Origin of the sequence: Lentzea sp. CC55, assembly GCF_021056325.1 — a bacterium.
GTDB classification, from domain to species: Bacteria; Actinomycetota; Actinomycetes; order Mycobacteriales; family Pseudonocardiaceae; genus Lentzea; species Lentzea jiangxiensis.
The window spans coordinates 1-54,885 of sequence record NZ_JAJCXE010000022.1 but is presented as its reverse complement, the minus strand read 5'-3'; the positions used below and the strand labels follow the sequence as shown (position 1 = coordinate 54,885).

Sequence of the window (54,885 nt, the reverse complement as noted above, 5' to 3'; positions counted from 1 at the left end):
TCGTTCCAGGCGTTGCCGAGCAGGACCGCGGTGCCGTTGGCGTTGATCCGGTCGATCTTCGCGGCGGTGGCGGCGGAACGGTCCGCGGAGATCGGCACGACCTCGTGGAACCGGCCGTCGCGGTAGGCGTCCTCGGCCTCGGCGAGAACCGGGCCCGGCCGTCCGGTGGCCTTGCCCGCCGCCAGCAGGACCTCGACGGCCTGCTTGTTCACGGTGCTGTTCGGGTAGAGCGAGCGGGCCAGGTCGGTCCACGTGCTCAGCGCCGCGGCGGCCTTGATGCGCTTGTCGTTCGCCGCGGCCAGCAGCGACTGCCCCGCGCCGTAGGAGATCCCGGCCGCGCCGACCCGGGAGGCGTCGGCCTTGGCGTTCGCGATCGCCCAATCGATGACCATGCTGACGTCACCGACGGTCTCGGGGCCGGCGACGTCGATCTGACCGCCGGAGTCCCAGAAGCCGCGGCTGGTGTAGCTCACGACGACGTAGCCGGACTCCTTGGCGAGCTTCGCCGCCGCGCCGACGTACTCGATGTTGGGAACCGCCCAGCTGGACGGCATGACGAGCAGCGGGAACGGTCCGCCGCCCCGGCCGGTGGGCTCGACGACGAGGGCCTTGAGGGCGGTGCCGCCGACGCCGGGGATGGACTTGTAGGTGATCTGGTGTCCGGGGACGACCGCGAGCGCGGCAGGGGCGCCGAGCAGGGTGGTGAGGAGTACCGAGATCAGAACAAGTGATCGTCGCACGCTGGTCCTCCTTGACCATGACGTAGATCACGCAGGGTTGCTGCTCGGGAGTAAAGCAGGTTGCTACTCGTGAGTAGCAACATCGTGTGAGTCAGGTCACTGTTTACGCTGGGTGGTGTGAACCGATTCCGCATCACCGAGCTGCCCGAGGACCGCGTGCTGGTCGTAGCGCACCTGACCAGCGCGGACGCCCTCGAGCGGGCCGTCGCGGACGGCGCCGACGTCGTCGAGTTCGACGGTGAGCTGGAATTGCCACCGCTCGGGCGGGCGTTGGACGTGGTGACGATCCCCGAGGGGGACGAGGACCAGACGCTGGCGGCTGCCACAGTGGCCGCGATGTCCGGAGCACGCGCCATCGCCGCGACCGACGTGCGGCAGGCGAGGAAGGTCGTGGAGATGGTGGCGAGCGTGGTGGGGACCAAGCCGCCGGCACGGGCGATGCGGGCGCTCGCCTGATGCTGACCTCCGCCGAAGCGTGGTTCGCCTCGCACACCTGGCAGCAGCCGTCCTGGTCGGCCGACGAGCTCGTGGCGCTCAAGCGCGGCCGGACCGTGTCCGTGGTGCTGCCCGCGCTGGACGAGGAGGAGACCGTCGGCGACGTCGTCGCCGTGGTCCGGCCGTTGCTCGGCACCCTCGTCGACGAGCTCGTCGTGGTGGACTCCGGTTCGACCGACCGGACCGTGGAGGTGGCCTCCGCCGCCGGGGCGCGGGTCGTGCTGCGCGAGGACGTCGTGCCGTGGCTGCCGCCGTTGCCGGGCAAGGGCGAGGTCCTGTGGCGGTCGCTGGCGGCGACGTCCGGCGACCTGGTCGTCTTCCTCGACTCCGACCTGGTGGACCCGGAGACGGCGTTCGTCACGGCGCTGCTCGGGCCGCTGCTGCTCGACTCCGGCGTGCACCTCGTGAAGGGGTTCTACCGGCGGCCCCTGCGGCTGGAGAGCAGTGGCGGCGGGCGGGTCACCGAACTGGTCGCGCGGCCGTTGCTGAACGCGCTGAGGCCGGAGCTCTCCGGTGTGGTGCAACCGCTCGGCGGTGAGTACGCGGCCACCCGGTCCTTCCTGGAGTCCGTCCCGTTCGCGGCCGGGTACGGCGTGGAGATCGGGCTGCTGCTCGACGTCCACCGCCTGCACGGGCTCTCCGCGCTGGCCCAGGTGAACCTCGGCGTGCGCAAGCACCGCAACCGGTCGCTGCTGCAGCTCGGCGCGATGTCGGCGCAGATCATGGGAACGGCGCTGGCCCGGTGCGGGGTCGAGGCCCGCTCCGGGCCGCTCACGCAGTTCGTGCAGGTCGGCGGCGAGTGGCTACCCGACTCCGCCGACGTGCTCGTGGCCGACCGGCCGCCGATGGCGCACGTGGTCGAAAAGGGCTAGCTGCTCCTCCCGGTGCGTCACGACCAGGGCCGTGCCGCGGCAGTGGTCCAGCACCCCGCCCAGCACGCGGTCGGCCTGCCGCGGGTCCAGTCCCTCGGTGGGTTCGTCGAGGAGCAGGACCTCGGGGTGCGCCAGCACCGACCTCGTCAGCACGAGCCGCTGGCGCTGGCCGCCGGAGATCTCCTCACCGCGTTCGCCGACGACCCGGTCCCAGTCGAGGTCGAGCTCGGTGATCGCCGCGGCCCTGTCGAGCTCCTCCTGCGTGGCACCGGGTTTGGCGAGCAGGACGTTCGCGCGGACCGTGGCGTGGAAGACGTGCGCGTCGGCCAGCGCGCCCTTGCTCGGTTCGAGCCGGCGCGCGAGGGCGTTGAGCAGCGTGGTCTTCCCGGAACCGCTCGGACCGACGATCGCCGTCCTGCCGGTGGGGACCGGGGTTTCGGGCACGTGGACCGGCTCGGGTTCGTCCACCGGTTCCGGAGCCGGTCTGGACATCGCCGCCAGCGGGACGGTGATCTCGAACGTGGCGACGGCGGCCATGACCAGCCAGGCGGGCTCGTGCTGGTGGAGCATCAGCAGCGCGGCGGCGAACTGGACGGCGATCGCCCACGGCGTCAGGTCGCGCGTGCGTTCGCCGCGGGACAACGCCTCCGCGGTCTCGGTGGCCGCGTGGAGCTTGTCGTCGAAGAGGCCGTAGGCGATGAGTTCTTCCCTGCTGTGCACCAGTTCCGTGGTCTGTTCGGTCAGCCTGGCGCGCAACGGGGTGAGGTCCTGAGGCTTGCGGATGGCGAGCCGCGGGAGCAGTGCGAGGTTGACCGCCAGACCGGCGACCAGCGGCAGCGAGAAGCCCGAGGCGACGGCGACCACGGCGCTCACCACGGCCGCGGTGATCCAAGGCAGGGTGGTGCGCAGCTTCGTGTCGAGGTGCTGGTCGACGTTGGTGACGATGCGGGTCAGCGCCGTGCCGGACGGGACGTGCCCGCGGTGCACGAGGTCGTCGTAGACCTTGCCGCGCAGCTCCACGGCCTCGCCGAGCACCGCCCCGTGGCTGGTGAGGCGTTCGAGGTAGCGCAGCGCGCCCTTGGCGAGCGCGAGCGTGCGGACCGCGACGACCGCCACGGTCAGCGCGGCCATCGGCGGGTGCTCGGCGGCGCGCATCACGAGCCACGTCGCCGTGGCGGTGAGGCCGACGCCGGCCAGTTCGGCGAGGACGCCGACGAGGATCGCGATCTTCACACCCGCACCACCCTGTCGACCTCCCGCAGCAGCGCCGGCCGGTGCGCGACGATCACGGCCGTCCGTCCCCGGGTGAAGCCGCGTGCCGCTTCGAGCACGAGGGACTCCGTCGCCGCGTCGAGGTGCGCGGTCGGCTCGTCGAGCAGGAACAGACCAGCTCCGCGCCGGTCCAGGGCGTTGGAGAGCGCGACCCGCTGCTGCTCACCGGACGACAGCGCCGCCGGGACGAGCGTGGGGCGTTGCGGCACCCACGACAGCGCTTCCAGCCACCTCCGCTGGTCGATCTCCCGCAGGTCGACGCCGCCGACGAGCACGCGGCCGCTGTCGGGGCGCACGAAACCCAGCAGCAGCCCGAGAACCGTGCTCTTGCCCGCGCCGCTCGGGCCCACCAGCGCGATCCGCTCGCCGGGCCGGATGCGCAGCGAGAAGTTCCTGAGGCTGCGGACGCTCACGTCGTCGAACACGATCTCCGAGCTCCCGAGGTCCGGCGGTGCCTGGCCGCGGGACTCGACGAGCGCCGGGACCTTCGCGAGCACCTCCCGGCCCTGGGCGCTCGCGTGGTACTGGGCACCGGCCGCGCGCAACGGCAGGAACGCCTCCGGGGCGAGGAGGAGCACGAGCAACGCGGTGTGCAGCGGCACCGAGCCGCCGAGGAGCCTGAGCCCCACCGGCACCGCGACGAGCGCCACCGACATCGTGGCCACGAGCTCCAGCACGAACGCCGACAGGAAGGCGATCCGCAGCGCCGACATGGTCTCCGCCCGGTGCCGCGCGGCGAGCCCGCGGACCACCTCGGACTGCGCCCCGGCCCGCCCGAACGCCCGCAGCGTGCCGATTCCCCTGACCACGTCGAGGAAGTGGCCGCCGAGGGTGGCCAGCGCCTCCCACTGGCGAGCGGTCCGCTCACGGGTGTGGGCGCCGACCAGCGCACCGAAGACCGGGATCAACGGCAGCGTGGCGAGGATCGTCAACGCGGCCGTGAGGTCGGCGAACGCCAGCCGGACCACCACGGCGAGCGGCACGGCGACGGCCAGGACGCGCATCGGCAGGTAGCCGACGACGTACGGCGTCACGTCGTGCACGCCGCGCGTCACCAGCGTGGCGACCTCGCCGGCCCTGGTCCCCGGCGAGCGCAGGAACGCCTCCCGCAGGCGGACGCGGGTGCGTTCGGCGGCCCGGTGCGCCCACTCGCGGTGCCCCCACCACACCAGCACCCGCAGGCCGATCACGAGGCACAGCGGGAGAAGACCGGTGCCACCGCTCAGCACGGACGCCAGGAGCTCTGCCTGCGCGAGCACCAGGAACGGGATCGGGATCAGCGCGAGGAGAGGGCGACGATCGACCACTGCAACACCACCACCAGCGGGATGACCGGGACCGCGACCCACGCGAGCAGGCCGAGCGTGTCGGGGTGCGCCATGAGCCCGGTGACGTCGACCGAGCTGAACGCGAGCGGGATCGGCGCCGCGCACAGCGCCGCGGTCACCGGGAACACCTTCCACAGCCGGGCCTGGAACACCCAGCCGTGCACGGCGAACAGCACCGGCACCACGAGCGCGACGGGCCAGGGCGCCTCCAGCAGGTGGGCCAGGAACAACCCCCAGCCCACGGACACCATGAGCGCACCGGTGAACACCAGCCACCACCACAACCGCAGCTGCACGGCCGCCATGAACAGCACCAGTCCGGCCAGGACCAGCGTGAAGGTGCTGTGCGCGCCGGAGAGCAGCTCTCCCTCCAGGCGGGGGAAAGCCGCGAACAGCACCCCGACCGCCGCGACCAGCCACACCTCGTTGCCCAGGAGGAACGGGTTCATCCGGCGCAGGGCGGCCTCGCGCCGGCGGAACGGCAGGAGGAGGCCTGTGCCGTAGTCGAAACCGGCCAGCGCGAAGTACCCGGCCGTGAGGACGCCGAGCACCGTCAACCAGAGAGCTTCCATCAGAGCGTCACCACCAGCGGCGAGACGGGAGCCGGCGCCACGTCCGGACCACGGCGGACCGCACGTGCGATCAACGCCCAGTCCACACCGGCCAGCAGTACGAACAGGGACGTGAACACGATGAGGGACAACAGGATCCGCGAAGCGTCCACATGCGACACCGCGTCCTCGGTGCGCAACAGGCCGTAGATCAGCCAAGGCTGACGGCCGATCTCCCGGAACATCCACCCGAAGACGGCCGCCGCGAACGGGAAGGGGATGCCTATCACCATGAGGTACAGGGGAAAGCGCATCCTGATCACCGCGTCCCTGATCAGCAGCGGCAGCGTGAGCCAGCTGATCAGCGTCAGCCCCATCCCGATCAGGACCATGAACCCGAGCGGCGCCCCGATCCACTGCACCGCGTCGCCCTTGCCGGGCTGGTAGCGCTCGATCACCGGGAACTGGGCGAAGCCGGCGCCGATCAGCACCGGCGTGGCCAGGGCCGTGGTGACCACGCCCATCCGCAGCGAGCGCCGGAAGAAGTCGGCCTCGGGCGTCCGCTTGATGAAGTGGTACGCCGAGACACCGGTCAGGAACACGCCGCCCGCGGTGATCGCCGCGAAGACGCCGTGCACCAGGGCGGAGGTGAACGCGGGGTTGGTCAGCAGGGCGCCGAAGTCGTCCAGCCGCAGCACCCCGTCGACCCGGTAGCCGACGGGGTGCTGCAGGAACCCGTTCGCCGCCATGATCCAGAACGCCGAGGCGAACGCCGTCAGCGCCGTCAGGTAGAGCAGTGCCAGGTGCACCCAGCGGTGGAGCCTGCCCCAGCCGAAGATCCACAGCCCGAGGAACGTCGACTCCAGGAAGAACGCGATCAGCGTCTCCAGCGCGAGCGGCACCCCGAACACGTCGCCGGCGTAGGTCGCGAGGCCCGACCAGTTCAGGCCGAACTGGAACTCCATCACGATCCCGGTGACGATCCCGAGCGCGTAGTTGATCACGTAGATCCGGCCCCAGAACCGCGTCATCCGCTCGTGCACGGGCGCGCCGGTGATCGTGGACCTCGTCTGCATGACCACGAGCAGCGTGACCAGGCCCAGCGTGAGCAACACGAACAGGAAGTGGAACGACGTCGTCAGCGCGAACTGGAGCCGGGCGAGGTCTACTGCGTTCATGGGTGCTGACGGTATGCGTAGCGCGGCTACTTATTGAGGCCGGAAACCGCATCTCAGGGGGATCTCAGGGCAGACCCTGACCGAGGATTTCAGGGACCACTCCCGGAGCCGGGGTCAGTAGAGTCGCCACCCATGAAGCCCGACGCGCTACGCGGCCACCTCGACGCGTTGCTGCTGGCCACGCTCGACGGCAGGCAGCTGCACGGCTACGCGATCATCGAGGCGTTGCAGCAGGGCAGCGGCGGTGCGCTCGACCTCCCGACGGGCACGGTCTACCCGGCGTTGCGCAGGCTGGAACGGGCGGGCCACGTCGTCAGCGACTGGAGCACGGTCGGCGGGCGCAAGCGCCGCACCTACAGGCTCACGCAGGCGGGACAACGCGCCCTGAACGCCGAGCGCAGCGCGTGGCGCGAGTTCACGACGGTCATCGACGGGGTGCTGGGAGGTGGGAAGTGGGCGCAGCAGTGAGCGATGCCGATCCGATCGAGCGGTACGTCGCCGAGCTCGGGGCGCGGTTGCGGGGCTCGCGGAAGCAGGTCCGCGACCTGCTCACCGAAACCCGCGACAGCCTCACCGACGCCTCCGAGGCCCACCTCGGCCGAGGCCTCGCCGAAGACGAGGCCCGGCAGCGCGCGGTCGAGGAGTTCGGCCCCGTGCGCGAGATCGCGAACGAGTACCAGGCCGAACTCGCCGTCGCCTACGGCACGCGCACGCTCATCTGGCTCGCGATCGTGCTGCCGTTGATGCACATGGCGTGGGAGTACGGCCGGTTGCTGCTCGTCGGGCCGTGGCAGGACTTCGGCTCGATGCCGCCCGCCTGGTACCTGTTCATCGCCAAGGCCAACGACCTGACCAGTGGCATCGCGTCCGGACTGGCGCTGGTGACGCTGGTCCTCGGCCGGTTCCTGGCACGCACGTACGACGCGAAGCTGCTCGCCAGGATCGGCGCCGGCGTCGCGCTCACGGCCGTGGGCGCGGTGCTGCTCGGCAACCTCTCGATCATCGTGGCCACCGCGCACCTCGACGTCGCGCGGCTGGTGCAGTCGTCGCCGATGAGCGTCGCGAGCCTCGTCACGTGGACCGTGATCGTCCGGCTCGGTCTGCTCGCTCGCCGCTGCCTGAGCTGTGCCACGATCGTCGCGTGACCAACGCCCTGATCTACCTGATCGTGCTGGTGGCCGTCGCGGCAGTGGTGTTCCTGCTCGCGGCGTTGGTGTTCGGGCGCGGCGAGGAGCTCGCGCCGCTGCCACCCGGTGCGTCGCCCACGCGGCTGCCCGCCGACGACATCACCGCGCAGGACGTCCGCGAGCTGAAGTTCCAGCAGGTCTTCCGCGGCTACAAGATGAGCGAGGTCGACTGGGTCCTGCAGCGGCTCGCGACCGAGGTCGAGACGCTGCGGGCGCGCGTCGCGGAGCTCGAGGACAGGGAGAGCAGTGACCACCCGGCCTGAGCAGGCAGCCGGGGAGCAGGTGCTCGTCCGCTGCCCGTGGGGCGACTCGACCCCGGACTACGCCGCCTACCACGACACCGAGTGGGGCGTGGAGCTGCACGGCACCCCGGAGCTCTACGAGCGCATGTCGCTGGAGGCGTTCCAGTCCGGGCTGTCGTGGATCACGATCCTGCGCAAGCGGCCGGCGTTCCGCGCGGCGTTCGCCGGCTTCGACCCGGAGCTGGTGGCCGCGTTCGGGCCGGCGGACGTGGAACGGCTGATGGCCGACGCGGGCATCGTCCGGAACCGGCTGAAGATCGACGCCGCGATCCACAACGCCCGCGTGGTCGTCGAGCAGGACGTGGACCTCGACGCGCTGCTGTGGTCTTTCGCCCCCGCCGGCCACGTGCGTCCCGCGACGATCACGGACGTGCCGGCGATCACGGACGAGTCGAAGGCGATGGCCAAGGAGCTGAAGAAGCGCGGCTTCAAGTTCCTCGGCCCCACCACGTGCTACGCGTTGATGCAGGCCACCGGGATGGTGGACGACCACATAGCGACCTGCTTCCGCGCTAGCGCCCGGTGAACTTCGGGGCGCGCTTGTTCACGAACGCGTCCACCGCCTCGCGGTGGTCCTCGGTGGCGCCGCAGTCGGCCTGGGTGCGGCGCTCCGCCTCCAGCGCGTCCTCGAGCGTCCCGTCCGCCGCCGCGGCCAGCGCTTCCTTGATCTTCGCGTAGGCCGTCGTCGGGCCCGCCGCCAGCCGGGCGGCCAGCGCATGGGCGGTGGGCAGCAGCTCGTCGTCCGGCACGACCTGGTTGACCATGCCGATCCGCAGCGCCTCCTCGGCGCCGACGGGCTGCGCGAGCAGCATCATCTCCATCGCGCGGCCGTGGCCGATCAGCCTCGGCAGCGTGTAGGAGGCTCCCGAGTCGGCGGTCAGGCCCACGTTCGCGAAGGCCATCAGGAACTTCGCCGACGCGCCCGCGATGCGCAGGTCGGCGGCGTAGGCGAAGGACGCGCCCGCACCCGCCGCGCTGCCGTTGACCGCGGCGATCACCGGCTTCGGCATCGCGATCAGCTCGCGCACGATCGGGTTGTAGTGCTTCTCGACGGTGTGCAGTGGCGCGGGGTCACCGGCCTGCAGCAACCCGATGTGCTCCTTGAGGTCCTGACCCGCGCAGAACGCCCTGCCCGCACCCGTGATCACCACCGCGCGCACCGACGCGTCGGCCGCCGCGGCCTTCAGCTCGGCGAGGAACGCCTCCTTCAGCGAGACGGTGAAGGCGTTGAACGACTCCGGGCGGTTGAACGTGAGCGTGCGCACACCATCGGCGTCTTCGACGAGGAGCTCGGACACTGGACCTCCATCAAGCTGTGGAAACGTTGCGCACCGGCCGCAGGCACTCGTCGACGAAGCGGCTCGTGCCCGGCGCCAGCCGCAGCGTCTGTTCGTCGAAGAACGACGCTGCCACGTGGCCCGGCCAGTCCGGTGGCAACAGTTCAGCAGGAAGACCGGGATCGCGGAACAGGAACTTGCGCCACGCGTGCAACAGCTGCTGTGACGCCGCGAACGCCGCCGCGTCGTCCGTTTCGTCCACAACGGACACCTGAGCGCCCCAGTGGGCGACGAACGCGGCGTAGTCGCGGCCCAGCTCGGCCAGGTCCCAGGCCTTCGAGGCCAGCTCGGCGTCCTCACCGTCGTGTGAACCGTGAAAAGTTCGTGCGGCGACCTCCTCGGCCGCCAGCACGTCGGCCAGCTCCGGGGAGGGCCGGGGCGCGATCCACGTCACAGGTCCGAGGGCGCCGTAGCCGAGCAGCTGCAGTTCCGACGCCAGGTGGTCGCGCGAGTCGCGGCCGGGCAGCTCCTCCAGCACGACGACGTGCCAGCGACCGTCCCAGGTGGACGGCCGGGTGCGGTAGATGCGGGCGGCGGCCTCGTCGAGCCGTCGTTCCCCGCGAGGTGTCATCGCGTATCCGGGCCCGTCAGGGAGCCGCGCGGGCTGCAACCAGCCCTGCCGGACGGTGCGGGAGACGGCCGTGCGGACGGCCGGCGCGGCGAAGCCGAGGGGTTCGAGCAACCGGACGAGCGCGGCGATGGTGGCGGCGCCACCGCGTTCGCGCAGGTGGCCACCGTAGACGTCGAAGAGCGCGGAACGGGCTCGCACCCTGCTGAGTCTGTCACGCCGCGCCCAGCCGTGCCGAAAGTGTTGCCTTGTCGTGAAAACGCGCGGTGAACAGCGACAAGTCAAGATCGACAAATGTGACCGGGACTCGCCAAAAGATCGGTTCGGTTTCGTCCCTGAGTCGCGATAGGGGAGAATGGAGCAGATCCGGCCTGGCCGGACGGGGAAGATGTTGACGGAGGGAGCACGCGATGGCGGCCATGAAGCCCCGGACCGGCGACGGTCCCCTCGAGGTCACCAAGGAGGGACGCGGCATCGTCATGCGCGTGCCGCTCGAGGGTGGTGGGCGCCTTGTCGTCGAGATGTCGGCGGACGAGGCCAGCGCCTTGGGCGACGCGCTGAAGGCCGCCGTCGGCTGAGGCACCCGGCGAGGAAGCAGTTCGAGCCCCGGTTTCCACAGTGGAGACCGGGGCATCGCTTCGTTCTCGCCCCAGGTGAGCCGCATCGGAGGCCTGGGCGAGAATGAACGCTTGTCAATGCATTCAGGGAGGTCCCACCGTGGCGTCGACGGTCCCGTCAGTGCCCACCAAGCTCGTGGACGTCGAGGTGGCCACCACCTCGCGCCGCAACGTCCCGTCGGTCGTGCTCACGGGCACGGGACCGGCGCTGGGGCCGGGTGGCGACGGCATCGACGTCTCCGACCTGACCGGCAAGGCCGGTGAGGCGGTGCGCCACGACGACAGGTGGACCCTCGGCGTGGGCACCGGCACGCTCTCCGACTACCGCACGGCAGGCGCCGCCCTCGCGCGGGCGCTGAGCGGTGAGGACGCTCCCAAGACCGCCGACGTCCTGCTGACCCCCGACTTCGACGCCGAGAAGGTGCGCGCGTTCGTGCTGGGCGCGGCGCTCGGCGGCTACCGCTTCAAGGTCACCGGCGAGGAGGCTCCCCGGCGGGTCGGCTCGTTGCGGCTGATCACGGCCGACACGGGCTTCGAAGAGGTGCTCACCTCCGCCGCCCTGAAGGCCCACGCGCTCGCCACGGCCACCGCGCTGACCCGCGACCTCGCCAACGCGCCGTCCAACGTCAAGGACCCGCGCTGGCTCGCGACGACCGCGGCCAAGCTCGCCGACAGGGTCGACGGCCTCACCGCCACCGTGCGCGACGAGAAGTGGCTGCGGCAGCAGGGCTTCGGCGGCGTGCTCGCGGTCGGTGGCGGCTCGTCCCGCCCGCCGCGGTTGCTGGAGCTGACCTACGGCAGCACCGGCCCGCACCTGGTCTTCGTCGGCAAGGGCATCACGTTCGACACGGGTGGCATCTCGGTGAAGCCCGCCGACGGCATGCACCTGATGCGCACCGACATGGCGGGGGGCGGCGCGGTGATCTCCGCCCTGCTGGCCGTGGCCCGCAGGCAGCTGCCGATCAGGGTGACCGGCCTCGTGCCGTGCGCGGAGAACCACGTGAGCGGCTCGGCGTACCGGCCGGGCGACGTCGTGCGCCACTACGGCGGCGCGACCACCGAGGTGACGAACACCGACGCCGAGGGCCGCATGGTCCTGGCCGACGCGATGGCGTACGCGGTGCGCAACCTGAAGCCGGACCTGCTCGTCGACGTCGCGACGCTGACCGGCGCGATGAAGGTCTCGCTCGGTCTGCGCACGGGCGGCGTGTTCAGCTCCTCCGACGGTCTCGCGGCCGATGTCATCGCCGCGGGGGCGGGCGTCGGCGAGAGGTGGTGGCGGATGCCGTTGCTCGAGGAGCACGTCAGCGCCGTCGACAGCGAGATCGCGGACTACCGGCAGTGCCCTCCCGGCCCCGGCGGCATCACGGCGGCGCTGTTCCTGCAGAAGTTCGCGGGCGACGTGCCGTGGGCGCACCTCGACATCGCGGGCCCGGCGCGGTCGGAGAAGGTGTACGACGAGGTCGTGGCCGGAGCCACCGGGTTCGGTGCGCGGACCCTGGTCGAGCTGGCTGAAAAATATTCGCGTTAGTCCCTCCGATCCGCCGATACGAGACGGCCGCGTTCCACGGCATGATGTGAGCTCCTTCACACCGTCGTAGAGGAGCGCTCGTGTTACTCCGCCTGGCTCTCGCCGTCTCGCTGGTCGTGGCGTCGTCGTCCCCCGCCGCGGCGAGCTCGCCCTGGTGGGAACCGGTGGCCCGGCCGGCACCGGACTCGCAGATCAACGTGACCGGCGAGCCGTTCCGGGGAACGGACGGCCGGGGCCGGGTGCGCGGGTTCGTCGACGCGCACAACCACCTGATGACGAACGAGGGCTTCGGCGGCCGTCTTATCTGCGGCAAGCCGTTCTCCGAGCAGGGCGTCGCGGATGCTCTCCAGGACTGCCCCGAGCACCACCCGGCGGGCCTCGGCGCGATCTTCGAGGCGATCGTCACGGGCGACCTGGACGGCCACGACCCAGTGGGCTGGCCGACGTTCGAGGACTGGCCCTCCGACACGACGGTCTCGCACCAGCAGAACTACTACGCCTGGCTGGAACGGGCCTGGCGCGGCGGGCAGCGCGTTCTGGTCACCGACCTGACCAGCAACGCCACCTTGTGCGTCATCCACCCGTTCAAGGACCGAGGCTGCGACGAGATGGCGTCGGTGCGGCTGCAGGCCCAGCGCACCTACGAGCTGCAGGCGTTCGTCGACGGGCAGTTCGGCGGGCCCGGCAAGGGCTGGTTCCGCATCGTCACGTCGTCCGAGCAGGCCCGCGAGGTGATCGCCCAGGGCAAGCTCGCGGTGGTGCTCGGCATCGAGACCTCGGAGCTGTTCGGCTGCCGGACGTTCCTCGACGTCCCGCTGTGCAGCCGGGCCGACATCGACCGCGGGCTGGACGAGGTCCACGCGCTCGGCGTGCGCAGCGCGTTCCTCTGCCACAAGTTCGACAACGCGCTGTGCGGCGTCCGGTTCGACTCGGGCACGCAGGGCGGCGTGATCAACGCGGGCCAGTTCCTGCGCACCGGCCAGTGGTGGCAGACCGAGCGGTGCGAGGGACCGCAGCAGGACAACCCGATCGGCACCGCCGGCCCGAACGCGCTGATCCCCGCCGGGGTCGTGGCTCCCGCCTACGACCCGGCCAAGCGCTGCAACGTGCGCGGGCTGACGTCGCTCGGCGAGTACGCGGTGCAGGCCATGATGCGCAGGCACATGATGATCGAGATCGACCACATGAGCGTGAAGGCCGCCGGGCGCACGCTCGACCTCGCCGCGCAGGCGGGGTTCCCGGGCATCGTGTCGAGCCACAGCTGGATGGACGCCCAGTGGACCGAGAAGGTCTACGAGCTCGGTGGGTTCGTCGCGGGCTACGAGAACGACCCCGCCGGGTACGTCGCGCAGGCCGCCGCCGCGGAGCCGTTGCGCCGCAAGTACGACGTGGGCATCGGGTTCGGCTCCGACTACAACGGCGTGGGCTCGCACCCGGCACCGCAGACCGGCGTGACCTACCCGTTCCGCACCTTCCCCGAGGGCCCGCTGGTCGACCGGCAGCGCACCGGCGAGCGCGTCTGGGACATCAACGTCGACGGCGGCGCGCACATCGGCCTGCTGCCGGACTGGGTCGAGAGGGTCCGCCAGCTCGGGGGCGACCAGCTCGTCCGGGACATGCTGAGCGGCGCCGAGTCGTACCTGCGCACCTGGTCGGGGACTCAGGCCTGGACGCCGTGAGTCCTCAGGGCGTGGTCGCGGAACGCGCGGACGGCGGGCGTCAGCGGGTTGTCCCGCAACCACGTCAGCCCGAACGTCCGGCCGGTGCGCGGGGTCAGTGACAGCTCCCGCAGCCCGGGAGGCGGCGCGAACTCGGCGTGGGTGAGCAGCGCCACGCCGAGACCCGCCGCCACCAGCCCGCGCACGGTCTCGATCTCCTGGCACTCGAAGACGTAGCGCGGCGCGAAGCCCACCGCCGCGCACATGTCGTCGGTGATCTGGCGCAGGCCGTAGCCGTGCTCCAGGGTGATCAGGTCCTCGTCGGCCAGGTCCTCGAAGCGCACCGACCCGCGGGACTCGAGCCGGTGCCCCGCCGGCACGACGACGATCAGCGGCTGCTCGAACACGACCACCGACTCGAACTCGGGACCGGCGGGCGGCGGGGCGACCAGCGCGAGGTCGATCTCGCCGCTCACGAGCTTGTCGACCACGGGCTGCCGTGCGTTCTGGACCAGGCCGAACCGCACGTGCGGGTGCTCGGCCCGGTAGCCGCGGACCAGCTCCGGCACGATCGCGCGACCGAGCATGTGCAGGAAGCCCAGCACGACGCGGCCCTTCTCCGGGTCGAGCTCCTCCTCGACCTCGCGCAGGCCCGGTTCGAGCACGGCCAGCGACCGGGTGGCGGCGTCGGCGAGCAACCGGCCCGCGCGGGTGAGGCGGACCCGGCGGCCGGACCTCACGAGCAGCGGCGCGCCGAGCCGGTCGCCGAGCTCCGCGACCCACCTGCTGACCGTCGGCTGGGGGACCCCGAGGCGTTCTGCGACCCGAGTCACGTGCTCCTCCGCGGCGAGGGCTTTCAACACCGCCAGCTTCGGGGCCAGGTCCGATTCGTCCACGGATTAATTCTGGCCCATTTCCGTATTGGACGTATGGCTTAGCGTCGGACGGGTGAACAGGTTGACCGCGTCCGTCGCCGCCTCGGGGTTCGCGAGCTTCGCGTTGCTCTACACCCCGCAGCCGGTCATGCCGCAGATCGCCGCCGAGTACGGGCTGGGACCGGCCGCGGCCTCGCTCGCGCTGTCCGCGGCGACCCTCGCGCTGGCCGTGGCGGTCCTGCCGATCGCGATGCTGTCCGAACGCGCCGGGCGGCGGCCGGTGATCGTCGTCAGCGTGCTGGTCGCGGCCCTGCTCGGGCTCGTGCTGCCGCTGGCGCCGAACTACGAGGTCTTCCTGGTCCTGCGCGTGCTGCAGGGCGTCGCGGCCGCCGGTGTGCCCGCGGCGTCCATGGCCTACCTCGCCGACGAGCTGGACACGCGCAAGCTCGGGGCCGCGACCGGCGCGATGATCGCCGGGAACAGCCTCGGGGGCATGGCGGGACGGCTCGTCGCGGGCATGGCGTCCGACTGGCTCGGGTGGCGCGGCTCCGTGCTGCTCGCCGGGGTGTTCGGGCTGGTCGCGGCGCTGGTCGTGGTGTTCCTGCTGCCCGGGGCCCAGCACGGGCCCAAGCGGGCGCCCAGCGGCATGAAGGCGGCCTTGAAGGACCCGGTGCTGCTGTCGTTGTACGTCGTCGCCATGTTGCTCGTCGGCACGTTCATCTCGTTCTACAACGTCGCCGGCTTCCAGCTCACCGGCCCGGCGTGGCTCGAGACGCTGGTCTTCCTCTTCTACGGCTTCGGCAGCACCGCCGCGGCGTTCGCGGGCAGGCTGGCCGACCGGTTCGGCCGCGGCCGGGTGCTGCTGCTGTGCATCGGCGTGGTCGCCGCCGGCGCGCTGGCGAGCCTCGTGTGGGTGCCCCTTGGCCTGGCGGTCGTCACCGCCGGGTTCTTCGCCTCGCACACCACGGCGAGCGGCTGGGTCAGCGCCCGCGCCCCGGAGCACGCCCGCGGCCACGCGGCGGGGCTGTACCTCGCCGGGTTCTACGTGGGCAGCAGCATCGGCGGCACGTCCGGCAGCACGGCCTACGAGGAGTGGGGCTGGACGGGACTGGTGCTGGTGGTCCTCGGCTGGCTCGCGTTGACCGCCGTGCTGGCTCAGAACTCCAGCGCGAGGGTGACGCGCGAGTCGGCCGGGGCGATCGCCGTCCTGCCGAGGCGCGGCAGCTCCAGGGTGCCCTCGACCATGCCGACCGAGGCCGAACGGACGTCCGCGGGGACCTCGACCACGACCGCGAACGGCAGCGGGCCGCCGTCGTAGCGGGCGCCGACCTGCGGGGCCGTCGAGCCGTCCGGCAGCGTCACGGTGATCAGGTCCTTGGTCCACAGGCCGCCCGCGGTGTCGGGCAGGGTGCCGACGGCCTCGAACCGCACCTCCAGCAACGCCTTGTCCGCGGCGGAGATCGTGGCGACGTCGTACTGGCCCTCGCCGAGCTTGACCGGGCGCTGGCGGCCGAGCTTCACGCCGGTGACCTTCATGCCGAGCTCGCGGTCGCCGAAGCGGACCTTCTGCGTCCGCTCGGCGAACTGGGCGGGACCGGCGGCGCGCTTGAGCACCGGCGGCGGGCTGTCGGTGCGCTTGCCGGACGGCACCTCGGCGCGCTGCTCCAGCGACTTGGCGCCGAGCGTGCCGAGCGTCAGCGACTCGGTGCCCTCCTGCGGGTCCGGCACGGTGTAGACGACGAAGACCGAGCCGTTCGCGGGCAGCCGCTCGGGCGGCAGGACCTGGCGCTTGCCCGGTACCTCCAGCGCGAGCTCGGACGGCTGCGGGGCGAAGCCCTGCCAGTTGGTGCGCTGGAAACCGCTGTCCGTCTCGTTGAGCTTCTCGACCTTCATCCGTACGACCCGCAGCCGCGAGCCGGTCTCCGCGCGCAGCGTGCCCTCGGCGGTGAACCAGATGTCCGGGTTCGCCCAGCCGGTGACGGCGGTGCCGAGCAGGTCGTCGCGCAGCTTGACGTCGGCGTCGCCGAGCCCGAGGTCGACGTTGGTGCGCTTGCCGTCGTCGGGCAGCACGGCGAGGAAGTCGCGGCCGGCGGTCAGGTCCTGCTGCTTCTTCGGGTCGAACTCCTTGCCGTCGGTGCGCACGAGCATCCCGTCCGGCGTGCTGCGGTTGCCCTTCTCCGGCACCTGCGGCGACTGCACCTCGTAACGGACCTCGTCATCCGTCTTGGTGATTTCCTTGAGCGGCACGGGCACCCAGTCGGTGCCGGTGCCGGTGCCGGGAACCTGGACCGGCCCGCACCACAGCCGCTTGTCGACCTCGGACTCGACGCCCGTCCTGGCGAACCAGCAGCTGACGGCGGCGGCGCCGGCCCGTGCCACGTAGCCGTACTCCAGCGTGTAGGCCAGCTGGGACTCGGCGAGGGACTGCAGGTCGGAGGCGTCGGCGAGCTTGCGGCCGTCGACGGTGAGCTGGACGGCCGTGGGCTGTGTGGCCGGGGCTGTGGCGCATCCAGTCACCGCGAGGAGGACCGTCAGACCCAGCACCCCAGCACGCACAGTCCTCGCGCCCCTCACCAGTTGAAGCCACAACGTCACTACTGGTTAAAGGCGGTCCTCACTCGTCAGGGTTGCCCCGGAAGAGTGTGGCTCAGATCACACTGCGGTACACCTCGACGGTTTGGGCGGCCATCGTCGCCCACGAGAAGTCCTGCTCGGCGCGGGTGCGCCCGGCTGCCCCGAACCGCTTCGCGCGCTCCGGGTCTGTGATCAGTTCGTTGATGGACTGGGCCAATTCGAGTCGATATGTCGACACATCCCGCTCGTCGTAGTGCACGAGAAGGCCCGTCTCGCCGTGGACCACGACCTCGGGGATGCCGCCGACGTCGCTCGCGACGACCGCGGTGCCGCACGCCATCGCCTCCAGGTTCACGATGCCCAGCGGTTCGTAGACCGACGGGCACACGAACACCGTCGCGTGGCTGAGGATCTGCCGGATCTCGGCGGGCTGCAGCATCTTCTGGATCCAGAAGACACCCGTCCGCATCTCGGCGAGCTCGCTCACCGCCGTCCGGATCTCCTCGGCGATCTCCGGGGTGTCGGGCGCTCCGGCGCACAGGACGATCTGCGCCTCGGGGTCCACGTGGTGCGCGGCGGCCACGAGGTGGCTCAAACCTTTTTGGCGGGTGATCCTTCCCACGAAGGCCACGATCGGCTTTTCCGGGTCGATTCCGCGTGACGTCAGGGCGTCCGTTTCGGCAACGGGGCGGTACGCGTTGCTGTCGATCCCGTTGCGGACCACGTGCACCTTGGCGGGGTCCAGAGCGGGGTACGCGTCGAGCACGTCGGCCCGCATCCCCTCGCTCACGGCGATGACCGCGTCGGCGTGTTCGTACGCCGTGCGCTCCGCCCACGACGAGATCCGGTACCCGCCGCCGAGCTGCTCGGCCTTCCACGGCCGGCGCGGCTCGAGCGAGTGCGCCGTGACCACGTGGGGGATGCCGTGGAGGAGTTTGCCCAGGTGACCGCCCATGTTGGCGTACCACGTGTGCGAGTGGACGAGGTTCGCCGTGGAGATGTTCGCGGCCATTTCCAGGTCGACGGCGAGGGTCGTGAGAGCCGCGTTCGCCTGCTCCAGGCTGTGCGGCGGGTTGTGGGCCGTGGCGTCCGATCTCGGCGCACCGAAGCAGTGCACGTCGACGTCCACGAGCTCGCGGAGGTGCGGCACGAGGAATCCCACGTGCACGCCCGCTCCGCCGTAGACCTCCGGCGGGTACTCCCGTGTCAGCAACGCAACTCGCACGCACTCACCGTAGATCACCGGCACAGGTGTTGGGATGAACCGCTTTGCGTCTGGTTCGAGAACGATCGCACGGATAGGGTCACATGCTGTGAAGGGTCAGCCGCACGTTCTCGGAATTGTGCTAGCCGGTGGTGAGGGCAAGCGCCTGTGGCCACTGACGGCGGACCGCGCGAAACCGGCTGTGCCCTTCGGGGGCAACTACCGGCTGGTCGACTTCGTGCTGTCGAACCTCGTCAACGCCGGGCTCGCCAAGCTCTGCGTGCTGACGCAGTACAAGTCGCACTCGCTGGACCGCCACATCTCGACGACGTGGCGCCTGTCCAATGTGCTCGGTCAGTACGTGACGCCGGTCCCGGCCCAGCAACGCCTGGGCCCGCGCTGGTACACGGGGTCCGCCGACGCGATCTTCCAGTCGCTCAACCTCGTCCACGACGAGAAGCCGGACCACGTGGTCATCTTCGGTGCCGACCACGTGTACCGGATGGACCCTGGCCAGATGATCTCGCAGCACGTCGAGTCGGGCGCGGCCGTGACCGTCGCCGGCATCCGCGTGCCGCGCAACGAGGCCAAGGCCTTCGGCTGCATCGACTCCGACGCCTCCGGCAAGATCACGCGCTTCCTGGAGAAGCCGTCCGAGCCGCCGCACGTGCCGGACGACCCGGAGGTCACCTTCGCGTCGATGGGCAACTACGTCTTCACGACCGAGGCGCTGCTGGACGCGCTGCGCGGGGACGCGCTGAACCCCGACTCGGACCACGACATGGGCGGCGACATCATCCCCATGCTGGTGGACCGCGGGAAGGCGCACGTCTACGACTTCCAGGACAACGAGGTTCCCGGCGCCACGGACCGGGACCGCGGGTACTGGCGCGACGTCGGGACGATCGACGCCTACTACGACGCCCACATGGACCTCGTCTCGGTCCACCCGATCTTCAACCTCTACAACCAGCTGTGGCCCATCCGGACGGCCACGCCGCCGTTGCCCCCGGCCAAGTTCATCGCCGGCGGGTCCGCCGAGGACTCGATGGTCGGTCCCGGGTCGATCATCTCCGGGAAGATCCACGGGTCGGTGATCTCCTCGGACGTGACGGTCGAGGTCGGGTCCGTGGTCCAGGGGTCGGTGCTGCTGCCCGGCGTCCGGATCGGCAAGGGCGCCGTCGTGCGGCGGGCCATCTTGGACAAGAACGTCGTGGTGCCCGACGGTGCGCTGATCGGTGTGGACGCGCCGATGGACCGCGAGCGCTACACGGTCAGCGCCGGTGGCGTCACGGTCCTCGGCAAGGGCGTCCGGGCCTACTGAGCCGGCGGCGTCAGCAGCCGGTCGGCCTGACGTCGTCCTGACCCTCGAACCGGCGGCCCACGAGGGTCGCCGTCGTCGACGGCCTCGGGATGACCGCCGTCGTGGAGAGCGGGTGCCTCCGGCTCTCCACGCGGGACACCGTCCGGTCCTCAGGGACGACGCGCGGCGACCAGCAGGCCGTCACCCAGCGGCAGGATGACGGGCACGAGCCGGTCGTCCTCCCTGACCAGCCGTGCGATGTCCCGCATCGCCTGGGTCGACTCGTCGCGCTTCGAGGGGTCGACCACCGAGCCGTGCCACAGGACGTTGTCGAACGCGATGACGCCGCCCGGCCGGAGCATGCGGACCCCGTGTTCGAGGTACCGCGGGTACTCCGGCTTGTAGGCGTCCACGAAGACGAGGTCGTACGCGGCGTCGGTGAGCCTCGGCAGGACCTCCAGCGCCTTGCCCATGATCAGGCGGGTGCGCGAGGGCGAGATGCCGGCGGCCGCGTAGGCCTCGCGGGCGGCGCGCTGGTGGTCGGGGTCCACGTCGATCGAGGTCAGGATGCCCGACCTGGGCATCCCCGCCAGGAGGTAGAGGCCGCTGGTGCCCGCGCCGGTGCCGATCTCGACCACCGCGCGGGCCTGGAGTGCGGTCGCGAGGAACCGCAGTGCGGCGCCTCCGCCCGCGCCGATGGGCACGCAGCCCAGTTCCTGGCCGCGTGCGCGCGCCGCCAGGTGCACGTCGTCCTCGGGGAGGTACTGCTCGACGTACTCCCGCAGGGCCGATTCCGAGGTCACGGGTAAGCAGGCTAGTGCCCTCTGTGCCCAAAACGGGTGAACGCGGCCCGAACCGAGATTCTCAGGGTGCTCTCAGCCCTCTCTCACCATCGTTTAAAGCGGGCAGGAGAAGGTACAGAGGCAAGAAGCCAGGCTCTGGTCGGGAACAAGCCGGACCCGCCGTCCGTTGAGCCGCACGAGGGTCGCCGGGCGGCCCACATGGAGGTGCCGAAACACCTGATGCGCACGCAGTCGAGTTCTCCGGAGGCCGTCGCGCCCATCGAGACGGCCGACTGGACGCCGCCCTCGTGGGACTCCATCGTCCGCGAGCACGCGGACAGGGTCTACCGGCTCGCGTACCGCCTGACCGGCAACCAGCACGACGCCGAGGACCTGACGCAGGAGACGTTCATCCGCGTCTTCCGCTCGCTCGCGTCGTACAAGCCGGGCACCTTCGAGGGGTGGCTGCACCGCATCACCACCAACCTCTTCCTCGACATGGCCCGCCGTCGCAGCCGTGTCCGCATGGAGGCGCTGCCCGAGGACAACGACCGCCTCGAGGGTGACGACCTGTCCCCCGAGGAGATCTACGACGAGAACCACCTCGACCCCGACCTGCAGGCCGCGCTGGACGAGCTCCCGCCGGAGTTCCGCGCCGCGGTCGTGCTCTGCGACGTGGAAGGGCTCTCCTACGAGGAGATCGGTGCCACGCTCGGGGTCAAGATGGGTACCGTGAGGAGCAGGATCCACCGGGGCCGTCAGGCCCTGAAGGTCGCTCTCGAACGCCGTCGTCGGGAATCGTTGCTGGAGGACACTGCATGACCGACCTCCGTGGTTGGGGACTGCCTGAGCAGCACCTGGCGCTGGACGCCGTGGTGGCGTTCGTGGACGGGGAGCTTTCCCCGACCGCCCACGAACGAGCCTCGGCGCACATCCAGCGGTGCGGCTTCTGCGCCTTCGAGGCCTACACCCAGCAGCAGGCGCGCGCCGCGGTGCGCACCGCCTCGACGCCCACCGCGCCGGCGTCGCTGCTGGACAGGCTCGGTGCCATTCCCCAGGAGGTCGAGCTGCCGTCCGCCCCGGACGGGCTCGCGATCACCGAGGACGGCCAGTTCGTCGCCGTCCAGCGCACGGACAAGCCCGCGTTCGGCGCCGGACCGGTGCTGGGGTCGTCCAGACCCCTGGGCAGCACCGGCTGGTTCAACGGCCGCCGCGCCCGCCAAGGGGCCGGCGTCGTCGTGAGCGGCATGCTGCTCGGCGCGCTCGCGTTCACCACGCCGGAGAGCGAGGCCCCGCCCGCGCCCGCCGCGCCGCAGAAGGCCGGCGCCGTCTTCGCCACCACCCCCTGACAGTCATTTCACTGTTCGTGAGGCACGCTGTGGTTCAGCACTCCTAGCGGAAAAATTCGGGGAGAGATGAGCCAGCAGTCGCCCAACGGCCAGACGTCCACACCCGTTTCCGGAGTGGACGACGGAGCGCACCGCAGGCTCCGGCCCCGCCCCTTGGCGCAGCCGCCGGTGGACCCCGCGCACGCGACCGCCTTCGGCCGTCCTGCCGGAGTCGCCGGGGCGTTCGCCTCGCGGGACGTGCCCGCGCCCCTGCTCCAGACGGCGCCGCCGCCCCCGGAGTCCCTCGTGACGGCGTTCGGCCGCCAGGGCTCCTCGGAACTGCTGCAACGCCCGCCGCAGCCCACCTCCAGCCCCGACCCGGACATCGACCCCGTCTTCTGGGGCGACAAGCCCGCGGGCGACCCGTGGCGCGACCCGGCGTCCGGCGCCGTGATCGGCCCGCCCGCCGTCGGCGAGGAACCTCCCGGCGAACCCGAGCGCAAGCCAGGGCCCGGCCCGCAGCTGAGCGTCCCCGAACTGCTCTTCGGCCGCCGCGTGAAGCCGGCGGCCCTCGCGCTGCTGCTGACGGTCGCGCTGGTGCTCGGCGCGGTCGGCGGTCTCGTCGGCTGGCTGATCGGCCGCGCGGGCAACCCGCTGACCGACTCCACCGTGACCCTCGCCGAGATCGCCGAGGGCAAGGAGCGCCCGGCCGGCTCGATCTCCGACATCGCGAAGCGCGTGACGCCGAGCGTGGTGTCCATCGAGTTCAAGGGGGCCAACGTCGCGGGCGTCGGCTCCGGCGTCGTCATCGACGGCGGCGGCTACATCCTGACCAACGACCACGTCGTGGCCCCCGCGGCCCAGGACACGTCGGCCAAGCTCAGCGCCATCTTCACCGACGGCACCAGGGCCCAGGCCCGCGTCGTCGGCCGCGACCCGAAGACCGACCTCGCCGTCATCAAGGTCGAGGTCACCAACCCGACCGTCCTGCAGTTCGGCAACTCCGACGAGCTCCAGGTGGGCGACAGCGTGATCGCCATCGGCTCGCCGCTGCAGCTCTCCAACACCGTCACCGAGGGCATCGTCTCCGCGCTGCACCGCCCCGTGACGGCGGCGGGCGAGAACGGCGGCCCGCAGGTCACCTACGACGCCATCCAGACCGACGCCGCGATCAACCCCGGCAACTCGGGTGGTGCGCTCGTCGACTCGCGCGGCGCCCTGGTCGGCATCAACTCGTCGATCCGCACCGAGACGGGCGGCTCCGTCGGCCTCGGCTTCGCGATCTCCGGCAACCAGGCCCGCAAGATCAGCCAGGAGCTGATCCGCAACGGCTCGGTGAAGCACGCGGACATGAACGTCAACGTGAAGAGCGTGTCCGCCGAGACCTCCGAGGGCGCCCAGGTCCAGAACGTCCCCGCCGGAGGTGCCGCGGCCGCCGCCGGCATCCAGGAGGGCGACGTGATCACCAAGGTGGGCGACCGCATGGTCCGCAACGCCGCCGAACTGGTCGTGGCGGTCAGGGAGCACGAGATCGGCGAAACCGTGCAGGTCGTGCTCGCCAGGCAGGGCCGTGAGCTCAAACTCGACGTGACGCTGAAGAGCGACTGACAAGTAGGCTGGGGCCCGTGTTCGACAGCATCGGATGGGTGGAGATCCTCATCATCGTGGTCGCGGGTCTCTTCATCCTGGGGCCCGAACGCCTGCCGTCCGCCGCGGCGTGGCTCGGCAAGACGGTCCGCCAGGTCCGCGAGTACGCGACCGGCGCCCGCGAACAGCTCAAGCAGGAGATGGGCCCGGAGTTCGAACAGCTCCGCAAGCCCCTCGAGGACCTGCGCGAGCTGCGCAACTTCGACCCGAAGCGCGCGGTGGCCAAGCACCTGTTCGAGGACCCGGAGCCGACGACCAAGTCGAACGGCTACCCGACGCCCCCGACCCCGCCCGCGGCCGAGCAACGCCCGCTCGCGCCGGGCGAGCGGCCGCCGTACGACCCGGACGCCACCTGAGCTCGTGGAGAAGGGGCCCCGCCGACTCGCTCGGCAGGGCCCCTTCTCCGTGTCGGGAGCCGGCTCTAGCGGCCGGCGGGGGAGACGTTCAGCAGCCGGCCCGCCAGGCCGCGCGACCGCACGCTCAGCTTCGTCGCCACCTCGGACAGCACCCGCGCGGCGGCCGAGTCCGGCACGGCCTTCACGATCGGCGTGCCGGTGTCGCCGTTCTCCCGCAGGCGCGGGTCGAGCGGCACCTGGCCGAGCAGCGGCACCTCGGACCCGATCGCCTTCGACAGCGACTCCGCGACGGCCTCGCCGCCACCGGAGCCGAAGACCTCCATGCGCGAGCCGTCGGGCATCTCGAGCCACGACATGTTCTCGATGACGCCCGCGACCCGCTGACGGGTCTGCAGCGCGATCGACCCGGCCCGCTCGGCCACCTCGGCGGCGGCCTGCTGCGGCGTCGTCACGACCAGGATCTCGGCGTTCGGCACGAGCTGCGCCACGGAGATCGCGACGTCACCGGTGCCGGGCGGCAGGTCGAGCAGCAGCACGTCGAGGTCGCCCCAGAACACGTCCGCGAGGAACTGCTGCAACGCCCGGTGCAGCATCGGCCCGCGCCACACGACCGGGGTGTTGCCCGGCGTGAACATGCCGATCGAGATGACCTTCACGCCGTGCGACTGCGGCGGCATGATCATCTTCTCGACCTGGGTGGGGCGGCCGTCCGCACCGAGCATGCGCGGGATCGAGTGGCCGTAGATGTCGGCGTCGACGATGCCGACCGACAGCCCGCGGGCCGCCATCGCCACCGCGAGGTTCACGGTCACCGAGGACTTGCCGACGCCGCCCTTGCCGGACGCGACGCAGTACACGCGCGTCAGCGATCCCGGCTGGGCGAACGGGATGACCGGCTCCTCGGTGCCGCCGCGCAGCGTCTTGCGCAGCTCGGTGCGCTGGGCGTCGCTCATCACGTCGAGGTCCACCCGGACCGACGACACGCCGTCGAGGGCGGAGACCGCGGTGGTGACGTCGGCCGTGATCTTGTCGCGCATCGGGCACCCGGCGACTGTCAGGAAGACGCCGACCACAACGGCACCGTCCGCGCCGACCTCGACGTCCTTGACCATGCCGATCTCGGTGATCGGGCGGCGGATCTCGGGGTCCTGCACACCGGCGAGCGCCTTGCGGACGTCCTCGACGGTGGGGAGGGGCTGCGTGGTGGTCACCGATCCATGCTACGTCCGGTTCAGGCCCGTCCTACCGGCCGGTCACTTTCCAGCACAGGGTCAGGTCGTAGTGGAGTGGCCGCTGTCCGTAACATCGACGCCCGTGCCGGAATCGGGTAGTTCCCGGTTGCCCACCCGTGTCGAGCTAGGGGTGTGGCGATCGTTCCTCCGCGCGCATGCACGGATCACGAGGGTCCTCGAGGCCGAACTGATTGCTGAGCAGCGCCTATCGCTCGCGGCGTACGACGTGCTGGTCCAACTGGCCGAGTCGCCTTCCACGCGCCTGCGCATGACCGAGCTGGCCGACGCCGTCCTGCTGTCCCGCTCTGGCGTGACCCGCCTCGTGGACCGCCTGGAACGCGCGGGCCTCGTCGGTCGCGAACGCGCAGACGGTGACGGACGCGGCATCGTGGCCGTGCTCACACCTCTGGGCGCCGAACGTCTGCGCAGCGCTTCCACCACCCACCTGGCCGGCGTCGCCGAGCACTTCGGGGAGAGCTTCGGCCCCGGTGAGCTCGAGGCCTTCGGCCGCACGTGCGACCGCCTGGCAGCGGACGACGTGTTCCCGTGATCACGGTGGTGGGACTCGTGCACGTCGAGGCTGGCCGCCTCCTCGTTGTGCGCTCACGCAACAAGAAGGCCTTCTACCTCCCCGGCGGCAAGATCGAGCCCGACGAGACACCGGTCGAGGCGCTTCGCCGGGAGGTCTCGGAAGAACTGGGCGTCGAGGCTCGCGATCCCGCCGAGCTGAAGCGCTACGTCGCACCCGCGTACGGCGAGGGCGAAGGCGCGGTCGTCGACATGACCTGCTTCACGGCACAGCTGCTCGGCACGCCGCGGCCCACCGGCGAGATCGCCGAGCTGACCTGGGTGACGCGCGACGAGTACCGCGCGCACGCCGAAACGGCTCCCGCGATCCACGACGTGCTGGACGACCTGGTGGCGAGCGGCCGCGTCAGTCCGTGAGCGGGTCCGGCGGCGTCAAGGCCGGACCTTCTTGAGGTTGTTCTGCTCCTTCACCAGCTTTTCGAGCTCCCCGCGGATGAAGTCGCGCGTCGCCACCTCGCCGAGGGCCAGCCGCACCGCGGCCAGTTCGCGCGCCAGGTACTCGGTGTCCGCCTTGGTCTGCGCCGCCCGCTTGCGGTCCTCCTCCAGCGACACCCGGTCCCGGTCGTCCTGCCGGTTCTGCGCCAGCAGGATCAGCGGCGCGGCGTAGGCGGCCTGTGTCGAGAAGGCCAGGTTCAGCAGGATGAACGGGTACGGGTCCCACCGCAGTGACACCGCCACGAGGTTCACCGTGATCCAGGCGACGACGAGCAACGTCTGCCAGAACAGGAACTTGCCGGTGCCCAGGAAGCGCGCGAGCCGTTCGGAGAGCTGACCGAACGCGTCCGGGTCGACCGAGAACCGGAAGCTCCTCGGTTCGCGCGGCTGGTCGAGTCTGCGCCGGGGCAGTACTTCAGGCATGGCTCAGTCCCGTCTCGCGCCAGTTGTCCGGCAGCAGGTGGTCCAGCACGTCGTCCACGGTGACGGCGCCGAGCAGGTGCTCGGCCTCGTCGAGCACCGGGGCGCACACCAGGTTGTAGGTGGCGAAGTAGCGCGTCACGTCGCTCAGCGAGGCGTTCGGGGGCAGGCGCGCCATGTCCGTGTCGAGCACTCCGGCGACGAGGTCGAACGGCGGTTCGCGCAGCAGCCGCTGGATGTGCACGCAGCCGAGGTAGCGGCCCGTCGGCGTCGCGGAGGGGGCGCGGCACACGAAGACCATCGACGCCAGCGCGGGCGTGAGGTCGGGGTTTCGCACCCGTGCCAACGCTTCCGCGATCGTCGCGTCCGGCGTGAGGATGATCGGCTCCGGTGTCATCAGGCCGCCGGCCGTGTCGAACGAGTACTCGAGCAGGCGCCGGACCGGTTCGGACTCCTCGGGTTCCATCAGCTCCAGGAGCCGGTCCTTGGTGCCCTCGGAGAGCTCGCTCAGCAGGTCTGCCGCGTCGTCCGGGTTCATCGCTTCCAGGACGTCCGCGGCGCGTTCCTCGTCCAGGTGCGACAGGACGTCCTTCTGGTCCTCTTCGGACAGTTCCTCGATGACGTCCGCGAGCCGTTCGTCGTCCAGCGCGTCCGCCACCTCGTGGCGGCGCTTGGGAGGCAGCTCGTGCAGTGCGTGCGCGACGTCCGCCGCGCGCATGCCCTCGAAGACCGCGACGAGCTGGTGCGCACCCTGCGGCTGGCCCGCGATCTCGTTGACGCTCAGGCCGCCGACGTCCTCCCAGTTCCACACCTGGACCGGGCCCTTGAGGCCGAACCTGCCGGTGCGCTCCCGGCCCGCCACGCGGACCATGCGCCAGTCGCGGGTGCGGGTGAGCTCCATCGCGGCGTCCACGACCACCGCCGTGCCGCCGTCGTCGAGCTGGATCTTGGCGTCGAGCAGCTCGCCGATCACCAGGACCTCGTTGACCCGCTGGTGGAACGGCCGCAGGTTCACCGACCCCGTCGCGAGCGTCACGGCGTTCGGCTCGATCGAGGTGAGGCGCAGCATCGGCACGAAGATCCGCCGGCGCGTCACGAGCTCGATGACCATGCCGAGCACGCGCGGCGGCTGCCGGTCGATGCGCAGGCTGATCACGACGTCGCGGGCCTTGCCGACGGGTTCGCCGTCGGGGCCGAAGACGGGGAGTCCGGCCAGCTGAGCGATGTAGACCCGGTTCACGGCAACCACAACCACCAGGCTAGATCACGTGCGTGCCGCCCACCGGGCGATGTCGGCGCAGATCACCGCGACCTTCTCCACGTTCTCCTCCAGGCACCAGATCCAGTTGGCGACGGCCCGCTGCAGCGTCCAGTCCCGCGCCTTCGCCACGTCCAGCTCCCCGGCGTCGCAGATCGCGAGGAACCTGCCGGTCAGCCCCTTGGGCCCGTCCAGCTCGTCGAACCTGTTCCACAGCAACGGGATCATGCAGTACTCGGGGTCGCCGGACAGCGGCTTCGGGTCGATCACCAGCCACGGTTCGCGGTCGCCGCGCAGCACGTTCTGGTAGTGCAGGTCCTCGTTGACGAGGGTCGTGCCCATCGGCCTGGTGCCGGCTTCGCGGGCGGCGTCGAGCAGCTCGCGGGGAACGGCGGGGTGGTCGGCCGGGAGGGTGTCGCGGAACCGGCGGAGCTCGGCCGGCGCCTCGATGCCGCGGTGGCGGCGCAGCAGGCCGCCGATCACGCCGATCGCGAGGTCGACCGGTTCGTCGTCGAGCGAGTGCCGGTCGAGGCGTTCCAGCAGCAACGCGCCGAGCTCCTCGTCGTGGTCGAGGAGCTGGACCGCGCCGTTGCCGTCGTAGAGGCGCAGCGCGAGCGGTTCGTGGCGCGTCTCGTCGTCGATCCAGCTCAGCTTCAGCACTGCCGGGTGCCCGTCGGCGCGGCGGACCGGGAGCACGACGGCGCAGAACCCGTTCATCAGCGGGCCGTCCGGGGTGAGCCGCCAGCGGGCGCACGCCCTGGTGGCGAGCCTCGGCAGCGCCGCGACCCATTCGGACGCGCCCTCGCCGAGCTCCAGGCCGAAGCCCTCCGGCACGGTGATCATGCGCTGAACTCCAGCCGGTACACCGCTTCCCACGCCGGTTTCGCGTTGAGCCGCGCGGTCTTGAGCGCCTGCGCGGTCTCCTCGTCGGGCTCGGCCAGCCGCGCGGTGGCCTTCGCGTCGACCAGGTGCGAGTGCGTGGTGGGGGAGCGGACGGTGACGGTGACCTCCGCGCCGTCGGTCAGCGGCGCCTCCGGTTCGGTGCCGCCGCTCAGGACCCACAGCGCGTCGTCGCGCCAATGCGCGTGCACGAGACGGGGTTCGCGGCCGGGCGAGGTGATCCAGACCGCGGCCGCCTTCCGCAGCGCCGCGTCGAGTACTCGGGTGATCTCCACCGGTTCAGACTGCCAGGGTCTGTGAAACGGGACTCAGCGAATATGCGCCCGGAGACGATGCGTGCCACTGTGGCGCCACAGTTACCGGCCGGTACGAGGAGGTACTCCAGTGGTCGACCAGCAGCGTCCCCGTCGCTCGTGTCTGGCGGTCCCCGGTTCGAGCCAGAAGATGATCGACAAGGCCCGCACGCTGCCGGCGGACCAGGTGTTCCTGGACCTGGAGGACGCCTGTGCGCCGCTGGCCAAGCCCGACGCCCGCAAGACCATCGTCGCCTCGCTCAACGAGGGCGACTGGGGGAACAAGACCCGCGTCGTGCGCGTGAACGACTGGACGACGGAGTGGACGTACCGCGACGTCACCGAGGTCGTCGAAGGCGCCGGCGCGAACCTCGACTGCATCATGCTGCCGAAGGTGCAGACGCCCGAGCAGGTCGTCGCGCTCGACTTCCTGATCACGCAGATCGAGAAGACCATGGGCTACGAGGTCGGCAGGATCGGCATCGAGGCGCAGATCGAGAACGCCCTCGGCCTGAACAACGTCAACGCGATCGCCACCGCGTCCCCGCGCGTCGAGACGATCATCTTCGGCCCGGCCGACTTCATGGCGTCGATCAACATGAAGTCGCTGGTCGTCGGCGAGCAGCCGCCCGGCTACGACGTCGGCGACGCCTACCACTACATCCTCATGCGGATCCTGATGGCCGCGCGCGCCCACGACAAGCAGGCCATCGACGGCCCCTACCTGCAGATCCGCGACGTCGAGGGGTACAAGCGGGTCGCCGGCCGTTCCGCGGCGCTGGGCTTCGACGGCAAGTGGGTGCTGCACCCCGGCCAGATCGAGGCGGCCAACGAGGTCTTCAGCCCGAAGCAGGACGACTACGACCACGCCGAGAACATCCTCGACGCGTACGAGTACTTCACGTCCGAGGCGGGCGGCAAGCGCGGCGCGGTGATGCTCGGCGACGAGATGATCGACGAGGCCTCGCGCAAGATGGCGCTGGTGATCTCCGGCAAGGGGCGCGCGGCGGGCATGTCGCGGTCGAACGTGTGGACCCCGCCCGAGGACTGAGCTGGTTCACGGTCGTTACGGATTGTGCGTTACTTCACCCCGGATGTCACTGCACGTGTTCGATCGTCACGGGTTGCGTTCAAAACGGGTGAAGTGACGCACAATCAGTCACCGGAGTTTGCGATCTCGCCCCGGTGCGGGGGCATGCTCTGAGGCATGTCACGTTCGAGTAACGGCAAGGCGGGCAGACGCCTGCGGCTCTTCAAGCGCCGCGAGGACGACCTGCTCGAGCGCAGCTTCCGCAGCTGCCCGGGATGCGCTGCCGACGTCCACGTGTTCGCCGACGTCTGCCGCCACTGCGGTGGCGCCCTGGAGATCGCCCTCGCGGGCTGAGCCCGGGATCAGTAGGTCGACGAGTTCGCGGCGGCGATGATCGCGATGATGATGAACGCGAAGTACGCCAGCCAGCCGACGATCACCACGTAGCCGACGATCACACCGGCGAGTGCCATGCCGTGGCCCTCCTCCTCGCCCCGCTTGATCCGTCCCAGCGCGATGTGGCCGAAGATGACGCCCGCGATGGCGGTGAGGCCGCACGACACGAAACCCACGCACGACAGCACGAGCGCGAGGATCGCGTTCGTCTGCGGCTTCTGCACGGGTGGCTGGTAGCCGTAGCCGTACATCGGCTGCTGCTGGCCGTACGGACCGGGCTGGCCGTAGGGCTGCTGCTGGCCGTACGGATCGCTTGGCTGCTTCGGGTTGTACGGGTCGTACGTCATCAGGGTCCCCCTAGAAGTGGTGAGCCGGGATCTTAAGGTCCACCCACCTCGTTCGTCGCGTGCGGGTGCGGCATTACACCTGTCAGGGATGCTGTTTCGGTTCAGCCGTCGCCTCGCTGTTGCGGAGAGCACACCCCGGTCGCAAACGAGCGTTAACCGGTCCATACTCGCCGGTAACCAAAGCGTTGGAAGGGAAGTGCGATGGCGCGCCTCGCCCAGACCGCGGGTCTCACGGACGTCCAGGAAGAAATCCTCGCGACCGTTCGCACGTTCGTGGACAAGGAAATCATCCCGCACGCCCAGACGCTGGAACACGGCGACACGTACCCCGCCGACATCGTCGACGGCATGAAGGAGATGGGTCTCTTCGGGCTGACGATCCCCGAGGAGTACGGCGGCCTCGGCGAGTCCCTGCTGACCTACGCGCTCGTCGTCGAGCAGATCGCGCGCGGCTGGATGAGCGTCTCCGGCGTCATCAACACCCACTTCATCGTGGCGCACATGCTCAAGCAGCACGGCACGCCCGAGCAGAAGCAGAAGTACCTCCCGCGCATGGCCGCGGGCGAGGTGCGCGGCTCGTTCTCCATGTCCGAGCCCGAGCTCGGCTCCGACGTGGCCGCGATCCGCACGCGAGCCGTGAAGGGCGCCGGCGGCTACACGATCAACGGCCAGAAGATGTGGCTGACGAACGGCGGCACGTCGAACCTGACCGCCGTCCTGGTGAAGACCGACGAGGGCGCCGAGAAGGCCCACCAGAACCTCACGACGTTCCTGGTCGAGAAGCCCGAGGGCTACGGCGAGGTCCTGCCGGGCCTCAGCATCCCCGGCAAGATCGACAAGATGGGCTACAAGGGCGTCGACACCACCGAGATGGTGTTCGACGGCTTCGAGATCGCTGCCGACCAGATCCTCGGCGGCGTCTCCGGCCAGGGCTTCCGGCACATGATGGACGGCGTCGAGGTCGGCCGCGTGAACGTGGCCGCCCGCGCGTGCGGCATCGCGATCCGCGCCTTCGAGCTCGCGATCGAGTACTCGCAGCAGCGCAAGACGTTCGGCAAGGCCATCGCCGAGCACCAGGCCATCGCGTTCAAGCTCGCCGAGATGGCCACCAAGGTCGAGGCGGCGCACCTCATGATGGTCAACGCCGCGCGCCTGAAGGACTCGGGTCAGCGCAACGACGTCGAGGCCGGCATGGCCAAGCTCATCGCCTCCGAGTACTGCGCCGAGGTGACGCAGGAGTCGTTCCGCATCCACGGCGGCTACGGCTACTCCAAGGAGTACGAGATCGAGCGCCTGATGCGCGAGGCCCCGTTCCTGCTGATCGGCGAGGGCACCTCGGAGATCCAGAAGACGATCATCTCCCGCGGCCTGCTCCGCGACTACCGGTCACGCGGCTAGACACGGACAGTCGTTCGCCCGTTGGGGGTCGTTCTTTCACGGGACTGGCCCCTGACGGTTTTCGTCAGCCGGTCGTAGGGTTCGCTCACCTTGACCACAGATCTGACGCTTCCGAGACCTGTGTCGCCGCCGCACGTGGTCCGCCTGGAGCTGGACACGTTCTCCGGTGTCGACCGCCCCGCGCTGGCCACGTGGTTCGGCGCCTTGGTCACCGACCTGCTGACACCCCTGTGCCCGGCCTCCGTCGAGGAACTCGTGGCGGTGGCCCGCGACTACCACCCCTCCGGCACAACGCCGTGGGGCCCACCGGGTTACGCCCGCCTGCTGCTCTCTTCGGGTGACTTCACCCTCCCGGCGTGGTCACGGGCCCTGGCGGACCTGCCGTCGTTCCTGCGCGTGCAGCTGGTCCAGCTCGACTTCCAGGGCCTGCCCCTCGCCGACGGCGGCTGGACCGCGGAGGTCCTGCTGAAGGACGACCCCGCGTTCCCGCACCAGGTCGTCGTCACCGCCTCCCGCTCGCTGTTCGGCGGCTGGATCTCCCATGTCGTGCAGCAGAACTGGCTCTCGGCGTTCCGCTCGGGGGCCTCGCTGGTGCGCGCGTCCGGAGGCTGGATCACCCTGGACCGGGTGGGCGTGCGAACGGCGCACGAGGTCGCCGTCGGCGTAGGACTGGACGAATCCCTCTTCATGGCAGCGGAACTCTCGCGCGGCCCGCACTGGGCGACGCTGCTGGGACCACGTCAGGTCGCCGCCCTGGGTGGCGTGCAGGAGGTCTGCGCGACCGCGCCGTGCTTCTCGGTTGAGCACCTGGGTGGCGGCCGCGTACTTCTGCAGCTCACCGAGCACCTGGACGAGGTGCCCGGTGAAGCCGTCCGGAAGCTGGCCGAGTTCCTGGGGCCGGTGCTGCACTGATGTCCTCCCCGGGCGGAATCGGCTGTCGTTTGGGACCCTGTCGTTCGTGAGACCCTCGCTGAAAACCGACGTGCTCCTGGCCGTGGACACCGCCCTGCGCCCCACGGGCTTCGTCCGCCGCCGGCACGTCTGGCTCCAGGAGCGCGGCGACGGCGTCGCGGGCTGGCTCGGCTTCGGCCTGTCGGGCGCGCTGGACGTCACCCCGCTGGTGGGCGTCTGCTTCCGCCGTTACGACGAAGTCTGCCGTGCACTGGGCGTCGGAATACCCGCTGCGCCAATCGTTTCCACGCCTCTCGGCGCCCTCGTGCCGGAGAAAGCGGTGTGGCGATGGACCTTTGAGACTGGCGGCGACCACGCGGCCAGTGCTTCCTCTTTGGTCGCAACGTTCTCGAAGCACGGCAAGCCCTACATCGACGAGCACGCGGAGTGGGACGCGCTGGTCCGCGAGCTCGTCGCGAAGCCCGAGTCGATGCTCGACTTCGAACGGGCGCGCAAGCTGGCGATCATCCACCTGCTCAACGGCGATGCGGGTGCGGCGGGCGAGGTGCTGGAGAAGGGACGCGAGAGGGTCGCCGGCAGCAGGGACGTCCACGCGCGCTCGTACCGCGCCTTCGCACATCGGTTCGAGATGATGATCGCTCGATAAGTCCTGGCCACGCCGCTGAATCACGCTTATGGTGTGCGCGGACCGCGCTGGAGAGCGCGGACATCTGGGGGGATTTCGATGCGTGCGGCATTGGCTTTGACGGCTGCGATCATCTCGCTGGGCCTGGCGGCGGGGACCGCTCAGGCCGAAGCGCCGTTGGCGGGTCACTGGCGCTTCGACGAGGCGTCCGGCACGACCGCCGTGGACGCGGTGACCGGTTCCACCGCCACGCTTTCCGGCGGTGCCGCGTTCGGCGCGGGCAAGTCCGGCAGCGGCCTGGTCCTCACCGGGGGCACCGCGGCCGGCCCGCTGACCGTCGACACCGGACAGAGCTTCACGGTGTCCGCGTGGGTGGCCCTGCCCGCCTTGTGCACCAGCAGCTGCAACCTGGTCGCGGTGAGCGGTGACGGTGTGCGCAGCAGCCGTTTCTCGCTCGCCTACCTGAGGAACCGCGACCACCTCGGCAACTGGAGCTTCTCGGTCGCCGAGGCCGACACCGACCGCGCTCCCGTGACCTCCGCCGCCGTGTCCGCGGTGCCGGGGGAGGGCAACGAGTGGACGCACCTGGTGGGTGTGTACGACGCGCAGGAGCAGCGGGTCCGCCTGTACGTGAACGGCTCTCTGGTCGGCGAGGGCGTCGCCCTGAACCAGTGGAGCGGAACCGGCGGCTTCACGGTCGGCGCGGCGCGCAAGGCCGGTGTCGCCACCGGGTTCTTCCCCGGCTCGGTCGACGAGGTCCGCTTCCACGGCGACGTTCTCACCCACGACGAGGTGTTCGCGCTCTACCTCGACCAGGTGTGAGGCCTGCCGACGTCCTCGCGCGGTCGAGGGATGGCGGCCGTCCTCCTGAAATCGAGCAAGGCGGTATGCGCAAAACCCGGCATTTGCTGCCGGGCAGGACTTCCGCGGATTTCGAATTGACGCCGGTCGCCGCGACGACGAATTCACTCGGCTTCGGGGAAGCGTTGTGGCTGCTGATTCTTCACGAGGTCCGAAGTTGTGGGTTGATCTGGCTTCACGTTTCCCGTGGCTGGGATCCGAGCCGTACTTCGTGGGTTCGGACGACTCCGAGGCGCTGCTGGAAGGTCTTCCCGAACTCGGCTTCCAGGTCGTTCGTGCTGCTTTTCCCGGTTCTTGGGAGAGTGCCGAGGAGGTCCTCCTCGTCGAACTGACCGACAAGCTCGGTTTCTCCGCCCTGGGAGCCGGTAGCCGGGCGGCCTTCAGCGATCGTCTGTGGGATTTGCAGCGGAGCGCGGGTGAACCTCCGGTCGCTGTTGTGATCAGTGGACTCGACGGGCTCAGCCGGGTCGATTTGCGCGGATTTGTCAGATGTGTCCACAACTTGCTGTCGATGACAGAGGGAGTAGGGCTCGCTGACAGAGCCAATGATCGCCAGATCGAGTACTTCTTCGTCGGTTCCTGGTAGAGGAGGCGCAGGATGATCTTCCTCGTGCCGGCGGCGATACGCTCATCGGCGTATTCCGGCAAAACACCCGCAGGCGTGTCGGCACGCCGTACCGGGCACTGGCAGGATGGGACGATCAGCGCGTCGCGACAGAGGTGGTCCCTGTGACGAGTCCGTTCGCCAACCCGAACCGGCCCGGCGTCCCGCCCCGCCTGCCCACTCCGCCGACGGGGTGGCCGATCGGCTCGTACGCCACGTACGAGGAGGCGCAGCGCGCGGTCGACTTCCTCGCCGTCGAGGACTTCACGGTGCAGGACGTGATGATCGTCGGCGTCGACCTGATGCTCGTCGAGCGGATCACGGGCAAGCTCACCTGGGGCCGCGTCCTCGCGACCGGCGCGGCCAGCGGTGCGTGGTTCGGTCTGTTCGTCGGGCTGCTGCTCACGCTGTTCAGCCCGGAGCCCGGGGTGACGGTCGGGCCGGTGCTCACGGGCCTGATCACCGGTGTGTTCTTCGGGCTGGTGTTCGCGGCGGTCGGGTACGGGTCGGCGAAGGGCAAGAGGGACTTCCAGTCCGCGTCCCAACTGGTTGCGAACCGGTACGACGTCCTGTGTCACCCGAAGTCGGCCGAAAAGGGCCGTGACCTGCTCGCGAAGCTCGCGATGCGGCCGGTGAACCCGAGTTCTTAAGGCTTACATAAGGGCATTGGTTCTGAATCGTTGCTTCCCTTGGTTGCGGCTCCTGATCACCGGGCCTAGGTTCGGTTGACCGGTCCGCCGGGTGCGGACGGTGGCACGACGAGGTGCCGGGCGCGCTGCGGTCTGGCTCCTCCGTGCAGTCGGGAAGGAGGCAGGGCCGATGGGTGCGACAAGGCGCTATCGACTCGCGGCCGGTGTGGGGGCCGCGATGCTCGCGGCGGGAACCCTCACGGCGTGCGGGTCTGGCGACCAGGGCATCACCGTGAACGTCTACAAGTACCCGCAGGAGAACTTCCAGGCCATCGTGGACAGCTGCAACGCGAAGGCCGGCGGGCGTTACAACATCGTCTACAACAAGCTGCCGCGCGAAGCCGACGGCCAGCGCGAGCAGATGGTGCGCAGACTCGCGGCCGGGGACGACAGCATGGACGTCCTCGCGCTGGACGTCACGTGGACCGCGGAGCTCGCGAAGGCGGGCTGGATCAGGGAGTTCACCGGCTCCGTCAAGTCGCAGGTGGAGTCCGGCACGCTGAAGACGCCGCTCGACACGGCGACCTACGAGGGCAAGCTGTACGGGGCGCCGGACAACACCAACGTCCAGCTCCTGTGGTACCGCTCGGACCTGGTTCCCACGCCGCCCAAGACGTGGGACGAGATGATCTCCATGGCCGAGGCGCTGGTGGCGGAGGGGAAGCCCGGTCAGATCGTCGCGCAGGGCAAGCAGTACGAGGGGCTCGTCGTGCTGTACAACACGCTCGTCAACTCCAACGGCGGCACGATCCTCGACGAGAACGGCACCAAGGCCATCGTCGACGACAAGGCCGTGGAAGCGTTGGCGGCGTTGAAGAAGCTCGCGACGTCGAAGGCGATCGACCCGTCGTTCTCCAACGCGGCCGAGGACAACGCGCGCCTCGCGATGGAGGGCGGCAACGCGGCGTTCCAGCTCAACTGGCCGTACGTCTACGCGGCGGCGCAGAAGAAGCCGGAGTTCGCGAAGAACTTCAAGTGGGCGCTGTACCCCGCCGTGAGCGGTGACCAGTCGAAGGTCACCGTCGGTGGGATCAACTACGCCGTCAGCAACTTCACCACGAAGCCGGACGAGTCGTTCGACGCGGTGTTGTGCTTGCGCAGCGCGGAGAACCAGAAGCTCGCCGCGCTCAAGGACGGTGTGCCGCCGACCATCGAGGCCGTCTACGACGAGCCCGAGATGGCCGAGGCGTACCCGATGCGCGACGACATCAAGGAGACGCTGAAGAACGCGAGTGTGCGGCCGCGCACGCCCGCGTACCAGAACGTCTCGACGGTCATCTCCACGATCCTGTCGCCGCCCGCGAGCATCGACCCGCAGGCCACGGCGGACAGGCTGCGCAAGGAGCTGCAGGACGCTCTGGACTCGAAGGGGGTGCTGCCGTGAGCCAGACGACGACGAAGGCCACCACGACCGCCGGTGCCTCACCGGCACCGGTCGCGTCCCGCAAGAAGGCGCTGAGCGAGGGCAAGAAGGCCGAGCGCAAGCTCGGCTGGCTGCTCTGCGCGCCCGCGGCGCTCACCATGGTCGCGGTGACGGGCTGGCCGATCCTCTACTCGCTGCTGCTGTCGATGCAGAGGTTCGACCTCAAGTTCCCGGACCGCACCGAGTGGATCTGGTTCGACAACTACGTCACCGTGCTCAGCAGCCCGTACTGGTGGAACGCCGTGTGGGTGACGGTGCTGCTCACGGTCGTGACCGTCGCGATCGAACTGGTGCTGGGCATGTCGCTCGCGCTGATCATGCACCGCGCGCTGGTCGGCCGCGGCATCGTCCGCACGACGACGCTGATCCCGTACGGCATCGTCACGGTCGTGGCCGCGTTCTCCTGGCGCTTCGCCTGGACGCCCGGCACCGGCTACCTCGCCGAGGCGCTCGGCGGCGAGCCCGTGCTGACCGAGAAGATCCCGGCGCTGATGGTCGTGGGTCTCGCGGAGATCTGGAAGACCACGCCGTTCATGGCCCTGCTGCTGATGGCGGGCCTGGCGCTGGTGCCGGACGACCTGCTCAAGGCCGCCGCGATGGACGGCGCGAGCGGGTGGCAGCGGTTCATCAAGATCACCGTGCCGATCATGAAGCCGGCGATCCTCGTGGCGCTGCTGTTCCGCACGCTCGACGCGTTCCGCATCTTCGACAACCTCTTCGTGCTCACCGCGGGTTCGCAGGGCACGTCGTCGGTGTCGATGCTGACCTACAACAACCTCATCAAGGGCTTGAACCTCGGCATCGGGTCGACCATGTCCGTGCTGATCTTCATCATGGTCGCGATCATCGCGTTCGTGTTCATCAAGCTCTTCGGCACCGCTGCCCCCGGCAGTGACGACGGGGGGAAGCGCTGATGGCTGGAATCGGAGGAGCGGAGACCACCGGCAAGAAGGTCGGCTGGGGTCTGCTCAACGCCGTCGTGGTGATCTACGCGCTGTTGCCGGTGCTGTGGATCGTGTCGTTGTCGTTCAAGTCCTCGGCGACGCTGGCGGACGGCAACTTCATCCCTCGCGAGTGGAGCCTCGAGAACTACAAGAACATCTTCTCGACGTCCGAGTTCACGCGGGCGCTGATCAACTCCATCGGCATCGCGCTCATCGCGACCGCGATCGCCGTGGTGTTCGGCACGATGGCCGCCTACGCCATCGCGCGGCTCGACTTCCCCGGCAAGAACCTGCTGGTGGGCGTCTCGCTGCTGATCGCGATGTTCCCGCAGGTCTCGCTGGTGTCCCCGCTGTTCGAGATCGAGCGCTCGCTCGGCCTGTTCGACACGTGGCCCGGCCTGATCCTGCCGTACATCACGTTCGCGCTGCCGCTCGCGATCTACACGCTGTCGGCGTTCTTCCGCGAGATCCCCTGGGAGCTCGAGAAGGCGGCGAAGATGGACGGCGCGACGCCGGGGCAGGCGTTCCGGCGGGTCATCGCACCGCTCGCGGCACCGGGTGTGTTCACGACGGCGATCCTCGTGTTCATCTTCTGCTGGAACGACTTCCTGTTCGCGATCTCGCTCACCTCCACCGAGCAGTCGCGGACCGTGCCGGTGGCGCTGTCGTTCTTCACCGGCAGCTCGCAGTTCGAGGACCCGGCCGGGTCGATCGCGGCGGCCGCCGTGGTCATCACCATCCCGATCATCCTCTTCGTGTTGTTCTTCCAGCGCCGGATCGTCGCCGGCCTGACCTCCGGCGCCGTCAAGGGGTGAGTTGACCAATGGCAGAGATCGTTCTGGACAAGGTGACCAAGAGGTACCCCGACGGCGCGCTGGCCGTGCAGGAGGTCAACCTGGAGATCGCCGACGGCGAGTTCATCATCCTGGTCGGACCGTCCGGCTGCGGGAAGTCCACCACGCTCAACATGATCGCGGGCCTGGAGGACATCACCGACGGCGAGCTGCGCATCGGCGGGCAGCGCGTCAACGAGAAGGCGCCCAAGGACCGCGACATCGCGATGGTGTTCCAGTCCTACGCGCTGTACCCGCACATGACGGTGAAGGAGAACATGGCCTTCCCGTTGCGGCTGGCCAAGGTCGACAACGCCACGGTGGAGAAGAAGGTCAAGGAGGCCGCGGACATCCTCGACCTCTCGCAGCACCTCGACCGCAAGCCGTCCAACCTGTCCGGTGGCCAGCGGCAGCGCGTGGCGATGGGACGCGCGATCGTGCGCAACCCCAAGGCGTTCCTGATGGACGAACCGCTGTCCAACCTGGACGCCAAGCTCCGCGTGCAGATGCGCACCTCGGTGTCGCGCCTGCAGAAGCAGCTCGGCACCACCACGGTGTACGTGACGCACGACCAGACCGAGGCGATGACCCTCGGCGACCGCGTCGTCGTCATGCGCGGCGGTGTCGTGCAGCAGATCGGCGCGCCGCAGTTCCTCTACGACCAGCCGGCGAACCTGTTCGTCGCGGGCTTCATCGGCTCCCCGTCGATGAACTTCGTGCCGGCGACGCTGGAGAACGGCGCGCTGCGGTCGATCATCGGCGACGTGGCGCTGACGGACCGGGTCAGGCAGCTCGTCGAGGCCGCCGACGCGCCCCGCGAGGTGATCCTGGGCATCCGCCCGGAGCACTTCGAGGACGCGGCGCTGGTCGAGCCGGCGAAGCTGTCGGCGGGCGGCAAGTTCACCCACCAGGTGGACGTGCTGGAGTCGATGGGCTCGGACAAGTACGCCTACTTCAACCTCACGGGGGAGCAGGCGGCCTCGGCCGAGCTCCAGGAGCTCGCGGCGGACGCGGGGTCGGACGACGTGCCGGGTGACGGCATCTCGCTCGTGACGCGCCTGTCGTCGGCGTCCGGCGCGGTGGAAGGCGCCTCGGCGGACATCTGGTTCGACGCGGACAAGGTTCAGCTCTTCGACCCGTCCAGCGGCAGGAACCTGACTTACACGGAACGGTGAATTCTCGTTTCCCGGGCCGCCTTCCCCGTGCGGGGAGGCGGCTTTTCCGTGTCACCCGATCGTGTAAGGGCGAAAGACTCCCGTCCCGGAGGGCCGATCAGCCCGGGTCATCTGCTCTGCCGAACTCGGCCGGTCATTGGGCGCACTGCGGCGACAACTCGTCGAAACGTGGACTTCGGGCCTTCGGAACCTCCGCACGCTTGTCGAAGGCGGCTACAGGACCACAGGGGGCTTCCGGGAAACCGCCGTCCGAGTGAAAGAGAGCGTGCCATGGGGATCCTGGACGGAAAAGCGGTCGTCATCACGGGAGCGGGCCGAGGACTGGGTGAGGCCTACGCCATGCACGCGGCCCTCGCGGGCGCGTCGGTGGTGGTCAACGACAACGACGGTGACCTGGCGGAACGGGTCGCCGAGCACATCCGCGAGTTCGGCGGCCGCGCGGTCGCCTCCACCCACACGGTCGCCGACCCCAGCGAGGCGGCCAAGATCGTGGAACTCTGCGTCGACGAATTCGGCCGCGTCGACGGTTTGGTGAACAACGCGGGCCTGAACTACGAGACCGCGCCCTGGGAAGACGATCCCGAGACGATCAAGAACGTGGTCGAGGTGAACGTCCTCGGCGTCATCTACACCGGAATCGCGGCGATGCGGGCGATGCGCGCTTCCGGCGGTGGTTCCATCATCAACATTTCCTCCGGCGCCTCGTTCGGTCAGCGCAAACTCGCCACCTATTCGGCGACCAAGGGCGCGGTGGCCTCGCTGAGCTACTCGTGGGCGCTCGACCTGGAGCCGGAAGGCATCCGCGTGAACGCCGTGTGCCCCGTCGCGCACACGCGGATGGTGTGGAAGTCCGAACGCTCCCTGCGCGCCATCCCGGCCGACCGCACGCCGGGCAAGGTGGCGCCGCTGGTGCTGTTCCTGCTCTCGGACCGCGCCGAGGGCATCACCGGGCAGGTCATCCGGTGCAACGGCCGGCAGCTGCACATCGTCGGCCAGCCGTACTTCAAGCAGCCGATCCTGGAGAGCGACAACTGGGACACCGCGTCCGTGGAGCGGGCGTTCACGGGCGTGCTGCAGGCGCACCTCGAACCGTACGGGCTGGAGAAGAGGATGCCTCCCCGGCTGCGTGCGCTGGTGGAGCCCTCGCAGACCGCCTGAGCCCGCGGGGGAGGCGTCGCCCGGTGCCCCGGGGCGACGCCTCCCGCGTCGTTCCGGTCAGTTGTGGACGGTCGTGCTGGGCGCCACTGCGGGTTCCAGCGCGCAGATGCGGCGCTGAGTCGGCCTGCCGGGGTCGGGCATCATGCGGCCGTGGAGTTCTCCGGGAAGCCCGTTCCGGTCGACTGGGACGCCGCCGAGTCGTGGCTCGGCCTGCCCTTGCCGGGCGACTACAAGGCGATCGCGTCCGCGCACGGCCCACTCGACATCGGTGAGTTCGTCTGGCTGCACGTGCCGTGCGTCGAGGCCGGCCGCTTCGACTGGGGCGAGTGGGTGAAGCAGACGCGGTCGGTAGCTGACGCGCCGCCGCACCTGGTGCCGTGGGGCGCCACCCGTGGCGGCGGCTACCTGTTCTGGGACAGCTCGGTGGACGCCGATCCCGCGCGGTGGCCGGTGGTGGGCTTCGGCCACGACACGGGCTGGCACGACTACGGCACGTCGTTGTCGGGTCTGCTGGAGGAGGCGGTGCGGACGGCGTTGCCGGGGCTGGGGTTGCTGCCCGCCTCGGCTCGGCGCACCGCCTTCCTGCCGGACGCCCGGCCGTGGACGCCACCGTCCCCCGTCGACTCGTCGCCGGGCCGCCGGCGCGCGCTGGCCGGGGGAACCGGGCTGGCCACGCTGCGCGAACTCGTCGTGCCACCGGCGCACCCCGTCCTCGGTGAGCGCACGTGGGAGTGGCTGTACGGCGAGCTGGGCACTTCGCTGCCGGCGGACTACGTGGCGCTGATGGAGACCTACGGGTCGGGCACCTTCGCCGGCTGGCTGCGGGTGTGGGCGCCGCTCGACCGCACGGCCTGCTGGACATGTCCGAGGGCGCGCTCGACGGCAACCGGCAGCTGCGGGCGGAGTTCCCCGAGCACCACCCGCTGCCGCTGTGGCCGGAGCCCGGCGGGTTCCTGCCGTTCGGCGACTCGATCGACGGCGACCAGCTCGGGTGGCTCACGCGGGGCGAGCCGGACGGATGGCCGTTGATCTTCGCGCCTCGTCACGCGGACCAGGGACCGCCGCTGGACGGGCCGCTCGCCGACACCCTGCTGGAGTGGCTCAGGGGGCGGCTGGTCGTCCCGGGGCTCTGCCGGTTCGGCAGGTACGACGACCCGCTCGACCACGCGGGCTTCGCACCGGTGTGATCCGCCCAAGGTGACGTTTCAGCACGTCACACGGATGGCCGCCGATATTGTCGGTGATGGCTGCCACCATCGTGGCATGGCCGAGCGCAAACCCAGGGTGACCGACTGGCGACTCGTCGTGCAGTCCCGGTTGGACCGGGTCCGCGCGGATCTGGCCGCGCTCGGCCCGCCCGACCCGGTCGACCCGGAAGGCGACGTGTGGCGCCGCACGGCCGAGGAGCAGGCCGCCGTCGTCGAGGAGATGCTCGGCTCCCGCGAGCCGTGGTGGCGCATGGTGCCGTCGTGGTGGTCCGGGTGGTACATCGAACGGGCCTGGCGCGCGCTGCACGAGGCCGAGGTGGCGACGATCTCGGCGGAGCGCGGGTTCCTGGGGCGGCTGCCGGGGTTGCAGGCGCGGGTGGCGCAGTACCTGGACGACGACGATCCGCGGCGGCGCGCGCTGGAGGAGTTGCGGCCGGGGGAGTTCACGCCGGCCGTCGAGCGGGCGATCGTGGTGGACGCCCTGCGGGCCGCGTACGACAACTCGGACTTCGCGCACGCCGGGTCGAGGGCGTTGCGGAACAAGCTCATCGCGGCGTCCCTGGTGCTGTTCGTGATCAACACGGTGCTCGGGGTGGTGGGGATCGTGAAGCCGGGGATCATCCCGCTCTGCGTCGACCCCAAGGAGAACGCGCTGCCCACCGTGTGCCCCGGTGGTGCGGCCAAGGCGTCCGGTGTGGACGTGTGGCTGGTGCAGGTGCTGGGGTCCTTCGGGGCTGTGCTGGCCGCGGTGGTGTTGCTGCTGCGACGGCGGCCTTCGCTGTCGCCCTACGTGATGATCGGGTACCAGGCCCTGATCAAGATCATGCTGGGGGCGGCGCTGGCCGTGGTGGGGATCCTGGCGCTGGGGGCCGGGGTCACCTCGGGGCTGATCGGGATCCCCTCCGCCGCTGCTTTGCTGCTGTGGGCCGTGATCTTCGGGTACGCGCAGCAGATCGGGACGCGGTTGCTGGACAAGTACACCGACGAGGTGCTGGACCAGGCTCGGCCGTTGCCCGAGGTGGACGGGGGGAGGGTGGTGCCCCGCTGAGGGCGGGTCGGGGTGGCCGGTGCCGGTGGAGGGGCGCCGAGTGCGATCGGGGACGGGAGTGCTCAGCCGCGCGTCGTGCGGCCGTGCGACTGGCTCTCCTCCCGCACCGCGTTGATGACGTCCGCGTCCCAGCGGTGCGTGCGGATCAGGCGGTAGCGCTCCGCCGCCACCCACATGTACGCCTCGGTCTCCGTGCGGTCGCCCACCATGTCCGCCTGGCGCAGCATCGCCACCACCGGCTTGTACTCGTCGGCGTACCAGCGGCGGGCGATCTCGGTGCGGTCGAGGAGCTCGCCCGTGTCCTGCATCAGGCGGAAGCCCCAGGCCTCGACGTGTTCGCCCAGCTCGGCGTAGTCCCAGGGGTCGGAGAGGACGACGGCGGCGCGGGCCTCGCCGGTCAGGGGGACCCGGTCGAGGAAGAGGCGGCGGTAGTCCTTCACGATCAGGTCGCCCCGGTAGCGGATGCCGGAGGAGTTCAGGCGGGTGATCACCTGCGTCACGTAGGCGTCGATCACCGTCAGGCCCAGGGCGTGCGCGACCGAGACGCGGTGGTGGCCGTCGACGATGAAGTGCAGTTCGCCGATGCGGTAGACCTCGATCGGGGGGACGCTCTCGCCCCTGCGGGCGGCGAGGGCCAGGCGTTGCCAGCGTTCTCGGACGCGGCCCGAGGTGGGGCGGAAGCGGCGGTCGAAGTCGCGGGTGCGGTCGACGCTGCCGACGATCGAGTCCAGGCGGATCGACTGGAGGCCCAGGCGCTTCTCCGACGCCATGCCGAGGGCCTCGACGACCTCGTGGAACGGCAGCATGATGTTGACGTCGTCCGGTTCCCTGCGCAGCCAGGCCGCCAGGCGCGACATCACCTGGCGGCGGCGGGCCCGCTGGAAGTCGTTCTCGGCGTCGGCCGCGGGGAAACCTGTGTCACGCCTCATCGCGACCTCCCGGGACGTCCAGGACCTTCTGCGGAACGACGTTGACCACGCGGGTGGCGCCCAGTTCGCGGTCCGGGCGTGGCACGCCGTGCGGGTGGATGTGGCCGTGCAGCATGAACGACGGCTGGAGCCGCGAGACGAGCCCTCGGAAGCACTCGAAGCCGAGGTGCGGGGCGTCGGGCTCGTCACCGCAGCCGCGCGGGGGTGAGTGGGTCAGCAGCACGTCCACGCCACGTCCGTCCCGCAGCCTGCGCCACCCGGCCAGCCGGGTCACCCGGCGGGCGCGGCGGGCCTGCTGCCGTTCCGTCCACTGGTTCGGGCCCTTGTTGTAGCGGATCGAACCACCGAGACCGGCGATGCGCAGCCCGGCGACGTCGACCACGCGTTCGTCCGCGTTCACCGCACCGGCTGGACCTGGCCAGCGCACCGGCAGGCCCGCCTTGGTCCACAGGCCGCGCACGTTCGAGTAGCCGGACAGGTCGGCGTCGTGGTTGCCGGGGACGAACACGAGCGGTCTGTCCAGGGCGTTGGCCAGGTGTTCCAGGTAGTCGAACGGCAGGTCGCCCGCCGCGAGGACCAGGTCCACGCCGCCGTGCTGGTGCACCTGGTCGGTCCACAGGTGTTCGACCACCTCGTCCGCGACAGCCAGAACCCGAACCATTCTTCCAGCGTAATCAAGCTTTCCCCACATGACGGGCGGCGGAGCTGCCACTAGCGTGAACGGGGTGCTTGCCGAGCTGTTCGCCGCGGCCGCTCACGGATGCCGCGACCGCAGTCCGCTGACCCAGCGACTCCTCACCGACGCCGCGGAAGACCTCCGGCAGGGCGGCGTCACGGCCCGGATCATGGCGGGCTCCGAACGCGACCGGGAGGGCGCCGTGCCCGGGCTGCGGTTCGCGGGCGCCGTCCACCGGATCGTGCTCGAAGGGCGTGCGCCCGCCCTCGCGAAGCACTACCCGTCCGTCGGCGGCCGGCCCCACCTGCCGACGCTGTGGCAGGACGCGCTGCCCGCCCTCACCGAGCACACCGACCTGCTCCGGTACCGGGTGCAGGCCACCGTCGTGCAGACCAACGAGCCGGGCCGCAGCGCACCCCTCTACGGCGGCCTGCTGGTCGCCGCGCAGGAGGCCGCGAAGGCCGCGGGCCGGCACGTGCCGTTCTGCGTGCGGCTGCTGGAGGTCGGCGCGAGCGGCGGGCTGAACCTGCGCCCGCACCACGTCGGCTACCGGCTCGAGGACCGGGTGCTCGGCGACCCGGACAGCCTCCTCGTCCTCGACCCGGAGTGGACCGGCAGGCCTCCCGCCGACCTCGGCCACCGGCTGCGCGTCGTCGGCAGGGCGGGCTGCGACCTCCACCCGGTCGACGTGTCCACTGAGGACGGACGGCTGCACCTGAGCTCGTTCGTCTGGGCGGACCAGCCGCAGCGGTGGAACCGGCTGCGCGACGCGCTCGACCTCGCCGCCACCGACCCGGTCCCCGTCGAGCGCTCGGCGGGCCCGGAATGGCTCGCGAAACAGCTCGCGCGCACCGAACGGGACGTGCTCACGGTCGTGTGGCATTCGGTGGTGTGGCAGTACGTCTCACCGGCCGACCGGGCGATGGGCAGGGCCGTGCTGGCCGACGCGGCCGCGAGGGCGACGCCCACGACACCGCTGGCGCTGCTGGTGTTCGAACCGCGCAGGACGGACGGGGACTACCGGTTCGAGCTGCTGCTCAAGCTGTGGCCGGCGGGGATCTCGCTGAACCTCGGTCGCGGCGAGGGCCACGGCACGCCGTTCACCTGGGACGTCACCCCTTGGGAGTGAGGACCGGGTTCACCACGTAGCGGCCGTCCTGCACCTCGACGGGCAGCCGGAACTCGGCGCGGGTGCCGGCGTGCGAGTACTCGACGACGACGGCGCCGTCGCGGTAGGTGCCGCGTTCCACCCGTGCCGTCCGGAAGTACTCGACCGTGGACTTCGCGACGTCCTCACCGCCGACCGCGAGCAGCGGCTCCAGCTTGTGGAAGTCGTGCGCCCGCAAGGCGTTCGTCACCTCCGCGGCCAGCTCGTCCGGTGACTCCTCACCGGGCTCGGGCCAGAAGGCGATGAACACGAAGACCATCAGCAGCCAGCCCACGGCGAACACCATGATCCAGAACCGCAGGTTGGTCAGCCGGCGGTGCACGTCAGGGCGTCCCGCTGATGAGGACGAACACGGTGGTGATCCAGCAGAGCAGGAACGCGAGGACCCAGAAGCGGATGTTGGTGAGCAGTCTGGTCATGACAAACCTCTTCTACCAAGCGAAAGCGGGCGAAACCGGGACTAGAGCCAGCGATTTCGGCGCAGTATTCGGTAGAGCGTGAGGCAGGCGATCAGGACCAGGCTCATGATCAGCGGGTACCCGAACTTCCACTTGAGCTCGGGCATGTAGTCGAAGTTCATGCCGTACACACCGACGACCATGGTGGGCACGGAGATGATCGCGACCCACGAGGTGATCTTGCGCATGTCGGTGTTCTGCTGCAGCGTGATCTTCGCGAGCGTCGCGTCGACCAGCGTGGTCAGCAGCTCGTCGAACGCCGTCACGCGCTCGGCGACCTCGGTGAGGTGGTCGTCGACGTCGCGGAAGAACGCCCGCACCTGCTCCGGGATGAGCGGCGTGTAGCCCTCCGCCAGGCGGCGCAACGGGTTCGCGAGCGGCATGACCGCGCGGCGCAGCTCCACGACCTCGCGCTTGAACATGTAGATCTGCTCCGCGCTCACCTCGGTGCGCGGCGCGAAGACCCGTTCCTCCATGCGGTCGATGTCGTCCTCGACGTGGTCGGTGACCTCGAGGTAGTTGTCGACCACCTGGTCGGCGATCGCGTGCATCACCGCGGCCGGGCCGATCTCCAGGCGCTCCGGGTCGGCCTCCAGCACGTGGCGCAGCTTGGACAGCCCGGAGTGGTTGCCGTGCCGCACGGTGATGACGAAGTCCTTGCCCAGGAACACCATGATCTCGCCGGACTCGACGATCTCGTTGGCGGTGTCGGGCGAGGGGTTCGTCACGTAGCGGACGGTCTTGAAGACCATGAAGAGCGTGTTGTCGTACCGCTCGAGCTTCGGGCGCTGGTGCGCGTGCACCGCGTCCTCGACCGCGAGCTCGTGCAACCCGAACGTCTCGGCGATGCCCTCGATCTGCTCCGCGTCGGGCTCGTGCAGGCCGATCCAGACGAAGCCGTCCTTGCGCCTGCGCACCTCTTTGACCGCGTCCGTGTGCGTCCAGCGGCCGGGCAACCGCTTGCCGTCCACGTACACCGCGCAGTCGACGACGTAGTGCGACAGCGGGACGGGGACGTGCGGGACGTGACCCGAGGGGCCGCGCTGGGAACCCCGTCCGCGGATCGAGGGCAGGCTGGGCATGCTGAGTTCCTCCAGGTACACACGCCGACGTGTTGTGCGAAAGCACGACGGGCGTCCTGACCCGGTGGAACTGGAACGTTCTAGACGGAGCTAGAAGGCCACCTCGGTGAGGACGCGCTTGGTACTGGCAGGGTGGGGGTCCTTGCTCATTTAGGGGTCCTCACCTCCTCGGGGCGAAGGGCACGGGTGGTGGAAATCCTCACACACCGGTTGCCGAGGGTACTCCCTCCGTGTGAAGACTGTCTCCCCACCCGGGACAGATCTCGATCACACGTAGTTGGAGGCGCGGTGCAGTTCGGTCGGTACTACGAGGAGTTCGAGGTCGGAGCGGTCTACAAGCACTGGCCGGGCAAGACGGTGACGGAGTACGACGACCACCTGTTCTGCCTGCTCACGATGAACCACCACCCGCTCCACATGGATGTGAACTACGCGGAGAACACGACGGACTTCGGCAAGAACGTCGTCGTGGGCAACTACATCTACTCGTTGCTGCTGGGCATGTCCGTGCCCGATGTCTCCGGCAAGGCGATCGCCAACCTGGAGATCGAGTCGCTGCGGCACGTGAAGCCGACGTTCCACGGCGACACGATCTACGGTGAGACCGAGGTGCTCGACAAGACGCCGTCCAAGTCGAAGGACGACAGGGGCGTGGTCTACGTGGAGACTCGCGGCTACAAGCAGGACGGCACGGTCGTGTGCATCTTCAGGCGCAAGGTCATGGTGCCGAAGCAGTCCTACGGCGAAGCCCGCGGTGGCGAGCAGCCGGGGCGCCCTGAACCCAAGGAGTGAAGTGACTTCTCTGGATCTGGCACAGCGTCGTCTGCGTGAGTTCGCGGAGGAGGCCGCGGCGATCTCGCCGCTCTACGAGCACCTCGCGTCGCGTGCCGCCGCCGATCCGGAGGTCGCCGCACTGCTGACCGCCGCCAGCGAGGACAACGCCACGGGCGAGCTCCTGCTGGCGGCGGCGCACCGGCTCGTGCAGGCGGAGCCGTTCCACCGGCTCTCGAACTACTACCCGTCGCTCGGCGGGACCTACGGCGCGGACGAGAGCACCTGGCCGCTGTTCCGGGACTTCCTCCTCGAACGCGGCGACCGCGTGAGAGCGCTCGTGGGCTCTCAGGTGATCCAAACCAACGAGGTGCGGCGCGCGGCGCTGCTCTACCCGGCCGTGGCCGCCGCGGCGAAGCAGGCGGGCGGGCCGATCGGGCTCGTGGAGGTCGCGACGACGGCCGGCCTGCTGCTCGGGCTCGACCACTACTCGTACCGCTACCAGACCGCCGAGGCGGGCCAGGTGGTCGCCGGGCCCGCCAAGGCCGCGCTGGGCCTGCACTGCGCGCTGGAGCTCGCGCCGGGCGCGGTGCTGCCGAAGCTGCCCAAGACGGTGAAGGTGGCCGCGAAGGCGGGCATCGGCGTCGCACCCGCCGACCTGACCGACGAGGACGCGTACGCGTGGCTCGAGGCGTGCGTGTGGGCGGACCAGCCGGAGCGGCTGCGCCTGTTCGGCGTCGCGTGCGGGGTGCTGCGCAAGAACCCGCCGCGGCTCGTCGCCGGTGACCCGGTGGCCGACCTGGCGAAGGCCGTGGAGCCGATCGACGCCCCGCTCGTCGTCCTCTCGAGCGGGTCCGGACTCGACCTCGCGCCTGCTTTGTCGGCTTTGGGGCGACCTGTCTGGTGGGCCGCCCACGAGGCCGGTGAGCTGCGGTTGGTCCGTTTCGGTGATGGTGAGGTCTCGAGTTCCGTCCTGGCGACGACCGAGGCCCACGGGCAGCGTCTCGTTTGGCGGTGAACGCTCGCCCCGATCGCGTGAACCGTGATCAGGCCCTGGGCAGGCAGTTCCAGCCGGAGAGCGCTTCCACGAGGCCGTCGGCGGCCGGAAGTGTGGCCAAGGTCGCACTGTCGACCCAGGCGACGTCCGACGCGTCGTCGCCCGCTCGGAGCACACCCGACGTGACCTGGCATTCGTAGTCGAAGATCGCGAAAACCCCGTTCGGGGCCGGTCGCCGCACGGAGCCGGCCAGACGACCGACAGTGACCACGAGGCCGGTCTCCTCGAACACCTCCCTGGTCACGGCAGCCTCATCCGTCTCGCCGGGCTCCACGCGGCCGCCCGGTACCGACCACATGCCCTCACCAGGCGGATTGGCGCGTCGCACGAGCAGCAGTCGCCCGTTCGAGTCATGCGCGATGGCTCCGACGCAACGGATGGTGCGGTTGCTGCTGGGCGTCACGATCACGAAGCGTAGTCACACCGGAATGGTGGTGCTGTCCGCTACCCCGGCTGCGGTACAAATCTCCCAAGGTGCCGGATGGTGCTGTACAACGGTCACGAACGGCGCCAAACGGGTGCGACGCGGACGGGGTGGACACCGTGAACTTGAAGAAGATTCTCACTTTCGCTGGAATCGCCTTGCTGCTCTTCTTCCTCATCGCAGAGCCCCAGCAGGCGGCCCAACTGGTGCAGAACATCCTCAACTCGCTTCGAACTGCGGCTGAGGCCCTGATCACCTTCGTGCGACAATTGTTCTAGTCCCCGACGGCTGAACCGGGGCAGGGACAGGGCACTGGCTGGCACCAGGAAAGGGCTGGTAGCGCATGTTCGCACCACGTGATCCGGACGACTACCTGCTGTCGAGCGAGCGTCGGGTCATCCGGGTGCGCAGGCACTGGTCCTACCTGGTCTGGGACGTCCTGGAGGGGGCGGCGCTGCTCGCCGGCTTCATGATGATCTCGTACCTGCTCCCGGCGGACGCCGCGGTGCTGCAGAACGTGCTGTGGTACGGAGCGCTGCTCGTCCTGTTGCGGCTCTCCTACTTCATCATCGAGTGGTGGGTCGAGCGCATCGTCGTCACCGACAAGCGCTTCATGCTGACGTCGGGCGTCTTCGAGACCAAGGTCGCGATGATGCCCATCAGCAAGGTCACCGACCTCACCTACGAGCGCACCGTGGGCGGGCGCATGCTCGGCTACGGCACGCTGATCGTGGAGTCCGCGGGTCAGATCCAGGCGCTGAACCGCCTGGAGTACCTGCCGGACCCCGAAGAGGTCTACGACGCCATCTCGGAGCTGACCTTCGGCGACAAGAAGGCCCAGGCCGAGCGCTTCTCGATGATCAAGGCCCAGCGCGCCGCGCGCGGGAAGAAGATGGTCCCGTAACACCGGTCGTGCACCATGTCGTCCACACTGGACGACGTGGTCATCGATCTGCACACCCATTCGTCCGAGTCCGACGGCACCGACAGCCCTGCCGAACTGGTGAGGGCTGCGGCGCAAGCCGGGCTCGACGCGGTGGCGATCACCGACCACGACACGGCGGCCGGGTGGGCCGAGGCCGCGGCCGCGCTGCCTCCCGGCCTGCGGCTCGTGCGCGGCGCGGAGCTGTCGTGCTCCTCGGCTGACGGCTACGGCCGCACCATCACGGTTCATCTGCTGGCGTACCTCTACGACCCGACGCACGCCATGCTGATGAAGGAGCAGTCGCGGCTGCGCGAGGAACGGCGCACCCGGCTGCAGCGGATGGCCGAGATGATGCAGGCCGACGGCTTCCCGATCGACCCGGTCGACCTCATGTCCCGGCTGCCCTTCGACGCGCCGGCCGGTCGCCCGCACCTCGCCCAGGCGCTGATCCGCGCCGGGGTCGTCTCGTCCGTCGACGAGGCCTTCGCGACGTTCCTGACCGGCGGCCAGTACTACGTGGGCCGCACGGACACCCCCGTCGAGCGCGCGATCGAGATGATCACCGAGGCGGGCGGCGTCACCGTGCTCGCCCACCCGTTCGCCCACTCCCGCGGCCCCGTCGTGGCGCCCGCCGTGGTGCGGTCGCTGACCGAGGCCGGCCTGGCGGGCGTCGAGGTCGACCACCCGGACCACGACCCCGAGACGCGCCGGTCGTTGCGGCTGCTGGCCGACGAGCTCGGCTTGATCGTCACCGGGTCGAGTGACTACCACGGCACGAACAAGACGGTGCGGCTCGGCGCCGAGACGACGGCGCCGGAGATGCTGGATGCTCTGGCGGCGAGGGCGACAGGCGGCAAGATCCTCGTCGGATAGGCGGTGTCGGAGTGTTCAACCTGCGGCTGTTCGTCGAGGCCTCGATCACGTTGCTGGTGATCATGGACCCGCCCGGCACCGTTCCGGTGTTCCTCGGGCTGGTGGGCCGCAAGTCGCGCGACGCGCGGAAGAGGGCGGCGCGGCAGGGCGTGCTGGTGTCGTTCCTGGTGATCACGCTGTTCGCGGTCGCGGGCAACTCGATCCTCGCGTACATGCACATCGGCATCCCCGCCCTGCAGGGCGCGGGCGGGCTGCTGTTGCTGCTGATCGCCCTCGACCTGCTGACCGGCAAGGGCGCGACGAACCACCCCGAGGTCGAGGACGTCAACATCGCCCTGGTGCCGCTGGGCACGCCGCTGCTGGCCGGACCGGGCGCCATCGCCGCGACGATCGTGTTCGTGCGGCAGGCCGACGGCGCCTGGGGCTCCTACCTCGCGCTGGCCGCGGCGATCGTGGCCGTGCACCTCGTGCTGCTGGGGACGCTGCGGTCCGCCGGCCTGCTGATCAAGGTGTTCAAGGAGAGCGGCATCCTGCTGATGGCCAAGATCGCCGGTCTGCTGCTGGCCGCGATCGCCGTGCAGCTCGTCGCGTCGTCGGTGCAGGGCTTCATCACCTCGGGCGTCTAGTGGTGTGGCTCAGAACGTTGCCGGGGGAATGCACGGTCAGACGGGTGCATCGGGGTGCCGCCCCCACGTCGTCGTACTGGTTTGTACGGGGCGGTGCCGCGAGGCGCCCTGCTGAGCGCGGATCACCTCGCCGACGTTCTGAGTCGCGCCACTAGCGCTCGATGTGGGCCGTGTCGCCGTCGATGACGATCGGGCGTTCGATCAGGATCGGGTTGGCGACCATGTGCGCGATCCACTTCGCGCGGTCGTGCTCGAGGGTCGCGGGGTAGGCGGCTTCCCCGGTGCGCGCGATCTCCCAGGGCTGCTTGCCGAGCTTGGTGAGGACCTCGTCGAGCTCCGCGGCGGTGGGGACGTCGTCGAGGTAGCGGCGTTCGGTGTGCTCGACGCCCTCGTCGTCGAGGCGTTGCTTGGCGGCGCGGCTCTTGGAGCAGCGCGGGTTGTGCCAGATCTCCATGCGGCTCATTTTCTGTCAGGGGTGCTGAGTAACTTGGTTGGGGTGGAACAACTCGGCTTCGACTTCGGCACCGCGGCACCGCGTCGGCTCGTGCGCGTCACGCCCGCGAAGCTCGCGACGTGGACGGACTGCCCGCGTCGCTTCCGGATGACCTACCTCGACCGCCCCACACCTCCACGAGGTGGTGCGTGGGCCCACAACACCCTCGGTGCCGTGGTGCACAACGCGTTGAAGGCGCTCTTCGACCTGCCGGTGGAGCGCCGCACGCCGGACCAGGCCGTGGCGCTGGTGAACCGCCAGTGGAAGTCCGAGGGTTTCCGCGACGCCGACCAGGCCGCCGAGTACCGCGACCGCGCCCGCGGCTGGGTGCACGAGTACGTCTCGAACCTGGACGTCGACTTCGAGCCGCTCGGCGTCGAGCGCTGGGTGTCCTCGCCGACCGAGCGCATCGTGGCCGAGGGCCGGGTCGACCGCATCGACCAGCGCGACGGCGAGCTGGTGATCGTCGACTACAAGACGGGCCGCCACGTGCTGACCGCGGACGACGCCCGCGGCTCGCAGGCCCTGGCCCTGTACGCGCTCGCCGCCCGCCGCACGCTGCGCAAGCCGTGCCGCCGCGTCGAGCTGCACCACCTGCCGTCGGGGTCGGTGGCGGTGTGGGAGCACACGGAGGAGTCGCTGGCGCGGCACGTCCGGCGGGCGGAGGAGGCCGCGGACGAGATCGACCTGGCCACGGAGACGTTGAAGGCCGGTGGCGACCGGGAGGTGCTGTTCCCTCCGGTGACGGGGCGGCAGTGCCAGTGGTGCGACTTCCGGCGGAGTTGCCCGGAGGGGCAGGCGGCGGCGCCTTCGCTGGACCCCTGGGCGCTGCTGGCGCCGTAGCCGGTGAAACGGCTCGGACGCACCTGGGGGGCCGGTACCCGGGCCTCGACTCCGGAAGGGTGACCGGCCTGCGGCTTTTGCCGTAGTCGCCGGAGACGCCAGTCGGGTCCTGACCGGCCGCCGGCCGCCGGACCCGTAGGGTGGCGGGAGTGGAAGTGGAAGCAGCGAAGCGGCCGTCGCGGACCTACGGAATCCTGCGCGCTGTGAGCGGTGTGCTCGCGGTGGGCATGGTGCTGCTCGCCCTCGGGAACATCGGCGTCCAGTTCTACGCGAACTCGCGTGACCTGCCGGGGCCCGGCACGTTGTCGGTGGTCGCGCACGTGGTGGCGGCGCTGTTCGTGGTCGCCGGCCAGATCGTGGCCGACCGGTACGCGGACTGGAGGGCGCCGCTGGCGTCGTTCGGCGTGCTCGTGGTGAGCGGTGTGACGCTGTGGACGTTCTGGTGGGCCTAACGCGGGCCGGGAGCGTGGGCACGGCGACGGCACCTCGGGTGAACGACGATCAAGCAGCCGTGGGCGGCGTCGTGCTGACGGCCTGACTACGACGTGAGCCAGGCCCGCCACGTCGGCAGCAGCGTGTCCACGAGTGCCTGCGGCGCCTCGGTGTTCGGCGAGTGCATCACGCCGGGCAGCACGGCGAAGTCCGCGTCCAGCCGCTCGGCCATGTCGCGCTGGACGGCCGGGCTCCACGCGTCGTCCGCGTCGCCGCACACCACCAGGCACGGCGTGCCCGACGTGCGGAGCGTGCGGGCGAGCTTGGCGACCTGGTCCGGTTCCTCGCGCAGGCCGTTGCTCATCCCGAGCAGCGCCGCGGCGGACGACCGGAGGAACCTGGTGCGGTAGAAGTCCTTCAGCTCCTGCGGCAGCGCGGCATAGGCCGGGTTCTGCCGGGAGCGCAGCTCGTTCAGCTTCTGGGTGCCCTCGACGCCCTGCTCGGCCAGCACGTGCTCGCCGACCTCCAGCACCGTGCGGCGTTCACCCGCGGGCAGCTCGGACGGGCCGGACGACATCAGCGTGAGACCCGCGACCGGAGCCCCAGCGAACACCGCCGCCCGCGCCACCAGGCCGCCGTAGGAGTG

Annotated in this window: 65 protein-coding genes (1 of these 65 only partly in view); 42 read left to right on the top strand and 23 right to left on the bottom strand. The window is 70.2% G+C overall.

Features of this window, described 5'->3' with window-relative positions:
- Positions 1-740: the 5' end (the start) of a CocE/NonD family hydrolase gene (locus L6E10_RS16035; RefSeq protein WP_236220324.1), read on the bottom strand. 763 nt of this gene lie to the left of the window's left edge; only the first 740 of its 1,503 coding nucleotides appear in the window; the start codon lies at positions 738-740; its stop codon lies off the left edge, out of view.
- A 117-nt stretch (positions 741-857) separates the two neighbouring features.
- Between L6E10_RS16035 and L6E10_RS16030 the strand changes: the two genes are divergently transcribed.
- Positions 858-1,196, top strand: a complete 339-nt coding sequence (locus L6E10_RS16030; RefSeq protein WP_236220323.1) for a hypothetical protein — start codon at positions 858-860, stop codon at positions 1,194-1,196.
- Positions 1,196-2,107 (top strand): glucosyl-3-phosphoglycerate synthase, encoded by a 912-nt coding sequence (locus L6E10_RS16025; protein WP_236220322.1) that lies wholly within the window; start codon positions 1,196-1,198, stop codon positions 2,105-2,107. Before L6E10_RS16030 ends, L6E10_RS16025 begins: the two co-directional genes overlap by 1 nt.
- On the opposite strand, the gene L6E10_RS40810 is transcribed toward L6E10_RS16025, so the two are convergent.
- Genes L6E10_RS40810 through L6E10_RS16005 form a run of 4 tightly spaced genes read right to left on the bottom strand, consistent with a single transcriptional unit; the run spans position 2,039 to position 6,436 of the window.
- Positions 2,039-3,340: an ATP-binding cassette domain-containing protein gene (locus L6E10_RS40810; RefSeq protein ID WP_236220321.1), complete on the bottom strand. Its 1,302-nt coding sequence runs from the start codon at positions 3,338-3,340 to the stop codon at positions 2,039-2,041. The genes L6E10_RS16025 and L6E10_RS40810 overlap by 69 nt on opposite strands.
- A complete protein-coding gene (locus tag L6E10_RS16015) occupies positions 3,337-4,686 on the bottom strand; it encodes an ABC transporter ATP-binding protein/permease (protein ID WP_236220320.1) in 1,350 nt (449 codons plus the stop codon). The genes L6E10_RS40810 and L6E10_RS16015 overlap by 4 nt, the downstream gene beginning before the upstream one ends.
- On the bottom strand, positions 4,656-5,279 hold the full coding sequence (locus L6E10_RS16010; RefSeq protein WP_236220319.1) for a cytochrome d ubiquinol oxidase subunit II: 624 nt from the start codon (positions 5,277-5,279) through the stop codon (positions 4,656-4,658). The genes L6E10_RS16015 and L6E10_RS16010 overlap by 31 nt, the downstream gene beginning before the upstream one ends.
- Positions 5,279-6,436 carry a cytochrome ubiquinol oxidase subunit I gene (locus L6E10_RS16005; RefSeq protein ID WP_236220318.1) on the bottom strand — a complete coding sequence of 386 codons (1,158 nt, stop codon included), beginning with the start codon at positions 6,434-6,436 and terminating at the stop codon, positions 5,279-5,281. Before L6E10_RS16005 ends, L6E10_RS16010 begins: the two co-directional genes overlap by 1 nt.
- A 132-nt stretch (positions 6,437-6,568) precedes the next feature.
- On the opposite strand from L6E10_RS16005, the gene L6E10_RS16000 reads away from it, so the two are divergent.
- The 4 genes from L6E10_RS16000 to L6E10_RS15985 are packed head-to-tail and all read left to right on the top strand — an operon-like array spanning position 6,569 to position 8,451.
- Positions 6,569-6,904, top strand: a complete 336-nt coding sequence (locus L6E10_RS16000; protein WP_090099732.1) for a PadR family transcriptional regulator — start codon at positions 6,569-6,571, stop codon at positions 6,902-6,904.
- Positions 6,889-7,581, top strand: coding sequence for a permease prefix domain 1-containing protein (locus L6E10_RS15995; RefSeq protein ID WP_236220317.1), 693 nt, complete (start codon positions 6,889-6,891; stop codon positions 7,579-7,581). Before L6E10_RS16000 ends, L6E10_RS15995 begins: the two co-directional genes overlap by 16 nt.
- Entirely contained in the window at positions 7,578-7,886 is a 309-nt protein-coding gene (locus L6E10_RS15990; protein WP_236220316.1) for a DivIVA domain-containing protein, read from the top strand. The genes L6E10_RS15995 and L6E10_RS15990 overlap by 4 nt, the downstream gene beginning before the upstream one ends.
- Positions 7,870-8,451 carry a DNA-3-methyladenine glycosylase I gene (locus L6E10_RS15985; RefSeq protein ID WP_308102798.1) on the top strand — a complete coding sequence of 194 codons (582 nt, stop codon included), beginning with the start codon at positions 7,870-7,872 and terminating at the stop codon, positions 8,449-8,451. The genes L6E10_RS15990 and L6E10_RS15985 overlap by 17 nt, the downstream gene beginning before the upstream one ends.
- On the opposite strand, the gene L6E10_RS15980 is transcribed toward L6E10_RS15985, so the two are convergent.
- Complete coding sequence (locus L6E10_RS15980; RefSeq protein ID WP_236220315.1) at positions 8,438-9,223, bottom strand: enoyl-CoA hydratase-related protein; 786 nt, start codon at positions 9,221-9,223, stop codon at positions 8,438-8,440. The two genes, L6E10_RS15985 and L6E10_RS15980, sit on opposite strands and share 14 nt — an antisense overlap.
- A gap of 10 nt (positions 9,224-9,233) precedes the next feature.
- Positions 9,234-10,031 (bottom strand): PaaX family transcriptional regulator C-terminal domain-containing protein, encoded by a 798-nt coding sequence (locus L6E10_RS15975; RefSeq protein ID WP_236220314.1) that lies wholly within the window; start codon positions 10,029-10,031, stop codon positions 9,234-9,236.
- 209 nt (positions 10,032-10,240) lie between these two features.
- Between L6E10_RS15975 and L6E10_RS15970 the strand changes: the two genes are divergently transcribed.
- The 3 genes from L6E10_RS15970 to L6E10_RS40340 all read left to right on the top strand — a co-directional run bounded on the left by L6E10_RS15970 (position 10,241) and on the right by L6E10_RS40340 (position 13,657).
- Positions 10,241-10,408 carry a DUF3117 domain-containing protein gene (locus tag L6E10_RS15970; RefSeq protein WP_090099723.1) on the top strand — a complete coding sequence of 56 codons (168 nt, stop codon included), beginning with the start codon at positions 10,241-10,243 and terminating at the stop codon, positions 10,406-10,408.
- A 103-nt stretch (positions 10,409-10,511) separates the two neighbouring features.
- Positions 10,512-11,978, top strand: a complete 1,467-nt coding sequence (locus L6E10_RS15965) for a M17 family metallopeptidase (protein WP_236220313.1) — start codon at positions 10,512-10,514, stop codon at positions 11,976-11,978.
- Positions 11,979-12,058: 80 nt separating this feature from the next.
- Positions 12,059-13,657 (top strand): membrane dipeptidase, encoded by a 1,599-nt coding sequence (locus L6E10_RS40340; protein ID WP_236220312.1) that lies wholly within the window; start codon positions 12,059-12,061, stop codon positions 13,655-13,657.
- On the opposite strand, the gene L6E10_RS15955 is transcribed toward L6E10_RS40340, so the two are convergent.
- Positions 13,639-14,532, bottom strand: coding sequence for a LysR family transcriptional regulator (locus tag L6E10_RS15955; protein ID WP_236220311.1), 894 nt, complete (start codon positions 14,530-14,532; stop codon positions 13,639-13,641). The two genes, L6E10_RS40340 and L6E10_RS15955, sit on opposite strands and share 19 nt — an antisense overlap.
- A 52-nt stretch (positions 14,533-14,584) precedes the next feature.
- On the opposite strand from L6E10_RS15955, the gene L6E10_RS15950 reads away from it, so the two are divergent.
- Complete coding sequence (locus L6E10_RS15950; RefSeq protein WP_236220310.1) at positions 14,585-15,829, top strand: MFS transporter; 1,245 nt, start codon at positions 14,585-14,587, stop codon at positions 15,827-15,829.
- A 1,329-nt stretch (positions 15,830-17,158) separates the two neighbouring features.
- On the opposite strand, the gene glgA is transcribed toward L6E10_RS15950, so the two are convergent.
- On the bottom strand, positions 17,159-18,310 hold the full coding sequence (gene glgA, locus L6E10_RS15945) for a glycogen synthase (RefSeq protein ID WP_236220309.1): 1,152 nt from the start codon (positions 18,308-18,310) through the stop codon (positions 17,159-17,161).
- 88 nt (positions 18,311-18,398) lie between these two features.
- Here glgA and glgC point away from each other — a divergent pair, with 88 nt between their 5' ends.
- A complete protein-coding gene (gene glgC, locus L6E10_RS15940; protein ID WP_236220308.1) occupies positions 18,399-19,613 on the top strand; it encodes a glucose-1-phosphate adenylyltransferase in 1,215 nt (404 codons plus the stop codon).
- A 149-nt stretch (positions 19,614-19,762) separates the two neighbouring features.
- Here the strand turns inward: glgC and L6E10_RS15935 are convergent, their stop codons facing one another.
- Entirely contained in the window at positions 19,763-20,395 is a 633-nt protein-coding gene (locus L6E10_RS15935; RefSeq protein WP_236220307.1) for an O-methyltransferase, read from the bottom strand.
- A gap of 219 nt (positions 20,396-20,614) precedes the next feature.
- Here L6E10_RS15935 and sigE point away from each other — a divergent pair, with 219 nt between their 5' ends.
- The 4 genes from sigE to tatB all read left to right on the top strand — a co-directional run bounded on the left by sigE (position 20,615) and on the right by tatB (position 23,705).
- Complete coding sequence (gene sigE, locus L6E10_RS15930) at positions 20,615-21,196, top strand: RNA polymerase sigma factor SigE (RefSeq protein ID WP_236220306.1); 582 nt, start codon at positions 20,615-20,617, stop codon at positions 21,194-21,196.
- Complete coding sequence (locus tag L6E10_RS15925) at positions 21,193-21,723, top strand: anti-sigma factor (RefSeq protein WP_236220305.1); 531 nt, start codon at positions 21,193-21,195, stop codon at positions 21,721-21,723. Before sigE ends, L6E10_RS15925 begins: the two co-directional genes overlap by 4 nt.
- Before the next feature lie 66 nt (positions 21,724-21,789).
- Positions 21,790-23,310, top strand: a complete 1,521-nt coding sequence (locus L6E10_RS15920; protein ID WP_236220304.1) for a S1C family serine protease — start codon at positions 21,790-21,792, stop codon at positions 23,308-23,310.
- A 17-nt stretch (positions 23,311-23,327) separates the two neighbouring features.
- Positions 23,328-23,705 (top strand): Sec-independent protein translocase protein TatB, encoded by a 378-nt coding sequence (gene tatB / locus L6E10_RS15915; protein WP_236220303.1) that lies wholly within the window; start codon positions 23,328-23,330, stop codon positions 23,703-23,705.
- Between the two features lie 65 nt (positions 23,706-23,770).
- Here tatB and L6E10_RS15910 read toward each other — a convergent pair whose 3' ends face one another.
- Positions 23,771-24,916 carry an Mrp/NBP35 family ATP-binding protein gene (locus L6E10_RS15910; protein ID WP_236220302.1) on the bottom strand — a complete coding sequence of 382 codons (1,146 nt, stop codon included), beginning with the start codon at positions 24,914-24,916 and terminating at the stop codon, positions 23,771-23,773.
- A gap of 103 nt (positions 24,917-25,019) precedes the next feature.
- Between L6E10_RS15910 and L6E10_RS15905 the strand changes: the two genes are divergently transcribed.
- Both L6E10_RS15905 and L6E10_RS15900 read left to right on the top strand, forming a co-directional pair.
- Complete coding sequence (locus L6E10_RS15905; protein WP_236220301.1) at positions 25,020-25,487, top strand: MarR family winged helix-turn-helix transcriptional regulator; 468 nt, start codon at positions 25,020-25,022, stop codon at positions 25,485-25,487.
- Positions 25,484-25,882, top strand: a complete 399-nt coding sequence (locus L6E10_RS15900) for an NUDIX domain-containing protein (protein ID WP_236220300.1) — start codon at positions 25,484-25,486, stop codon at positions 25,880-25,882. Before L6E10_RS15905 ends, L6E10_RS15900 begins: the two co-directional genes overlap by 4 nt.
- A 15-nt stretch (positions 25,883-25,897) precedes the next feature.
- Here the strand turns inward: L6E10_RS15900 and L6E10_RS15895 are convergent, their stop codons facing one another.
- From L6E10_RS15895 to L6E10_RS15880, 4 genes are read right to left on the bottom strand one after another with little or no spacing between them, the layout of a single operon-like run.
- The gene (locus L6E10_RS15895) at positions 25,898-26,383 is read right to left on the bottom strand and encodes a DUF1003 domain-containing protein (protein WP_236220299.1); all 486 of its coding nucleotides are present in this window, start codon (positions 26,381-26,383) and stop codon (positions 25,898-25,900) included.
- Positions 26,376-27,629, bottom strand: coding sequence for a magnesium transporter MgtE N-terminal domain-containing protein (locus tag L6E10_RS15890; protein ID WP_236220298.1), 1,254 nt, complete (start codon positions 27,627-27,629; stop codon positions 26,376-26,378). Before L6E10_RS15890 ends, L6E10_RS15895 begins: the two co-directional genes overlap by 8 nt.
- 15 nt (positions 27,630-27,644) lie before the next feature.
- Positions 27,645-28,481 (bottom strand): aminoglycoside phosphotransferase family protein, encoded by an 837-nt coding sequence (locus L6E10_RS15885; RefSeq protein WP_236220297.1) that lies wholly within the window; start codon positions 28,479-28,481, stop codon positions 27,645-27,647.
- A complete protein-coding gene (locus L6E10_RS15880) occupies positions 28,478-28,813 on the bottom strand; it encodes a hypothetical protein (RefSeq protein WP_236220296.1) in 336 nt (111 codons plus the stop codon). The genes L6E10_RS15885 and L6E10_RS15880 overlap by 4 nt, the downstream gene beginning before the upstream one ends.
- Positions 28,814-28,922: 109 nt before the next feature.
- On the opposite strand from L6E10_RS15880, the gene L6E10_RS15875 reads away from it, so the two are divergent.
- Both L6E10_RS15875 and L6E10_RS15870 read left to right on the top strand, forming a co-directional pair.
- Positions 28,923-29,882 carry a CoA ester lyase gene (locus L6E10_RS15875; RefSeq protein ID WP_236220295.1) on the top strand — a complete coding sequence of 320 codons (960 nt, stop codon included), beginning with the start codon at positions 28,923-28,925 and terminating at the stop codon, positions 29,880-29,882.
- 156 nt (positions 29,883-30,038) lie between these two features.
- Complete coding sequence (locus L6E10_RS15870; protein ID WP_177220969.1) at positions 30,039-30,215, top strand: hypothetical protein; 177 nt, start codon at positions 30,039-30,041, stop codon at positions 30,213-30,215.
- Positions 30,216-30,223: 8 nt separating this feature from the next.
- Here the strand turns inward: L6E10_RS15870 and L6E10_RS15865 are convergent, their stop codons facing one another.
- Positions 30,224-30,604 carry a DUF4190 domain-containing protein gene (locus L6E10_RS15865; protein ID WP_236220294.1) on the bottom strand — a complete coding sequence of 127 codons (381 nt, stop codon included), beginning with the start codon at positions 30,602-30,604 and terminating at the stop codon, positions 30,224-30,226.
- A 201-nt stretch (positions 30,605-30,805) separates the two neighbouring features.
- Between L6E10_RS15865 and L6E10_RS15860 the strand changes: the two genes are divergently transcribed.
- From L6E10_RS15860 to L6E10_RS15795, 14 genes are all read left to right on the top strand, one after another.
- On the top strand, positions 30,806-32,002 hold the full coding sequence (locus L6E10_RS15860) for an acyl-CoA dehydrogenase family protein (RefSeq protein ID WP_236220293.1): 1,197 nt from the start codon (positions 30,806-30,808) through the stop codon (positions 32,000-32,002).
- 90 nt (positions 32,003-32,092) lie between these two features.
- Complete coding sequence (locus tag L6E10_RS15855; RefSeq protein WP_236220292.1) at positions 32,093-32,914, top strand: DUF3396 domain-containing protein; 822 nt, start codon at positions 32,093-32,095, stop codon at positions 32,912-32,914.
- A 46-nt stretch (positions 32,915-32,960) separates the two neighbouring features.
- Entirely contained in the window at positions 32,961-33,560 is a 600-nt protein-coding gene (locus L6E10_RS15850) for a hypothetical protein (RefSeq protein ID WP_236220291.1), read from the top strand.
- 78 nt (positions 33,561-33,638) lie between these two features.
- Positions 33,639-34,361, top strand: a complete 723-nt coding sequence (locus tag L6E10_RS15845) for a LamG domain-containing protein (RefSeq protein ID WP_236220290.1) — start codon at positions 33,639-33,641, stop codon at positions 34,359-34,361.
- Between the two features lie 196 nt (positions 34,362-34,557).
- Positions 34,558-34,986 (top strand): hypothetical protein, encoded by a 429-nt coding sequence (locus L6E10_RS15840; RefSeq protein ID WP_236220289.1) that lies wholly within the window; start codon positions 34,558-34,560, stop codon positions 34,984-34,986.
- Between the two features lie 143 nt (positions 34,987-35,129).
- The gene (locus tag L6E10_RS15835; RefSeq protein WP_374236728.1) at positions 35,130-35,654 is read left to right on the top strand and encodes a general stress protein; all 525 of its coding nucleotides are present in this window, start codon (positions 35,130-35,132) and stop codon (positions 35,652-35,654) included.
- A 169-nt stretch (positions 35,655-35,823) separates the two neighbouring features.
- Positions 35,824-37,077, top strand: a complete 1,254-nt coding sequence (locus tag L6E10_RS15830) for an ABC transporter substrate-binding protein (protein WP_236220287.1) — start codon at positions 35,824-35,826, stop codon at positions 37,075-37,077.
- A complete protein-coding gene (locus tag L6E10_RS15825) occupies positions 37,074-38,030 on the top strand; it encodes a carbohydrate ABC transporter permease (RefSeq protein WP_374236725.1) in 957 nt (318 codons plus the stop codon). Before L6E10_RS15830 ends, L6E10_RS15825 begins: the two co-directional genes overlap by 4 nt.
- Entirely contained in the window at positions 38,030-38,875 is an 846-nt protein-coding gene (locus L6E10_RS15820) for a carbohydrate ABC transporter permease (RefSeq protein ID WP_236220286.1), read from the top strand. The genes L6E10_RS15825 and L6E10_RS15820 overlap by 1 nt, the downstream gene beginning before the upstream one ends.
- Positions 38,876-38,883: 8 nt before the next feature.
- Positions 38,884-40,068: an ABC transporter ATP-binding protein gene (locus L6E10_RS15815; protein ID WP_236220285.1), complete on the top strand. Its 1,185-nt coding sequence runs from the start codon at positions 38,884-38,886 to the stop codon at positions 40,066-40,068.
- A 270-nt stretch (positions 40,069-40,338) separates the two neighbouring features.
- On the top strand, positions 40,339-41,226 hold the full coding sequence (locus tag L6E10_RS15810; protein ID WP_236220284.1) for an SDR family NAD(P)-dependent oxidoreductase: 888 nt from the start codon (positions 40,339-40,341) through the stop codon (positions 41,224-41,226).
- A gap of 150 nt (positions 41,227-41,376) precedes the next feature.
- On the top strand, positions 41,377-42,255 hold the full coding sequence (locus L6E10_RS15805) for an SMI1/KNR4 family protein (RefSeq protein WP_236220283.1): 879 nt from the start codon (positions 41,377-41,379) through the stop codon (positions 42,253-42,255).
- Positions 42,252-42,413, top strand: coding sequence for a hypothetical protein (locus L6E10_RS15800; protein ID WP_236220282.1), 162 nt, complete (start codon positions 42,252-42,254; stop codon positions 42,411-42,413). Before L6E10_RS15805 ends, L6E10_RS15800 begins: the two co-directional genes overlap by 4 nt.
- A gap of 76 nt (positions 42,414-42,489) precedes the next feature.
- Entirely contained in the window at positions 42,490-43,482 is a 993-nt protein-coding gene (locus tag L6E10_RS15795; protein WP_236220281.1) for a hypothetical protein, read from the top strand.
- A gap of 62 nt (positions 43,483-43,544) precedes the next feature.
- Here the strand turns inward: L6E10_RS15795 and L6E10_RS15790 are convergent, their stop codons facing one another.
- Complete coding sequence (locus tag L6E10_RS15790; protein WP_236220280.1) at positions 43,545-44,411, bottom strand: chromosome partitioning protein ParB; 867 nt, start codon at positions 44,409-44,411, stop codon at positions 43,545-43,547.
- Positions 44,401-45,072 (bottom strand): metallophosphoesterase, encoded by a 672-nt coding sequence (locus L6E10_RS15785; protein ID WP_236220279.1) that lies wholly within the window; start codon positions 45,070-45,072, stop codon positions 44,401-44,403. The genes L6E10_RS15790 and L6E10_RS15785 overlap by 11 nt, the downstream gene beginning before the upstream one ends.
- A gap of 55 nt (positions 45,073-45,127) precedes the next feature.
- Between L6E10_RS15785 and L6E10_RS15780 the strand changes: the two genes are divergently transcribed.
- Positions 45,128-46,216 carry a DUF2332 domain-containing protein gene (locus L6E10_RS15780; protein ID WP_236220278.1) on the top strand — a complete coding sequence of 363 codons (1,089 nt, stop codon included), beginning with the start codon at positions 45,128-45,130 and terminating at the stop codon, positions 46,214-46,216.
- Here L6E10_RS15780 and L6E10_RS15775 read toward each other — a convergent pair.
- Both L6E10_RS15775 and corA read right to left on the bottom strand, forming a co-directional pair.
- Positions 46,200-46,577: a hypothetical protein gene (locus L6E10_RS15775; RefSeq protein ID WP_236220277.1), complete on the bottom strand. Its 378-nt coding sequence runs from the start codon at positions 46,575-46,577 to the stop codon at positions 46,200-46,202. The genes L6E10_RS15780 and L6E10_RS15775 overlap by 17 nt on opposite strands.
- Positions 46,578-46,715: 138 nt before the next feature.
- Positions 46,716-47,795 carry a magnesium/cobalt transporter CorA gene (gene corA / locus L6E10_RS15770; RefSeq protein WP_236220276.1) on the bottom strand — a complete coding sequence of 360 codons (1,080 nt, stop codon included), beginning with the start codon at positions 47,793-47,795 and terminating at the stop codon, positions 46,716-46,718.
- 288 nt (positions 47,796-48,083) lie between these two features.
- Here corA and L6E10_RS15765 point away from each other — a divergent pair, with 288 nt between their 5' ends.
- Together L6E10_RS15765 and L6E10_RS15760 are read left to right on the top strand one after the other, a co-directional pair.
- Positions 48,084-48,587: a MaoC family dehydratase gene (locus L6E10_RS15765; RefSeq protein ID WP_090099673.1), complete on the top strand. Its 504-nt coding sequence runs from the start codon at positions 48,084-48,086 to the stop codon at positions 48,585-48,587.
- A gap of 1 nt (position 48,588) precedes the next feature.
- The gene (locus tag L6E10_RS15760; protein ID WP_236220275.1) at positions 48,589-49,584 is read left to right on the top strand and encodes a DUF2332 domain-containing protein; all 996 of its coding nucleotides are present in this window, start codon (positions 48,589-48,591) and stop codon (positions 49,582-49,584) included.
- Between the two features lie 28 nt (positions 49,585-49,612).
- Here L6E10_RS15760 and L6E10_RS15755 read toward each other — a convergent pair whose 3' ends face one another.
- Positions 49,613-50,026 carry an NUDIX hydrolase gene (locus L6E10_RS15755; protein WP_236220274.1) on the bottom strand — a complete coding sequence of 138 codons (414 nt, stop codon included), beginning with the start codon at positions 50,024-50,026 and terminating at the stop codon, positions 49,613-49,615.
- Positions 50,027-50,166: 140 nt separating this feature from the next.
- Here L6E10_RS15755 and L6E10_RS15750 point away from each other — a divergent pair, with 140 nt between their 5' ends.
- The 4 genes from L6E10_RS15750 (at position 50,167) to L6E10_RS15735 (ending at position 52,471) form a co-directional block, all read left to right on the top strand.
- Complete coding sequence (locus L6E10_RS15750; protein WP_170067890.1) at positions 50,167-50,325, top strand: hypothetical protein; 159 nt, start codon at positions 50,167-50,169, stop codon at positions 50,323-50,325.
- Positions 50,326-50,390: 65 nt separating this feature from the next.
- On the top strand, positions 50,391-50,951 hold the full coding sequence (locus L6E10_RS15745) for a PH domain-containing protein (RefSeq protein WP_236220273.1): 561 nt from the start codon (positions 50,391-50,393) through the stop codon (positions 50,949-50,951).
- 15 nt (positions 50,952-50,966) lie between these two features.
- Positions 50,967-51,845: a PHP domain-containing protein gene (locus L6E10_RS15740; RefSeq protein ID WP_374236715.1), complete on the top strand. Its 879-nt coding sequence runs from the start codon at positions 50,967-50,969 to the stop codon at positions 51,843-51,845.
- A gap of 11 nt (positions 51,846-51,856) precedes the next feature.
- Positions 51,857-52,471, top strand: a complete 615-nt coding sequence (locus L6E10_RS15735) for a MarC family protein (protein WP_281199641.1) — start codon at positions 51,857-51,859, stop codon at positions 52,469-52,471.
- A gap of 151 nt (positions 52,472-52,622) precedes the next feature.
- Here the strand turns inward: L6E10_RS15735 and L6E10_RS15730 are convergent, their stop codons facing one another.
- On the bottom strand, positions 52,623-52,925 hold the full coding sequence (locus L6E10_RS15730) for an ArsC/Spx/MgsR family protein (RefSeq protein WP_236220272.1): 303 nt from the start codon (positions 52,923-52,925) through the stop codon (positions 52,623-52,625).
- A gap of 42 nt (positions 52,926-52,967) precedes the next feature.
- On the opposite strand from L6E10_RS15730, the gene L6E10_RS15725 reads away from it, so the two are divergent.
- Together L6E10_RS15725 and L6E10_RS15720 are read left to right on the top strand one after the other, a co-directional pair.
- Complete coding sequence (locus tag L6E10_RS15725) at positions 52,968-53,807, top strand: PD-(D/E)XK nuclease family protein (protein WP_236220271.1); 840 nt, start codon at positions 52,968-52,970, stop codon at positions 53,805-53,807.
- Positions 53,808-53,956: 149 nt separating this feature from the next.
- Positions 53,957-54,259 carry a hypothetical protein gene (locus L6E10_RS15720; protein WP_236220270.1) on the top strand — a complete coding sequence of 101 codons (303 nt, stop codon included), beginning with the start codon at positions 53,957-53,959 and terminating at the stop codon, positions 54,257-54,259.
- An 86-nt stretch (positions 54,260-54,345) separates the two neighbouring features.
- Here the strand turns inward: L6E10_RS15720 and L6E10_RS15715 are convergent.
- A partial coding sequence (locus L6E10_RS15715; RefSeq protein ID WP_236220269.1) for an alpha/beta fold hydrolase occupies positions 54,346-54,885 on the bottom strand: 540 nt, incomplete at its 5' end.

Bases quoted from the DNA above. Each gene is read 5' to 3' on its own strand.
- L6E10_RS16025 (WP_236220322.1), top strand. From the start codon at position 1,196: ATGCTGACCTCCGCCGAAGCGTGGTTCGCCTCGCACACCTGGCAGCAG.
- L6E10_RS16010 (WP_236220319.1), bottom strand. From the start codon at position 5,279: ATGGAAGCTCTCTGGTTGACGGTGCTCGGCGTCCTCACGGCCGGGTAC.
- L6E10_RS16005 (WP_236220318.1), bottom strand. From the start codon at position 6,436: ATGAACGCAGTAGACCTCGCCCGGCTCCAGTTCGCGCTGACGACGTCG.
- L6E10_RS16000 (WP_090099732.1), top strand. From the start codon at position 6,569: ATGAAGCCCGACGCGCTACGCGGCCACCTCGACGCGTTGCTGCTGGCC.
- L6E10_RS15970 (WP_090099723.1), top strand. From the start codon at position 10,241: ATGGCGGCCATGAAGCCCCGGACCGGCGACGGTCCCCTCGAGGTCACC.
- L6E10_RS15965 (WP_236220313.1), top strand. From the start codon at position 10,512: ATGAACGCTTGTCAATGCATTCAGGGAGGTCCCACCGTGGCGTCGACG.
- sigE (WP_236220306.1), top strand. From the start codon at position 20,615: ATGCGCACGCAGTCGAGTTCTCCGGAGGCCGTCGCGCCCATCGAGACG.
- L6E10_RS15925 (WP_236220305.1), top strand. From the start codon at position 21,193: ATGACCGACCTCCGTGGTTGGGGACTGCCTGAGCAGCACCTGGCGCTG.
- L6E10_RS15920 (WP_236220304.1), top strand. From the start codon at position 21,790: ATGAGCCAGCAGTCGCCCAACGGCCAGACGTCCACACCCGTTTCCGGA.
- L6E10_RS15895 (WP_236220299.1), bottom strand. From the start codon at position 26,383: ATGCCTGAAGTACTGCCCCGGCGCAGACTCGACCAGCCGCGCGAACCG.
- L6E10_RS15885 (WP_236220297.1), bottom strand. From the start codon at position 28,481: ATGATCACCGTGCCGGAGGGCTTCGGCCTGGAGCTCGGCGAGGGCGCG.
- L6E10_RS15870 (WP_177220969.1), top strand. From the start codon at position 30,039: ATGTCACGTTCGAGTAACGGCAAGGCGGGCAGACGCCTGCGGCTCTTC.
- L6E10_RS15865 (WP_236220294.1), bottom strand. From the start codon at position 30,604: ATGACGTACGACCCGTACAACCCGAAGCAGCCAAGCGATCCGTACGGC.
- L6E10_RS15860 (WP_236220293.1), top strand. From the start codon at position 30,806: ATGGCGCGCCTCGCCCAGACCGCGGGTCTCACGGACGTCCAGGAAGAA.
- L6E10_RS15845 (WP_236220290.1), top strand. From the start codon at position 33,639: ATGCGTGCGGCATTGGCTTTGACGGCTGCGATCATCTCGCTGGGCCTG.
- L6E10_RS15830 (WP_236220287.1), top strand. From the start codon at position 35,824: ATGGGTGCGACAAGGCGCTATCGACTCGCGGCCGGTGTGGGGGCCGCG.
- L6E10_RS15820 (WP_236220286.1), top strand. From the start codon at position 38,030: ATGGCTGGAATCGGAGGAGCGGAGACCACCGGCAAGAAGGTCGGCTGG.
- L6E10_RS15815 (WP_236220285.1), top strand. From the start codon at position 38,884: ATGGCAGAGATCGTTCTGGACAAGGTGACCAAGAGGTACCCCGACGGC.
- L6E10_RS15810 (WP_236220284.1), top strand. From the start codon at position 40,339: ATGGGGATCCTGGACGGAAAAGCGGTCGTCATCACGGGAGCGGGCCGA.
- L6E10_RS15795 (WP_236220281.1), top strand. From the start codon at position 42,490: ATGGCCGAGCGCAAACCCAGGGTGACCGACTGGCGACTCGTCGTGCAG.
- L6E10_RS15790 (WP_236220280.1), bottom strand. From the start codon at position 44,411: ATGAGGCGTGACACAGGTTTCCCCGCGGCCGACGCCGAGAACGACTTC.
- L6E10_RS15785 (WP_236220279.1), bottom strand. From the start codon at position 45,072: ATGGTTCGGGTTCTGGCTGTCGCGGACGAGGTGGTCGAACACCTGTGG.
- corA (WP_236220276.1), bottom strand. From the start codon at position 47,795: ATGCCCAGCCTGCCCTCGATCCGCGGACGGGGTTCCCAGCGCGGCCCC.
- L6E10_RS15745 (WP_236220273.1), top strand. From the start codon at position 50,391: ATGTTCGCACCACGTGATCCGGACGACTACCTGCTGTCGAGCGAGCGT.
- L6E10_RS15740 (WP_374236715.1), top strand. From the start codon at position 50,967: ATGTCGTCCACACTGGACGACGTGGTCATCGATCTGCACACCCATTCG.
- L6E10_RS15730 (WP_236220272.1), bottom strand. From the start codon at position 52,925: ATGGAGATCTGGCACAACCCGCGCTGCTCCAAGAGCCGCGCCGCCAAG.